The 54,344-nt window shown below is 45.3% G+C and carries 75 protein-coding genes, 1 pseudogene and 1 riboswitch (2 of these 77 running past the window's edge); of the genes and pseudogenes, 7 read left to right on the forward strand and 69 right to left on the reverse strand.

From position 1 onward, the window contains the following. From G4O42_RS13120 to G4O42_RS13370, 50 genes are all read right to left on the reverse strand, one after another. Window positions 1-121, reverse strand: partial view of a phage protein gene (locus G4O42_RS13120; RefSeq protein ID WP_016938719.1) — the beginning only. Its footprint begins 848 nt before the window's first position; only the first 121 of its 969 coding nucleotides appear in the window; its start codon is at window positions 119-121; the stop codon falls past the left edge of the window. Continuing rightward, complete coding sequence (locus G4O42_RS13125; RefSeq protein ID WP_014470549.1) at window positions 105-464, reverse strand: phage baseplate plug family protein; 360 nt, start codon at window positions 462-464, stop codon at window positions 105-107. Before G4O42_RS13125 ends, G4O42_RS13120 begins: the two co-directional genes overlap by 17 nt. Window positions 465-478: 14 nt before the next feature. Beyond that, the gene (locus tag G4O42_RS13130) at window positions 479-1,036 is read right to left on the reverse strand and encodes a LysM peptidoglycan-binding domain-containing protein (RefSeq protein ID WP_071347911.1); all 558 of its coding nucleotides are present in this window, start codon (window positions 1,034-1,036) and stop codon (window positions 479-481) included. Further along, window positions 1,037-5,659, reverse strand: coding sequence for a transglycosylase SLT domain-containing protein (locus G4O42_RS13135; protein ID WP_163263784.1), 4,623 nt, complete (start codon window positions 5,657-5,659; stop codon window positions 1,037-1,039). It lies immediately after the preceding gene. A 158-nt stretch (window positions 5,660-5,817) separates the two neighbouring features. Then, on the reverse strand, window positions 5,818-6,117 hold the full coding sequence (locus G4O42_RS13140; protein WP_118977633.1) for a hypothetical protein: 300 nt from the start codon (window positions 6,115-6,117) through the stop codon (window positions 5,818-5,820). Between the two features lie 100 nt (window positions 6,118-6,217). Next, on the reverse strand, window positions 6,218-6,613 hold the full coding sequence (locus G4O42_RS13145) for a phage structural protein (protein WP_014470553.1): 396 nt from the start codon (window positions 6,611-6,613) through the stop codon (window positions 6,218-6,220). Window positions 6,614-6,629: 16 nt separating this feature from the next. Beyond that, window positions 6,630-7,664, reverse strand: a complete 1,035-nt coding sequence (locus G4O42_RS13150) for a DUF3383 family protein (protein WP_163263785.1) — start codon at window positions 7,662-7,664, stop codon at window positions 6,630-6,632. Window positions 7,665-7,668: 4 nt separating this feature from the next. Further along, complete coding sequence (locus G4O42_RS13155; RefSeq protein ID WP_163263786.1) at window positions 7,669-8,139, reverse strand: phage neck terminator protein; 471 nt, start codon at window positions 8,137-8,139, stop codon at window positions 7,669-7,671. After that, entirely contained in the window at window positions 8,096-8,485 is a 390-nt protein-coding gene (locus tag G4O42_RS13160; protein WP_163263787.1) for a hypothetical protein, read from the reverse strand. Before G4O42_RS13160 ends, G4O42_RS13155 begins: the two co-directional genes overlap by 44 nt. Next, window positions 8,485-8,988, reverse strand: coding sequence for a hypothetical protein (locus G4O42_RS13165; RefSeq protein WP_163263788.1), 504 nt, complete (start codon window positions 8,986-8,988; stop codon window positions 8,485-8,487). The genes G4O42_RS13160 and G4O42_RS13165 overlap by 1 nt, the downstream gene beginning before the upstream one ends. A gap of 4 nt (window positions 8,989-8,992) precedes the next feature. Continuing rightward, window positions 8,993-9,328 (reverse strand): phage head-tail connector protein, encoded by a 336-nt coding sequence (locus G4O42_RS13170; protein ID WP_014470558.1) that lies wholly within the window; start codon window positions 9,326-9,328, stop codon window positions 8,993-8,995. Between the two features lie 14 nt (window positions 9,329-9,342). After that, window positions 9,343-10,212, reverse strand: a complete 870-nt coding sequence (locus G4O42_RS13175) for a phage minor head protein (RefSeq protein ID WP_014470559.1) — start codon at window positions 10,210-10,212, stop codon at window positions 9,343-9,345. Window positions 10,213-10,223: 11 nt separating this feature from the next. Beyond that, window positions 10,224-10,427, reverse strand: coding sequence for a DUF7302 family protein (locus G4O42_RS13180; RefSeq protein WP_163263789.1), 204 nt, complete (start codon window positions 10,425-10,427; stop codon window positions 10,224-10,226). Window positions 10,428-10,440: 13 nt separating this feature from the next. Continuing rightward, window positions 10,441-11,301: a phage capsid protein gene (locus tag G4O42_RS13185; protein WP_014470561.1), complete on the reverse strand. Its 861-nt coding sequence runs from the start codon at window positions 11,299-11,301 to the stop codon at window positions 10,441-10,443. A gap of 14 nt (window positions 11,302-11,315) precedes the next feature. Continuing rightward, window positions 11,316-12,035, reverse strand: a complete 720-nt coding sequence (locus tag G4O42_RS13190; protein WP_103042004.1) for a DUF4355 domain-containing protein — start codon at window positions 12,033-12,035, stop codon at window positions 11,316-11,318. Window positions 12,036-12,302: 267 nt separating this feature from the next. Continuing rightward, window positions 12,303-13,736, reverse strand: coding sequence for a phage portal protein (locus tag G4O42_RS13200; protein WP_163263790.1), 1,434 nt, complete (start codon window positions 13,734-13,736; stop codon window positions 12,303-12,305). Window positions 13,737-13,739: 3 nt separating this feature from the next. Beyond that, complete coding sequence (locus G4O42_RS13205; protein WP_014470565.1) at window positions 13,740-14,945, reverse strand: PBSX family phage terminase large subunit; 1,206 nt, start codon at window positions 14,943-14,945, stop codon at window positions 13,740-13,742. Continuing rightward, window positions 14,932-15,693: a phage terminase small subunit gene (terS, locus tag G4O42_RS13210; protein WP_103042001.1), complete on the reverse strand. Its 762-nt coding sequence runs from the start codon at window positions 15,691-15,693 to the stop codon at window positions 14,932-14,934. The genes G4O42_RS13205 and terS overlap by 14 nt, the downstream gene beginning before the upstream one ends. A gap of 165 nt (window positions 15,694-15,858) precedes the next feature. Beyond that, window positions 15,859-16,116 carry a hypothetical protein gene (locus tag G4O42_RS13215; protein WP_103042000.1) on the reverse strand — a complete coding sequence of 86 codons (258 nt, stop codon included), beginning with the start codon at window positions 16,114-16,116 and terminating at the stop codon, window positions 15,859-15,861. 168 nt (window positions 16,117-16,284) lie between these two features. Beyond that, window positions 16,285-16,746 carry a sigma factor-like helix-turn-helix DNA-binding protein gene (locus tag G4O42_RS13220; RefSeq protein ID WP_007408601.1) on the reverse strand — a complete coding sequence of 154 codons (462 nt, stop codon included), beginning with the start codon at window positions 16,744-16,746 and terminating at the stop codon, window positions 16,285-16,287. After that, complete coding sequence (locus G4O42_RS13225; protein WP_016938703.1) at window positions 16,746-16,952, reverse strand: hypothetical protein; 207 nt, start codon at window positions 16,950-16,952, stop codon at window positions 16,746-16,748. Before G4O42_RS13225 ends, G4O42_RS13220 begins: the two co-directional genes overlap by 1 nt. Window positions 16,953-16,966: 14 nt before the next feature. After that, window positions 16,967-17,095, reverse strand: a complete 129-nt coding sequence (locus G4O42_RS20005; RefSeq protein ID WP_014470571.1) for a hypothetical protein — start codon at window positions 17,093-17,095, stop codon at window positions 16,967-16,969. Window positions 17,096-17,295: 200 nt separating this feature from the next. After that, window positions 17,296-17,586, reverse strand: a complete 291-nt coding sequence (locus G4O42_RS13230) for an alpha/beta hydrolase family protein (RefSeq protein WP_103041999.1) — start codon at window positions 17,584-17,586, stop codon at window positions 17,296-17,298. Between the two features lie 33 nt (window positions 17,587-17,619). Continuing rightward, the gene (locus G4O42_RS13235) at window positions 17,620-18,054 is read right to left on the reverse strand and encodes a hypothetical protein (RefSeq protein ID WP_103041998.1); all 435 of its coding nucleotides are present in this window, start codon (window positions 18,052-18,054) and stop codon (window positions 17,620-17,622) included. Between the two features lie 5 nt (window positions 18,055-18,059). Further along, the gene (locus G4O42_RS13240; protein WP_073982279.1) at window positions 18,060-18,278 is read right to left on the reverse strand and encodes a hypothetical protein; all 219 of its coding nucleotides are present in this window, start codon (window positions 18,276-18,278) and stop codon (window positions 18,060-18,062) included. Then, a complete protein-coding gene (locus G4O42_RS13245; RefSeq protein ID WP_230113488.1) occupies window positions 18,275-18,649 on the reverse strand; it encodes a hypothetical protein in 375 nt (124 codons plus the stop codon). Before G4O42_RS13245 ends, G4O42_RS13240 begins: the two co-directional genes overlap by 4 nt. A gap of 181 nt (window positions 18,650-18,830) precedes the next feature. Continuing rightward, on the reverse strand, window positions 18,831-19,280 hold the full coding sequence (locus G4O42_RS13250; RefSeq protein WP_103041996.1) for a YopX family protein: 450 nt from the start codon (window positions 19,278-19,280) through the stop codon (window positions 18,831-18,833). After that, window positions 19,277-19,813: a hypothetical protein gene (locus G4O42_RS20010; RefSeq protein WP_230113489.1), complete on the reverse strand. Its 537-nt coding sequence runs from the start codon at window positions 19,811-19,813 to the stop codon at window positions 19,277-19,279. The genes G4O42_RS13250 and G4O42_RS20010 overlap by 4 nt, the downstream gene beginning before the upstream one ends. A 33-nt stretch (window positions 19,814-19,846) precedes the next feature. Further along, the gene (locus G4O42_RS13265) at window positions 19,847-20,152 is read right to left on the reverse strand and encodes a hypothetical protein (protein WP_016938694.1); all 306 of its coding nucleotides are present in this window, start codon (window positions 20,150-20,152) and stop codon (window positions 19,847-19,849) included. Continuing rightward, complete coding sequence (locus tag G4O42_RS13270; RefSeq protein WP_103041995.1) at window positions 20,152-20,835, reverse strand: dUTP diphosphatase; 684 nt, start codon at window positions 20,833-20,835, stop codon at window positions 20,152-20,154. The genes G4O42_RS13265 and G4O42_RS13270 overlap by 1 nt, the downstream gene beginning before the upstream one ends. Further along, a complete protein-coding gene (locus G4O42_RS13275) occupies window positions 20,832-21,155 on the reverse strand; it encodes a hypothetical protein (protein WP_163263791.1) in 324 nt (107 codons plus the stop codon). Before G4O42_RS13275 ends, G4O42_RS13270 begins: the two co-directional genes overlap by 4 nt. 11 nt (window positions 21,156-21,166) lie before the next feature. Next, on the reverse strand, window positions 21,167-22,543 hold the full coding sequence (locus tag G4O42_RS13280; protein ID WP_014471503.1) for a DNA cytosine methyltransferase: 1,377 nt from the start codon (window positions 22,541-22,543) through the stop codon (window positions 21,167-21,169). Window positions 22,544-22,547: 4 nt separating this feature from the next. Then, a complete protein-coding gene (locus tag G4O42_RS13285) occupies window positions 22,548-22,802 on the reverse strand; it encodes a hypothetical protein (RefSeq protein ID WP_013351205.1) in 255 nt (84 codons plus the stop codon). Then, on the reverse strand, window positions 22,799-23,140 hold the full coding sequence (locus tag G4O42_RS13290; protein ID WP_013351204.1) for a hypothetical protein: 342 nt from the start codon (window positions 23,138-23,140) through the stop codon (window positions 22,799-22,801). Before G4O42_RS13290 ends, G4O42_RS13285 begins: the two co-directional genes overlap by 4 nt. Window positions 23,141-23,171: 31 nt before the next feature. Beyond that, window positions 23,172-23,375 carry an XtrA/YqaO family protein gene (locus tag G4O42_RS13295; RefSeq protein WP_003155894.1) on the reverse strand — a complete coding sequence of 68 codons (204 nt, stop codon included), beginning with the start codon at window positions 23,373-23,375 and terminating at the stop codon, window positions 23,172-23,174. 81 nt (window positions 23,376-23,456) lie between these two features. Then, window positions 23,457-23,609, reverse strand: coding sequence for a hypothetical protein (locus tag G4O42_RS13300; protein WP_013351203.1), 153 nt, complete (start codon window positions 23,607-23,609; stop codon window positions 23,457-23,459). Window positions 23,610-23,728: 119 nt separating this feature from the next. Continuing rightward, on the reverse strand, window positions 23,729-24,187 hold the full coding sequence (locus G4O42_RS13305) for a DUF1064 domain-containing protein (protein WP_014471501.1): 459 nt from the start codon (window positions 24,185-24,187) through the stop codon (window positions 23,729-23,731). Further along, window positions 24,174-24,614: a YopX family protein gene (locus tag G4O42_RS13310; protein ID WP_014471500.1), complete on the reverse strand. Its 441-nt coding sequence runs from the start codon at window positions 24,612-24,614 to the stop codon at window positions 24,174-24,176. The genes G4O42_RS13305 and G4O42_RS13310 overlap by 14 nt, the downstream gene beginning before the upstream one ends. Window positions 24,615-24,759: 145 nt before the next feature. Then, entirely contained in the window at window positions 24,760-24,903 is a 144-nt protein-coding gene (locus G4O42_RS13315; protein ID WP_014471499.1) for a hypothetical protein, read from the reverse strand. Beyond that, a complete protein-coding gene (locus G4O42_RS13320) occupies window positions 24,900-25,847 on the reverse strand; it encodes an ATP-binding protein (protein ID WP_142919103.1) in 948 nt (315 codons plus the stop codon). Before G4O42_RS13320 ends, G4O42_RS13315 begins: the two co-directional genes overlap by 4 nt. Continuing rightward, window positions 25,732-26,451 (reverse strand): DnaD domain protein, encoded by a 720-nt coding sequence (locus G4O42_RS13325; RefSeq protein ID WP_163263792.1) that lies wholly within the window; start codon window positions 26,449-26,451, stop codon window positions 25,732-25,734. Before G4O42_RS13325 ends, G4O42_RS13320 begins: the two co-directional genes overlap by 116 nt. Before the next feature lie 164 nt (window positions 26,452-26,615). Further along, window positions 26,616-27,455, reverse strand: a complete 840-nt coding sequence (locus G4O42_RS13330; protein ID WP_163263793.1) for a recombinase RecT — start codon at window positions 27,453-27,455, stop codon at window positions 26,616-26,618. A 2-nt stretch (window positions 27,456-27,457) separates the two neighbouring features. Next, window positions 27,458-28,408, reverse strand: coding sequence for a YqaJ viral recombinase family nuclease (locus G4O42_RS13335; RefSeq protein ID WP_118977684.1), 951 nt, complete (start codon window positions 28,406-28,408; stop codon window positions 27,458-27,460). Continuing rightward, on the reverse strand, window positions 28,408-28,593 hold the full coding sequence (locus G4O42_RS13340; protein WP_118977683.1) for a hypothetical protein: 186 nt from the start codon (window positions 28,591-28,593) through the stop codon (window positions 28,408-28,410). Before G4O42_RS13340 ends, G4O42_RS13335 begins: the two co-directional genes overlap by 1 nt. Beyond that, complete coding sequence (locus G4O42_RS13345) at window positions 28,586-29,203, reverse strand: hypothetical protein (RefSeq protein ID WP_163263794.1); 618 nt, start codon at window positions 29,201-29,203, stop codon at window positions 28,586-28,588. The genes G4O42_RS13340 and G4O42_RS13345 overlap by 8 nt, the downstream gene beginning before the upstream one ends. Window positions 29,204-29,313: 110 nt before the next feature. Next, a complete protein-coding gene (locus tag G4O42_RS13350; RefSeq protein WP_007408618.1) occupies window positions 29,314-29,511 on the reverse strand; it encodes a YqaI family protein in 198 nt (65 codons plus the stop codon). Then, a complete protein-coding gene (locus G4O42_RS13355) occupies window positions 29,508-29,765 on the reverse strand; it encodes a YqaH family protein (RefSeq protein ID WP_013351192.1) in 258 nt (85 codons plus the stop codon). The genes G4O42_RS13350 and G4O42_RS13355 overlap by 4 nt, the downstream gene beginning before the upstream one ends. Further along, window positions 29,762-30,334 (reverse strand): helix-turn-helix domain-containing protein, encoded by a 573-nt coding sequence (locus tag G4O42_RS13360; RefSeq protein ID WP_163263795.1) that lies wholly within the window; start codon window positions 30,332-30,334, stop codon window positions 29,762-29,764. Before G4O42_RS13360 ends, G4O42_RS13355 begins: the two co-directional genes overlap by 4 nt. A gap of 67 nt (window positions 30,335-30,401) precedes the next feature. Further along, entirely contained in the window at window positions 30,402-31,100 is a 699-nt protein-coding gene (locus G4O42_RS13365; RefSeq protein WP_118977680.1) for a BRO family protein, read from the reverse strand. A gap of 52 nt (window positions 31,101-31,152) precedes the next feature. After that, entirely contained in the window at window positions 31,153-31,293 is a 141-nt protein-coding gene (locus G4O42_RS13370; RefSeq protein WP_163263796.1) for a hypothetical protein, read from the reverse strand. A gap of 124 nt (window positions 31,294-31,417) precedes the next feature. Here G4O42_RS13370 and G4O42_RS13375 point away from each other — a divergent pair, with 124 nt between their 5' ends. Further along, entirely contained in the window at window positions 31,418-31,669 is a 252-nt protein-coding gene (locus tag G4O42_RS13375; protein ID WP_041345248.1) for a hypothetical protein, read from the forward strand. Between the two features lie 129 nt (window positions 31,670-31,798). On the opposite strand, the gene G4O42_RS13380 is transcribed toward G4O42_RS13375, so the two are convergent. Together G4O42_RS13380 and G4O42_RS13385 are read right to left on the reverse strand one after the other, a co-directional pair. Continuing rightward, window positions 31,799-31,975, reverse strand: coding sequence for a hypothetical protein (locus tag G4O42_RS13380; RefSeq protein ID WP_163263797.1), 177 nt, complete (start codon window positions 31,973-31,975; stop codon window positions 31,799-31,801). A gap of 50 nt (window positions 31,976-32,025) precedes the next feature. Continuing rightward, window positions 32,026-32,256: a helix-turn-helix transcriptional regulator gene (locus tag G4O42_RS13385; RefSeq protein ID WP_118977679.1), complete on the reverse strand. Its 231-nt coding sequence runs from the start codon at window positions 32,254-32,256 to the stop codon at window positions 32,026-32,028. A 240-nt stretch (window positions 32,257-32,496) separates the two neighbouring features. Between G4O42_RS13385 and G4O42_RS13390 the strand changes: the two genes are divergently transcribed. The 4 genes from G4O42_RS13390 (at window position 32,497) to G4O42_RS13405 (ending at window position 35,159) form a co-directional block, all read left to right on the forward strand. Further along, window positions 32,497-32,877 (forward strand): helix-turn-helix domain-containing protein, encoded by a 381-nt coding sequence (locus tag G4O42_RS13390; protein WP_118977678.1) that lies wholly within the window; start codon window positions 32,497-32,499, stop codon window positions 32,875-32,877. A gap of 287 nt (window positions 32,878-33,164) precedes the next feature. Continuing rightward, a complete protein-coding gene (locus G4O42_RS13395) occupies window positions 33,165-34,049 on the forward strand; it encodes a thermonuclease family protein (protein WP_118977677.1) in 885 nt (294 codons plus the stop codon). A gap of 16 nt (window positions 34,050-34,065) precedes the next feature. After that, window positions 34,066-34,548 carry a PH domain-containing protein gene (locus G4O42_RS13400; protein ID WP_118977676.1) on the forward strand — a complete coding sequence of 161 codons (483 nt, stop codon included), beginning with the start codon at window positions 34,066-34,068 and terminating at the stop codon, window positions 34,546-34,548. Window positions 34,549-34,682: 134 nt separating this feature from the next. Further along, window positions 34,683-35,159, forward strand: coding sequence for an ImmA/IrrE family metallo-endopeptidase (locus G4O42_RS13405; protein WP_163263798.1), 477 nt, complete (start codon window positions 34,683-34,685; stop codon window positions 35,157-35,159). A gap of 11 nt (window positions 35,160-35,170) precedes the next feature. Here the strand turns inward: G4O42_RS13405 and G4O42_RS13410 are convergent, their stop codons facing one another. The 5 genes from G4O42_RS13410 to sdhC all read right to left on the reverse strand — a co-directional run bounded on the left by G4O42_RS13410 (window position 35,171) and on the right by sdhC (window position 39,131). Further along, entirely contained in the window at window positions 35,171-35,350 is a 180-nt protein-coding gene (locus G4O42_RS13410) for a helix-turn-helix domain-containing protein (protein ID WP_016938666.1), read from the reverse strand. Window positions 35,351-35,470: 120 nt separating this feature from the next. Further along, window positions 35,471-35,908 (reverse strand): acyl-CoA thioesterase, encoded by a 438-nt coding sequence (locus tag G4O42_RS13415; protein ID WP_007612938.1) that lies wholly within the window; start codon window positions 35,906-35,908, stop codon window positions 35,471-35,473. 59 nt (window positions 35,909-35,967) lie between these two features. Then, the gene (sdhB, locus tag G4O42_RS13420; protein ID WP_003152575.1) at window positions 35,968-36,726 is read right to left on the reverse strand and encodes a succinate dehydrogenase iron-sulfur subunit; all 759 of its coding nucleotides are present in this window, start codon (window positions 36,724-36,726) and stop codon (window positions 35,968-35,970) included. Window positions 36,727-36,728: 2 nt separating this feature from the next. Continuing rightward, window positions 36,729-38,489: a succinate dehydrogenase flavoprotein subunit gene (sdhA, locus tag G4O42_RS13425; protein ID WP_003152573.1), complete on the reverse strand. Its 1,761-nt coding sequence runs from the start codon at window positions 38,487-38,489 to the stop codon at window positions 36,729-36,731. Window positions 38,490-38,522: 33 nt separating this feature from the next. Next, window positions 38,523-39,131, reverse strand: a complete 609-nt coding sequence (sdhC, locus tag G4O42_RS13430) for a succinate dehydrogenase cytochrome B558 (RefSeq protein WP_003152571.1) — start codon at window positions 39,129-39,131, stop codon at window positions 38,523-38,525. Window positions 39,132-39,427: 296 nt separating this feature from the next. Between sdhC and G4O42_RS13435 the strand changes: the two genes are divergently transcribed. Beyond that, entirely contained in the window at window positions 39,428-39,874 is a 447-nt protein-coding gene (locus G4O42_RS13435) for a YslB family protein (RefSeq protein ID WP_007612940.1), read from the forward strand. A gap of 46 nt (window positions 39,875-39,920) precedes the next feature. Here the strand turns inward: G4O42_RS13435 and G4O42_RS13440 are convergent, their stop codons facing one another. The 9 genes from G4O42_RS13440 to G4O42_RS13480 form a co-directional block, all read right to left on the reverse strand. Beyond that, window positions 39,921-41,150 carry an aspartate kinase gene (locus G4O42_RS13440; protein WP_032873773.1) on the reverse strand — a complete coding sequence of 410 codons (1,230 nt, stop codon included), beginning with the start codon at window positions 41,148-41,150 and terminating at the stop codon, window positions 39,921-39,923. 125 nt (window positions 41,151-41,275) lie between these two features. Then, a riboswitch (Lysine riboswitch) is annotated at window positions 41,276-41,455 on the reverse strand. Between the two features lie 61 nt (window positions 41,456-41,516). Continuing rightward, window positions 41,517-43,289, reverse strand: coding sequence for an excinuclease ABC subunit UvrC (uvrC, locus tag G4O42_RS13445; protein WP_032873770.1), 1,773 nt, complete (start codon window positions 43,287-43,289; stop codon window positions 41,517-41,519). Window positions 43,290-43,430: 141 nt separating this feature from the next. Continuing rightward, complete coding sequence (trxA, locus tag G4O42_RS13450) at window positions 43,431-43,745, reverse strand: thioredoxin (protein ID WP_003152560.1); 315 nt, start codon at window positions 43,743-43,745, stop codon at window positions 43,431-43,433. A gap of 153 nt (window positions 43,746-43,898) precedes the next feature. After that, window positions 43,899-45,389 carry an alpha-N-arabinofuranosidase gene (locus G4O42_RS13455; protein WP_032873767.1) on the reverse strand — a complete coding sequence of 497 codons (1,491 nt, stop codon included), beginning with the start codon at window positions 45,387-45,389 and terminating at the stop codon, window positions 43,899-43,901. Window positions 45,390-45,601: 212 nt separating this feature from the next. Next, window positions 45,602-46,579, reverse strand: coding sequence for an electron transfer flavoprotein subunit alpha/FixB family protein (locus G4O42_RS13460; RefSeq protein ID WP_032873765.1), 978 nt, complete (start codon window positions 46,577-46,579; stop codon window positions 45,602-45,604). Between the two features lie 31 nt (window positions 46,580-46,610). Continuing rightward, window positions 46,611-47,384 (reverse strand): electron transfer flavoprotein subunit beta/FixA family protein, encoded by a 774-nt coding sequence (locus G4O42_RS13465; RefSeq protein WP_032873763.1) that lies wholly within the window; start codon window positions 47,382-47,384, stop codon window positions 46,611-46,613. A gap of 13 nt (window positions 47,385-47,397) precedes the next feature. Beyond that, window positions 47,398-48,177, reverse strand: a complete 780-nt coding sequence (locus G4O42_RS13470; protein WP_032873761.1) for an enoyl-CoA hydratase — start codon at window positions 48,175-48,177, stop codon at window positions 47,398-47,400. 13 nt (window positions 48,178-48,190) lie between these two features. Continuing rightward, on the reverse strand, window positions 48,191-48,775 hold the full coding sequence (locus G4O42_RS13475; protein ID WP_007408119.1) for a fatty acid metabolism transcriptional regulator FadR: 585 nt from the start codon (window positions 48,773-48,775) through the stop codon (window positions 48,191-48,193). A gap of 88 nt (window positions 48,776-48,863) precedes the next feature. Next, entirely contained in the window at window positions 48,864-50,552 is a 1,689-nt protein-coding gene (locus G4O42_RS13480) for an AMP-binding protein (RefSeq protein WP_032873759.1), read from the reverse strand. Between the two features lie 96 nt (window positions 50,553-50,648). Here G4O42_RS13480 and G4O42_RS13485 point away from each other — a divergent pair. Then, window positions 50,649-51,307: pseudogene (locus tag G4O42_RS13485) on the forward strand (DUF2711 family protein). Window positions 51,308-51,445: 138 nt separating this feature from the next. Here G4O42_RS13485 and G4O42_RS13490 read toward each other — a convergent pair. The 3 genes in view from G4O42_RS13490 to polX are tightly spaced (at most 20 nt apart) and all read right to left on the reverse strand, a layout consistent with a single transcriptional unit that may run on beyond the window. Continuing rightward, complete coding sequence (locus tag G4O42_RS13490; protein ID WP_003152541.1) at window positions 51,446-51,850, reverse strand: DUF350 domain-containing protein; 405 nt, start codon at window positions 51,848-51,850, stop codon at window positions 51,446-51,448. A 16-nt stretch (window positions 51,851-51,866) separates the two neighbouring features. Further along, window positions 51,867-54,224, reverse strand: coding sequence for an endonuclease MutS2 (locus G4O42_RS13495; protein WP_032873757.1), 2,358 nt, complete (start codon window positions 54,222-54,224; stop codon window positions 51,867-51,869). 20 nt (window positions 54,225-54,244) lie between these two features. Beyond that, window positions 54,245-54,344, reverse strand: the final stretch of a protein-coding gene (gene polX / locus G4O42_RS13500) for a DNA polymerase/3'-5' exonuclease PolX (RefSeq protein WP_032873755.1). It continues 1,613 nt past the right edge of the window; 100 of the gene's 1,713 nt are visible here — the last part of the coding sequence; its start codon lies beyond the right edge, outside the window; its stop codon occupies window positions 54,245-54,247.

The following is a 54,344-nucleotide window of genomic DNA, read 5'->3' on the forward strand; positions in this document are numbered from 1 at the left end:
CGTCGAAGGGCACTTCAAAATGAATTTCTAAATCCTTGTAATCAAATGTGGTCTGCGAACTGCCGTTATCAATGGTTATTTTGACAACCCGGCCAAACAACTTTTTATTCGTCGTCGCCAATGTCATCCCCCTCCGACCCGTCAGCTACATCATCAATATAAAGAAACACGGTTTCCATGAAATTTTTATATGTAACCCGTGTTTCTGAATTTGATTCATCTAAAGGGATAAGGGCGGGGGCCGGCAGGTTTTCATTTACAATGTCATCCCACAAAGGAACATTGAGTATAAGCTTCTCGCCCAGAACGATAGGCGTCATATCTTGCTCGTATAAATCCAGTGAAAAACTATCATCGGATTGATTGTAATTTATACGCAGAATAAACGTGTCATCCGCTAAATCAAATTCGAACTGCTGCGGAATATCCTCCTTATCAAAAGGAATATAGTCCCTCGTAGCCATTTCCCGTACCCTCCCTATTTAATCCGCATCTTTACCCCGATAGGTATTCTTCTGTCAGGCCATGGATTGAGCCGCCTCAATGCGCTGACAGTAGTTCCATATTTGCGGGCGCAGCCCCAATACGTATCGCCCTTTTTCACCTTGTGATAAACCTTGCTTGATTTTTTTGTGGTTTTTTTCTTGTTTGCCTTTTTCTTTTTCCCGGCTGTTTTCACTTTCTTCTTAACCCACGGGCTTTTTGCAATACGGATTTCTTGTAAAGAGATTGTTATCGCAAACCCGTTTGAAAATTCCCCTGTATCGCGGTCGATTTTCGTAATGATCACGTCTTTTGCGACCTTTCGCCCGGTATAGGTTAGGAGATTGCCGGCATATGCTTGCTTTTTTAAATATTCATAGTCGCTGTTTGCCGTCTTCCCAAGCAAATAACCGGAAACACTTGTGGTTTCCGGTTTTCTCTGCACATGGTCGGTAATCGGCACGCCTTTTTCAACGGGATAAGATGTGACTTCCACATCCGCCCCGTCTGATTCTTTTTCGTTAACAAGATTGACCTTCCCAAGCTTCGCCAATTAATAAACCCCCTCCGCTTGAAAAAGAGCCGCCAGGCTGTCGTAAGAGTCTTCCAGTGATTGGGTGATAGCCTTTGAAATATCAGTTTCAACTTTTGCACTTCCGCCCTCAACTTTTACATTGATAGACGGGCTGAATGTAATATTTACAGACGTTCCACCGCTACTGCTTGCTGCTTTTTCTGGTGTATATCCAGTTTCAGCCCCAAGCTCTTTGCCGAGCGCTGCATACATTCCCAGTGATTGATTCCGGTAACGCGGTTCAGTCGTGATGACATATTCCCGCCAGCCGTTTTCCCCGAGTGCCGCAACCTGCGGGCTATTGATTACGCCGCCTGTCGCATATCCTCTGTACGGCCCGCCGTGCGCCATTGATACCAAGCCGGGATGTTTCATGATGCCGCCGTATCTGCTGTTCAGATAGTTAATAGCCGCTAGAATTTGGTCAACCGGATTTTTAATATTTCCGTGTCCTGGTTCTTTATGGGCGTTAAAGGTGCTTGGGATGAACTGCATTAACCCTTGTGATGGGTGGCCGGCTTTTGCATTGGAATCCCAATTGTTAACAACATTGGGGTTACCGCCAGATTCTTTCATGGCAATTGTTTCGAGCGCCCCCGCATATTCAGGGACCAATCCTTTAATATTCAGAGCTTGAGCAACCCATTTTTTCACAGCTTTGCTTCCGCCACCAGAAAAACTCCCAGCGTAGCTGGACATTTTATCTTTAATAAAGCCTACAGCCTTATCTTTGATAAAAGTGAATGCACCTTTTGAAAAATCACCAAAAACTCCGGGCATTGACGGCGCCGTTACGCCCATCTTCTCCAAAACTTTATTTAATAGTTTTGAAGGATGCCCTATATAATCAAAGACATCTAAAGCAACATCTTTTACCTTACTGGCCGCAGTCTTCGCCCCATTCCAAGCCTTCGTTAAGAAATTGCCGCCTGTACCTTTTGCATAGGCTGGTAGCATGGACATCATTTGTTTTGTTTGTTTCCCTGAAAGTACCTCCGTCCCTTTTGGAAGGTTCATAACAGTATCAGTTGCCGGGCTCAGTCCCATATGCCCGCTTGGCGTCCTATAAAGTTCAGGGCCCGCATTTGATCCTTTTCCGTCTCCGAGAATAGCAGGGCCACCAGGATGAGCACCGGTCCCATGCGCATATTTAGGTACTTTAAAATGCTCTGGTTTCCAAAGTGGGATTTCTGGAACGTGAATGGCCTTTAAAACGGTATTAATCCCGCCGACAACGCCGTTTACCGCATCCGCCATTTTATCGGTCATTGAGTTGCTGAGCGAGATAATTCCACTCAAAGCATGTTTTGCCATGCTCTTGATTCCGTCGCCCATTTTGCCCGGTAACGCCTTGGCTCCCTCGACTATATCAGAAAATTTGTCTGTGACTTTCTTCCATAGACTGTGAGCCAAATCACCAACCTTATCTCTAATATAGTGCCATCCTTTGATGATTCCATCTGCTGAATTGGATACTAGTTTTGTAACCATTCCGACCGCGCTAGAAAAAATCTGTTTCACGCCGTCCCACATCATACTGAAATTTCCAGTAAAAAGACCCTTGAAGATTTTTACAATCCCCATTATTATCCCTATCGCTCCGTTGATAATAGCAATGATGTTCGTAAGGGCAGTCTGCACAATAATAAGCACTACTGGAAAAACTGCATTTATGATGTTCAGAATAAAACGAATTGCTGGAATTACAACAGTGGTGATGATATTTGCCAAGGCTTGCAGTAGTGAAACGACAATAGGTAGCACCATCTGAATGATCTGCACAATTTGCGGAAAGACCTGCTGGACCACCTGAATTAAAATTGGTAAAGCCGCCTGCGCAAGCTGCAAAATAATATTTGCTGCTAAAGTAAGAAGCTGGGCGACAACCGGGAGAACCGCCAGAATGACCTGTCCTATGATCGGAAATACCTGTTGCACCGCCGTTAAAATCAACGGAAGGATTTGAATGGCAATTTGTCCGATCGTTGAGCCGAGTAATTGAATCAGTTGAACGACAATTGGCAGAGCTTGCTGGATGATATTCATAATCAACGGAAAGGCCATTTGAATTGTCTGAACAAGGATAGGCAGAACAGTCTGGATTATCGTAACGATAACCCCTGAAAAACTGCTGACTAATTGAATGATGATAGGTAAGACCGCATTTATCACACTGAGAATGACCGGAAAAACAGTCTGGAATCCTTGAACAAGCAATGGCAAAATTGAACTGACAATCTGCAATACACTTGTCATTAATTGCCCTGATACCTGCATCCATGCCGATAATAACTGCTGGATCAATGGAATCAATTGTGGGCCAATCGTTGAAAGTGTTTGTGAAACCGCCGCAGCTAAAAGAACAAGATTTCCCGCAAGTTGCATGAACGTCTGTTGCATTTGGCCGGCTAATTGCTGAAATTGCGGTGTCAGTTGTGCTACCAGTTGACCGAAAACCTGCTGAACTGTCGTGATAATCGGCTGAATGGCCGTGAATACCGTTGTCAGCACAGATTGAACAGTCGCCCAGGCCGAATGAATTGCATTGCCGACAACTTGGTTTGCATCTTTCAAACGATACAAATATCCGGCAAAACTAAGGATCGCCCCAATTGCTATTCCTATCGGCCCGGTGACTCCTAAGAAAGAAAGACCAATCGACGCAATAATAGGAGCAATTATTGACACAATCCCTTGAAAGCTTGATAGACCGATCTTGAGTTGATTCATGAACCCTTTAATAAAGCTGTTCAACCCTTCGGTTAATCCCTTTCCGAAAAAGTCGGTTACTCGTTTTCCTGCATTCTGAACAAATGAGGAAACAGTATCAACTGCCGTTTTGTAAGCAGCCTCGATCCCGGCGACCAAATGAGGGTGTGACTCGCCCAACCGATCCCATAATTTTAAGGATTCAGCTTGCATCTTATGAATTGCGGATACAGCAACCTTTTGTGAATCCTCAAATCCTTTCATAAATGCAGGTTTAAGCCCCTGCACCTCTTTAATCATGGTATGGAAAGCACTGACTACCGCAGTTTTTCCGGTATCCGCAAAGCGCTTCATGGCATCCGTCGCCGGTTTGAATCGCTCTTGAAGCTTGTCAAAATTCTTGTAAAGCATATAAACGCCTGTTACAAGCAAGACAATTGAGCCGGCGACTACATAGACTGTTCCGGACATGGCAACAAGCCCCGTTACTACCGGGCCAATGAACATCCAAAGACTGCTCAGAGCCCCGAGAAACCCATTAAATAACCCCACTCCTATTGCCAAAGGCGATAAAAGCAGGGTTAAAACAGGGATGAGCAATAAAAATCCTTGGATCATTTTAGCCAGCACTGGATGAGCTTTATTGAACTGAATGATCATCTTTCCGATCGCGGTAACGCCTTTATAAATTGACATGGCGACGGTGCCGAATACTTCAAGGGCCGGCTGAATTGCTTTTAAAAGAGTGCTGCACATTTGTTCCCAAGCCTTTGAATAACCGGGAACGGTCTGTGTGGCCGCCTTGTGCAACCCTTGGAATAGGAAAAAGTTTGTGAAGGCCGCGCCAAGCGCTACCATCTGAAAACGCATATACCCCTGTGTAATCATACCTGTCATATCTTGAAGCTGTTTCATATTTGCGGTAGGCCCGAGCATCTTCAAGGCCAAGTGTGCCGCAGTTCCCTGCTTCGCCATATTTTCAAGGGTATTTGAGACGGCAAGCCCCGCTTTGTTGACTTGATATAACGGGTTTGCCATCCTGTCATAATTGGCAGCGATCTTTTCCGATTGTGTTGACATTGCCATAATCGTACCGATGGACTGCAACATGCTCATGCGCATCATTTTATTATTCTTGATCATGTTGTCAGTAACCGCTTTATGCTCACGGCCTAGCCTGTACACTTCATCCATGAACTGTTCATTTGTCCCGGTCCAGTTGTCCATTTCTTGGCCTAACTGAAAGAAGCCATATCTTGCCCGTATAAGCTCATTACGGAAACCGTTCATTCCGTATCTTTCCTCATACCAAGCCCGGCGCATTTCATTGACCATTTGAATAGTATCTGCTTCAAGTCCGCGTGTTGAGCCGCGCAAAAAGTCCATTTCCCGCCCATAATAACGCATACCCCGGTAATCAGGAGCAGGCATGGCCGCCGTGCTTTGCGATGATCCTCCGTTAACCCGGCGCATGTCCACGTTATGCAAATTGTTTCGCAGCCTGTCAACTTGATCATTTGCATTGTTCAATGATGATTGGTCAACGTCGATGCTCACGCGTGACGGTATATTTTGCACTAACCTGTTCGTTTGTTGAATGGTCCGGTTTAGGCTTTCGACATGGGACGTCATAAGGTCAAATGCGGGGCCAAGATTTTCAATTGTCCGCGCAGCAGTTTGTAAAGAAGAACTGTCCAGAATCATACTCATGTTCCTGAATCTTCGCTGCTCCCTGTGCATATTGGACATTTGCGTTCGCATTTGAGAAAAATGGCCGGCCGCATTATCTGTATGATCAACAAGTCTATCAATCTGACGATTTGCTCGTTCAAGAGGGGAGGTATCAACGTTTAATTCCACATCAATATGTGTACTCCGCAAAGCGTCTGTCAACGTTTAACCCCCCTTATTTCCTTTTGTTTCGTTTGTTTTCTTCGGCCAGGTGAATGTCCAAAGCCGCATTGGCTTCGAGTAACGTATCGAGGTCCATAGATGCAACCTCTGCGAAAGAAAACTTCTCAGACATCACAAGCCGATACATGGGCCAGTTGTCACTCGCCCTCTTTTTGTAAAACTGCTTTGGTTTCGACGGTTTCATCGCTAAGAAAGGTAGAAACCTCATACATTAATTCATTGAATCCAGGATGTTCATCGAAGTATTCGAAGTTTACTTTCGGATTTACCACAACTTCTTTCATGTACAGCTCATACAATTGTGAAGAGGTTGGGCGGCCTGTGTTAATGTTAATTGCCTCATCTTGAATTTCTACCATCCGTCTTGTTCCTGGGTGCTGAAGAGTGTACTCGACTCCTTGAATTTTAACTGTTTTTTGTTTACCGAATTTTGACATAGGTTTTCCCTCCGATTGTTTGGTTTGCATATATTGAAAAGCAGCCCGAGTGGACTGCTTTTTTGCATTTGATTTTTTTCTTTTCGACATGATTAATACCTTACTGCTCTAAAACTGTATAATCGAAGACTTGAATTTCAAACTCACGATCTCCGATTTCATCACTGAATTCTGCATCAGCAGGCTTTTTTACCATGGCTTCAGTGCCGCCGATTTTCTCCTGTCCGCCAGTAACCCAAATCGGAAATGTTTTGGCCGTGTTTGCCAAGCCATTTAAATAAGGCACAAACGGCGAACCCATGGACAGAGTAAGCGTAATTGTGCCTAACGGATTGTTTTTTGTTGCAACGCTCACATCACCTTTAGCGCTGACTTTTGTTGAAAACTTTTCTTCGTCTTTTGCACACGAAACCATGGTTCCCTCTGAATAACCCGTGACGATTTTCCCGTCGATATTCGTATTGACCTCGTTCGCATCATAAACATAAGCAGCCATTGACTATTCTCCCCCTTTAGATTGAAATTTCGCCTGTAATTGAGGCGGAATGAACCGCGCCGGCTAATTTGAACGTGAAAGAAAGGCCGTCATACACGCGATTTTTTCTATTCTCGTCCGATACTTCAGAGCGTTTTTTTGTGCTGATGGTGTAAACAGGCATACCGTCTTCATCAGAAGCGACAATCCCATTCGAAAAGGCTTTTTGAAGTACATTCGTAACCTGAACACTCAACAATGAAAAACCGGCATTCGAGAACGGAATTTTACCGTTATTTGAGAATGCCGATTGAATGGATGTTTCAATATTTAATTTCACCCAGTCTTTGCCGTGCAGGACGTCGATGTACTCACCTGAAGCAGTAATGCCTTCTGACGTCTCGCTATGGCCTGCTTTGATCACATAAGCGATAGCGCCCTCTTTGTGGAGCTTTTGCAGCTCGTCCGCTTTCAGGTCTTGCGGGGTGACGCCCACAATGTTTTTGAACTTCCAAGTAACTGAACCCACTGTCAGGGAGCCGACGGCACCAACCAGCCCGGCATCAGGATGCTCGCTTGTTATCGGGTGATAAAAAACGATTGTCCGGTCCTTCCCGGTATATGAAGTGACCTCTTCCCGATCTGTTACTTGCAGAACAAGGAATTTGTATGATTTTTCTTCCATCGCTTTTGCTGCTTCCAGCTTCTCGTCTGCCGTCGCATCAGCAAGAATGAGGAAGTGCCAATCATTATCAAAATACTCGTCAAAAGCATTCCGAATCGTAAATGTGGCAGCCGCTCCCGCTCCGTCGCTTTCCCCGTTTTCCGGGTTACCTCCGTAAGTACCGATGGCTACTTTTGATGGAGCATTGTCGCCCTGTGCATAAATAGCAGCAGCCTTTTTATATGCGGGTGTTCCTTCTGGGTAATCCGCTTTGACAGCTTCTATTGAGCCATATTCTTTATAGGTGTTGTGTCCGGCAACCTTCGCAAGAATTAGGGGTGTTCCTAACCCTTTAAGATTCGACGGTTTCACTAGGTCGATTTTGACCGTTACATCACTAAGTGGCATGTGTTTAACCTCCTATGGTTTCTATTTGCGCGGAATCAAAAAACTCCGCTTGTGTCTCGCCATAAGCCGCTCGCGTTCTAAGACGCATATCAAAGCCGTGACGGCGTTCTGTGTCTATCGTGATAAATGTATCCCGATTACCGAAACCGTCGTTTCTCACCCACGCCAAGCCGTTGTCATGAAGCGTCTGGCGCGCGTCAGCAGTTTTGAAGTAAGAGGCTGTTTCTTGAACAAGAGAAATGACTTCAATGTGACTATTTGAAATCCATGTAAAAGAAAAAACCAGCTCAATGTCTTCCGTTAACACTCCTTGTTCCTCAACACCCCTGTGTTGCGGCAAATACGGAGAAGTAACGGTATACGTGCAAAAAGGGTATTCAGGCTGTTTACCTGTCCCGTTTGCTTCGATAACGACATGGCCGGTTTTCTCTTTAATCATTCTGAGAACCGTTCTGATTATGCTGTTGTAATCCATCTGAATTGCTCACCGCCTTTAAGATATAGGAATTGAAATCGGCGTATGTCTCGTATGGCGTCATCGCTTCCACCAAAAAGGTTACTCCATCAAAAACCACTTGAGCCTTGAAAGGGATTTTCTTCTGGAAGTACAGTTGCCTGTCCATCTGTGTAAGCCGTCCGCCGGATTGATAAATTAATTGCGCCTGCAATGGGACAATAGCGCCTTTTTCTTCCGATTCCACCGGCTGGCCCTCTACCCATTTTCCGAGATCGTCATAAAACCCCTCAGACGCCGGGAGCAACAATGTAAAATCAACGCTGTATTTCTCAATCAGATCACCGAACTGAAAGTGATTTTTCATTAGCTTTCAACCTCGTAATCCATAGAACCGATCATTTCCCCGGTATCTACTAACGGATTTGAAGAGCCTTTTTCCTCCGTTGTAAAAGGATGATTGGCAGGACTCCGCAAGTCTCTTGCATAAGTCTGCAGCCGGCCCTTTGCCAGCAATCCGACCGCGTTCATGATGTCATTAATAGCATCGCCGTTCTCTATGGCTCTGTTGACCAGTTCCTCTACCTTTTGGACAATCTCGGCTTCATTTTCATCCCATCCAGCCCGTAAGAATGACCGTTCAGGGATATTAATAAATTGTGTATCCTTCTTGAGATAAAGACCTTTGGCAGCAAGATAATTCCGCATGCGCTCAGTTACAGCAATACGGCAACCGAACTCGTGAACAGCCGCGATCATTTGGCGGTCGCCGTCCAGCACACCGACTTTCATTTTCCCTTTTGGCTCAAGGTTCCTCAGTAATTCCGGTATACGGTTTGTATCCCGCACCCGGATATTTCGGCGTCCCATCTGATCACCTCAATGGTTTAAAACGAATTTTTTTGTATGGCCGGAAAAGATCAAACGCGGGTTTATACCTTACGTCATCCGCCGTGTATGTCTTGCTCATTCCGCCAATTGATTCAGCCTGGACGCCTTTCGGGCTATCCCGGTCTATTTCAATCATGAGGGCAATTCCTTTTTTCACAGGGCCCGGTAATAATTCAACTCCATCCGGCCCCACAAAAGAGTTATTGCAATCCTCCTTAACAAAAGAAATTGCGTCTTCAAGGTCAATTTGTAGCTTTGCATCCTGCGAGGTGTCATCCTCGGGGATTCCCAATCGTATTTTTAATTCTGACAGGTCCATTTCTCTCAGTCCTTTCAAAGCACGGGTTCATATGTCGCGAAGCACCTGCAATTTATATCATTTGAAGGATCTCCGCTTTGTCCCGGTGCCGGCGCCCTCACAGACTTGCCGTTTTTATCTTGACCGAGATCAAACAGCTCATTTACAAACCTGGCCTGGCCTTCTAAATGAACATGATCCGCGTTTCTTCCCTCACGAACCCGCTCGTCACCCATGTTGTGCCATATCTTTTTCATGGCAATACCATTGGAATCAGCTTTCGTAGCTGCGTCCAGTGTAGCTTTCTCCCGCACTCGATGCATTTCTGTTCTGACAATGCGCTGCGCGCGGTTATAACTGACACCCACATCAGCTTGCAGTTCCTTCGCTACCTGAACAAAGCGTTTCCGCTCAATAAAGCCGCGTTCAATCGTATGATTGATCTTCTGAACTGTCTTTTTACGGTCCGTTTCGATTGCTTTGAGCATATTTTCACTTGTGATAGTCTGCGAGATTGACGCGGGCGCCGCCCATGCGACAGGCAATTTCCCTTTCGATGAACGGGACAATTTAAAGCCGACGGCCGATAAGATACCAAGCATGAGCCAGTTATACGATGACTCATAGGTTTCAGTCAGAAAATCAAGAACAGCCGTTTTAACCTTTGCAGAAAGGGCAGTAATCAATGATGCTATATCCTTCTTAATCTGAGAAAGATCATTACTCCGATTCGCGTCAGCAAGGCTGATTTCGCGCCCTTTATCAAGCTTGACAAACAGGGCAGTCAACTTGGAAAGTATTTTTTCGGAAGTACCACGAAAAAGCCGCTTCAGCTTCCGTAAAAACTCCTGCATCTTACGGGTTAACGGCTTCAAAAGCTCTTTTTCAGTTTGTTCTTTATCCACCGCTATCCCTCCTATTCGTCAGATGGTTTTTCACCAGCGTCAGCAGATTCTTGATTCTCTTCATCTGTTGTTTTGTCCGCTGCCTTTTTGCTGTTTTTTTCAGCTTTTTTAATGGGCGACTGTACTTTTTTGTATCTGTCCTCTTTCAAAAGCTTATTACCGTGTTCATCCTCAACAAACCAAGTTGAACCGGTATCAGTATTTTGAATCCACATAAAAAAGCCCCTCCTATTGTGGACGGGCTGCGCTTAATACCGCGAGCGCTTCCGGTCTTGTTACTTTCGCGCCGTACAAGTGAAGCCCTTTTACTGCATCAGCAAAACGTTTCTCTGGGCGATAAGCCTCGACTTGGGTTGCTTGGTCTGCATAAGACCACGCCATGCCATGACCAGCAATAATCTTATGATTTTCTGTGCCACCCTCTGGTTTAGAAAGTGGAGCATTGTTTGATTTTAATACCGTGAATCCGGCCGCTTGTCCGATAACACCATTCAAAAGGCGTTGTTCTGAAGACATGTTCCCAGCCTTTACAAAACGGTCATCTTTTAGCATTAATCCTTCATACCAAGGCGTTACAACTACCCAGCGCCCCTGCTCCGGCACGTCTGCTTCATCCAATTTCACCGAAAGATCAACCAGATATTCGTACGCGTCGTTTTTTGTTGGTGAAACAACTTTTGTATCGCTGCCGATCGTATGAGCTGCATCCACATAATGAGAAGCAATATATGAATCAGCAGTATTTTTCAGAGCGTATGCTGCCTCTTGCATAGCCGCGTCCATCAACTTTGGATTTTGTTGAATTTTATCAACGTCATCAATCTGAAAGTTGAAATATTTTGACTGGTCAATGAGAAGCTTACGGCTTGTAGAATCAAGTGTTTGCGCGTTATCCATGTCTTGATTTTTAGTGTAGTCGCCCACACTAACGCGCCCCATATTGTTGATTGTCACAGAGTCACCAGCAGCAGTGATTTCTCCCTCGTAATCTCTGTTAATGACTCCCGTTTGACCATAAACCAAAGTTCTTTGTAAATTGCTCAGCAGTCTTGCACTCCATAATACCGGAATAAAATTATCTAATGCCATGTGTTTTTATCCTCCTATTGATTCTTATAAAGAGCTTGGATGCGATCCCAGTTTTGATTGACTTCCTCGGTACTCATCTTTTTAATGTCTTCTTCTGTTAACGGGGCTGATGCTCCGCCTGATGGTGTCGGCGTGCTACCGTTCTTTTTGAAATGATCGTTTACGATGCTTTGTTCAAAAGTCTTGAAGGCTTCGGCCAAGGTATTCAAATTTTGTTCTGTGGTCGCATCGTCCTGACCGATAAAAAAGTCAACAAGATTAGTAGGCAAGCCCTTTTCCGTTGCAATTGAAAGGGCCGTATTTCTCAACGACTCCCGCGTTTTCTCTTGCTCAAGGTTCTGGAATTTTTCCTGCAACTCACGTAATTGCTTTTGTTCCTCTGTTTCAGGAGGAAACCGCTTTGAAATCTCTTCCTCAAGTTTCTTCGGCAACGTATTTTTCTCATACGTCTTGATCGCCTCTGTCACCCTTGCATCAGATGTTGATTGAAGCAGCTTCTTTCCCTCATCATTTGTTTCTAGGAAAGCCCGTACTGCATCCAGCGAGAGTTCTCCGCCGCTCGGCTGCGGTGCCGGATCGGTACCGGTTCCACCTGCTGGCTGGGCTCCCGGTGTTGGATCAGCCGCGCCCCCAGGTTCGGAAAAATGCTGAAGGTTAATGCGCAGTGGCAGCCTTTCTTTTTTCATGAAATTCATTGACGGACTGACTGACTTATCCGTGTTTAATCGTTTCATTTCTGTGTGTCCTCCTTGCCCTTATCAGTTGCCGAAGCCCCTAACAAGTTCAAAAGTATTTCGGTTGCTCTTTAACGCCTACAACGCGAAAAAAAGGCATAAAAAAAAGCCACTCGAAAGAGTAGCTTGCTGCTCAATTAGTCAGATACGTTTTCTTTCTTCACGTTCAGAAACAGAGACTTTTTCACTTCAGCATATATTTCTTCAGATTCATGCAGCAGGTTTTCGTTTTCCAGCATACTCAACAAAGAATTAATCCTAAACTCTTCATTCAGATGGCTGTTTTTTTCTTTCATCCTTTTGAAAAGCTTCATCATCCTCATTCGCCTCCTGTTCCTCGTCTTCATCCTGATTATCATCAATGGTGTAAGCATCTGCTTCCGCTCTCATTCTTTCAATCTCAAAACGCACATCATCAATGAACGATAGTAGAGCAAGCCGCGTTTCTTCGCTTACCAGTCCTTTGAGTTCCGCGGATGCTTGAGCCTCTTCGAGAATGTTCGCAGGAAGATTCCGCTTGAATTGAAACCATAGTTTCAGATATGCGTCTTTACCGGCCAGTATCCTTTTGGACCATGCCGAACAGAGTATCTTATACTGATAACGGAATGCCGCTGTCATTTTGCGTTCCATGGTAATTGCCTTGTGTTCCAACGCCATAAGCTTATACCGCATGGCAACGCCTGTAATAGTGCCCCCGAAAGAGCCGTCAGAAAAATTGACTGTCTTCGCAAAACGTAAAATATTTTCTTCCAAACGGTTCAAATGATTTTCGATCATGGCGTCGTTAATCTCCTTGGTTAAAAACTTCACGTCGCCGTTATCGTCGAAGACTTCAAACACGCCATTATTTTTCAACTTTTCCATATCCTCATCATCGAGTGAAGCCCCTTTTACAATCAAGTATGCAAGCCGGAACTGTTCGATTTCGTTCGATGCGTCTGACAAAGTTCTGTCGTATGCATCAATTAAAGAAATGACTTTTTCAGTGTCGCCTTTCATTTCTTTATTGTTCGGAACACCAAACAACGGGCATCCATTGAAAAGATGCGGCTTCGTCTCAATAAGATCGTACTTCGCTTTATCAGACGACTTAAACGAATAAATGAACGTTTCATCGTAGAAATCAGCCCGATATGACTCGACTTTTTTCCCGCTCACCCACTCAAACACTGAATAATATCGCAAAGCGTACGTAGGCTCTGTTATATCGTCTAAAGCGAGAATAATGCATTCCCACGGATCAACGTTTCGCAGGCATTCGTTTCCTTCTTCATTAACAAACAGCAGGCGGGCGCCGTAACCGCAGATGGAAGCCATTTTCCCGAGTTCGGAATCGGCGTCCTCGATGTTATTTCTCGTATTGAAAGTGCTCACTTGGTCTTTCAATTGCTTATCTTCAGTTTCATAAGAAATGGGGTGTCCAAACATATAGCCTGTCTTGGTATCAATGATTTCAGAATCAAATGAGTTGTTCAGCTTATTGTTTACCTTGTCATCAATACGCTGCACCTTATCGGTTCCCGCGCTACCATAATCAATGATGGACCGTGTTAATATGGGAACGCCTGCCGGATCAGCCTTATATCTTGCATATAGCTTCATCAATTTTTCACGAACAGGGACGTGTTCATTAATCATCATCTTGATAATGTCACCGTTGATTCCACTCTGGCGAATTAGATTTATATATTCCTTCATTGGTCACTCCCCCTTTCTGTGTTTCGGCTTGTTGTGGGTATACAGAGCGTACCGGAGAGCATCCAGCACGTCGTCCCATTCCTTCACAGGGTCGCCGGTCTTGGGATTCCATACATACATGAAAATTTCTTTTTTGAAGCGCTCAACCTTGTCTTTCACGACGAATAACTCATTTCGTTTAAACAGCCGGGCCACTTCTTCAATACCGGATATGATCGCCTTATCGGCGTTCAGGGCTCGCAACTTCTCCCGCCTAAAGCGCTGCACATGCTCTGGCCGCGCAGAATCGCAGTAGAAATTAATATTGCCGTACCGCTCCTTTACGCCTTTCGCTACTTTCACCCAGTAGTCAATTTCCTCATGCTGCTTGGCATGTTCTTCGAGCAAATAAAAACACCCTTGGTCATCTTGCCCGATTACGACAATAGAACCCGGGTGCTCATATCCCCAGTCAACGCCGGCGAAATACTTCTTGAAGTTGACGCGCCTGTTCTCCAATTCCTCAGAACTGATATAGTGAATGTCCTTATTGAAGTCCCGGTAAATGACTCCTTCAGACGCCACCCAATAACCGTTTATATCTCGATCGGTAAACATGCCGCTGGGCGTCGATGCCACGATACTCTCCACATATTCCGGATCGAGAAAATTGTTATCGAACAGCGAGAAATGAAATGACCGGATGTTCAGCCGGCCGCTCTTCAACTTTTGCCCGTCTTTGTCGATATAATCGGTTTTTACGGTGTGCATCGGGTTTTCGGGGTTTGTATCCATCATGACCACAGCGCCTTTGTATGAGCACCGGGAAATGACTTCTTTTACAAATGAATCATGCAGGGCGGTCGCCTCATTCAGAAACGCGCCGGCTGACGTGAACCCCCGCGCCTTTTTCCATGAATTTGCGTTTGCTCCGTCAAAGCAATATACCTGATTACCGAATATCTCAACGGCGCTCGACTTATTGAGTTTCAATTCCTTGCCGAGAATCTGTTCTAAATCATTCAGAACGTTCCGCCTGATAGTTCCGAGATTCGCCCCGCCAATAACAAAATTCAAACCCATGTTTTGATACTTGCTGACGTGAGCAAGAAACGCCAAAAGGAGCACGAATGTTTTTCCTGCCCTCTTTGCGCCGCTACAAATTAAAATTTTGGGCTGCTCTTTTATGAAGCTGTCCCAAACTTCCTTTTGCTTTTTATTCAGTTCCATCGGCATCCACCATTTTTCTCAACATTGTAGCAATCTCATTTTCTTTGGTGTTTTCATCGCCGCCGTTAATAGCCTTCTTAGTCTTCTCGATATTCAAGCGCATTTGTTCCAATTTAAGACGCCGCTCATCTTGCTCATGCGCCAGCTGGTCGAACTGCTTGATCAGGCTCCGGAGCTCGCCCATTGCCCGAGATTGAGCGTTCAGGAATGTTGCGTGGCGATCCCATGCGAATTGTATTTCAAACTCTTCTTCAGTGGCAGTTTTTTCAAAATATTCGTTGCCCTCTTCGTCCTCTTCTGGAAGATAAGTGTATTTCGCCTTTTTAAGCTCTTTTGCAAGGTCGTCTTTATTCTGCACAAACATAATGCGTTGCGCCCGAATAATTGCCGCATATTGTATCTGAATCTGATCCCATATCATATCAGCAGGGGAACGCTCATGAATCTCTTCCATGATTTCAAGCGTTTCTTCTGGCAGATACTTTGAGAAAAACCCATGCGAAACCGCGTTTCGATTTCTCTCCGGGGCGCCGCCATTGTTTCCCAATGCATTTTTATTACCGGGTGGGGCGCCTGCCTTTTTTGTGTGCACACTTTTTTCAGAGGGTGCACCCTTTTTTCGTTCCCAACCATGCCGCTGCTTCCACGATTTAATGGTGTTCATTGACACCCCGTATTTTTCGGCAAGGTCCTTGTATTTCATGCCTTTGGCGTAATCCTTATACGCCTGAATGTGCTTTTCAGCCATCTACATCCACCGCCGCCTCCTTTTGAATTGAGTTGTTTTGGAAAAAGATATTCTCTCTAAACCGACGCCGCACTCAGACCGTTAACCGCCAATTGTTTTTCTGAGATTTACCGGAATCAGTTTACAGAGAACATAAAAAAGACACCCTCAAAAGGTGCCCGCTCTTCAATAACGATAGCTTCCGATATTACCGCCTTGTCTTTTTGGTGTTGTATCAATTAATTCGCATCTTAAAATGATCTGTAAATCAACATCTAAATTTGACATATACACAAATAATCTGTCTTTCACTTTATGAAATTGACCTTCAACAGAAATTGTTTCCCCCACGTCAGGAATCGGAGCACTAAAATTGTCATAGACCATTTCTTTGTCTGTCAAAGGGTCATCGCTCATATCATGAATTCTAAAATTCACTTTCAATCTTCTCACCTCCCACCTTATTATCGGTTAAGGAGTAAGAGAAAGGAACAATTCGCGAAATTTGTCGAACGAAAGCCCTACACCCAATAAGGGCATAGAGCTTAATGATCACTATATGAAATTGGTGGGGACGCAGGAATATTTCGCCTCCCCGTCCTGCCTTCCAGTTTACACTGCGGATTTAATCTGATTCAACAATTGCAAAAGCTGACACGTTTCGCACATTTGGCACAAATGGCACACAATATCATTTTTAATGCGTCTGACTGTTTCGCGGGAAACGCCAAGATGCAGCGCGATTTCACGAAACTTCATCCCTTCTAACATGCAATCAAAGACAATCCGGTTTTTTTCGTCTTCTATTTCTTCAGTAGAGCGCTCAAGAAAATCAACGATAGTTTCGTATTTACGGAGCCGCTTTTCCCGACGATCCATCTGACGTAATTCCGCCTGGCTTATTCCGGCTGACCCTCTCGGCATTCCGGCTTCGTCACCGTAAGTAGCCACAAGCTTCTGCCCGGCAAACTCCACCTTGTTAAGAATGCGGCTCAATCGACTGATCTCCCGCAGCATAAAATTATAATCACGAATCCATTCTTCGATCTCCCAAGCCATCATTTGATCAGACATTATAAACTCTCCTTTTGTCCGTAAATAGAATATTTCTCATTCCAACCGTTCTTTTTTTGTTCTGCCAGATATTCAGTTTTAGATACTTCCTGAATTGTTAGGCTGCACTTTTCCATCAAGAAACTTTTCATATTCTCGAATAAATCTTCTTTTCCGCACAAAAGATTCACGATTTTCCCATTTTGATAGGCGAATCCATACTTCACACCAAACACTCCCTTTATTTGCGTCTCAAAGCGCCGCCCTTGCCTCTTTTCAGAGTTTGCATATTTTGTCCCATCATCCGCTGCCAAAAGCGATCTGATCGCTCAGAAACGTTTTTATCTGGCTCCTTTTTCTTCCGCTTCATGTCATCCCTCCTGATAACAAAAAACGGACACCAACCAGAGCGCAGAAAAAATTCTGTGCAATGATCAGTGTCCGCAGGCTTTCCGTCTTGGACGTATTTATTTTTAAGCTCATTGGCTGCGTAATGCCAGCAGGCTCATTTTTAACTCTTCATATGCTTATATTTTACCATAATCCGGGTTCAATAGGGTTACCAAACCATTAAAGACCGGCTTTCTCTTTATATTGCTCCCAAAAGCCGTTCACTTCATCCAAGTACCTTGTGGCCTCGGAGCTTTTGGTTTCAGCCTCTTCTCGAATTGCGTCAAAAGCCTCTTCGAATTCATCGGCAGGCGTCTTTAATATCTGGTATTCGTTGGTAGCGAGGGCAGTCGCAAGAGCGACAGGATCAAGACTGTTTAACGGGGCCCATTCTCCCTGCCAATTCCCTAAGCTAACACTTTTCCGTAGGCTCTCAAAAGCCGCAGCCTGCTCTTTTGTTAATTGTAACATTGTACTTTCCTCCGGTTCTTCTTTGAATTTATCTTACTTCACAATGAATTTTGCTGATTCAAATGTTCCGATGTAGTTCCGCTTGCCGGAATCAGAGTAGCAGTCAAGCTGGATGACATAGGTTCCCTTTCCGGTCTTATTCCGGATCGTTTTCACGTTGAATGATTTCAGAGGCGTTGCCGTTTTGAAGCTGCCCCGCTGTACCAGATTCGTATCAGTCAGCCCGCCGCCGCTGCGCTTCTTGTATACGCCGGCCGTGTAATAAAGAGTGCTTGAGCCTTTTTTCTCGGCTTTCCAGTCCACCGTTGAGGCGCCGGCCGTGTAGGTCGCGGCATCCGTAAACACCCGGCCGCTGTACCCGGATTCGTTTTGCCAGCCGGACCATGCTGCGGAAGCAGACGGCGCAACGGCCGCCGCTCCCATAAGTAATGCTGCTGATAGAATGATTGATTTTAATAGTTTTTTCATAGTTATTAATCCTTCGTCCTTTCGGTTACTCCATTTAGTTTTTCAGAAGTGAAATGAAACGAACTGCAAAAATTGACATGGAAAGGCTTGCGGCACTTCTCACAATCCATTTCGAATTCGCCTGACATCTCGTATTCATCAAGATAAGGGTCATAGTCCATTAAATACTCGCAATGCGGGCATTTGATTGCGTCAATAACTGAAACTGATTCATTTTTCTTCATTTTGTTTCCCCCAATCCCAGAATCTCTTTCATTTTTTTGACCGAATTCATGCTATTGAACCAGTCGCCGTTCTTCAATTCCAACCGAGAGCCACCGGGAATTTCTTTGATGGCCGCTATATCCTCTCTGTCAAAAGCCCATATTATTTCCGAGCCGTGCCAGATTTTAATGTCTTTGCTCATTTTTCTTTCGTATTCCCTCTGAGTTATTGTGTCGGCAAATATTTCCGGTTGCGCTTCAGGTTCTATTTCCGCAAATACTTGGTCCATTGATTTAAAAAGAACAGCAGCCGTCAAGGGTTCATCATTCGGCTTTTTGGCTGTTATAGCCATCATGGAGCTGTACGGCTTAGGGAATAATGTAGTCTTCACTCCGCGCCCTCCTTCTTTTCCGGCGGCCACCATCCACGAACCAAGTACCCACTGATCGCCGCGGTAACTGACACACAATTTAATCTCAAACTCTGATTGTCGAAATAATACGCCAGAATTATTCCTATGGAATCGGCAACGGCCGACATTATGAGAATTATCAACACTCTAAATGCAAATTTCACTCCGCGCCCTCCAATAACTCAGGATTTTGATAAACGTCGCCGATGACTGAATTTATTGCCGTTTCTGAAAACAGATTGCGAACCTCTTGTTTTTTCTCATTAACAATACGCCATGAGCCATCAATCATTTTCACTTCGCCAATGAGAATTGGATTCCCATATAAGTCAGGATCAAGATCGTGCTGTCGAACAATATCTCCTGCATAAATTCTTTTTCCAGATCTATAGGCTCCTTTTCCATCACTATCAAACTGTCCTATTTCAAACTGATCAGAACCATTCATGAGAACGGATTTTCCATCTGGATTAGTAGCGACTATATCAGGACATAAACCTGTGGAATCTTTATACAACGTCCATACCTTGCCTCTTATGAACAGGTTCAGATTTACGTCATCCCCATAATGCATCTGCTCGCCGTCCCAAACTCTGTATGCTGTTTTCATAGGAGCGAACCGTCCATCTTAAGAAGTTTGAAATCAGGGTCATGGAACGCTTTCGAAATAAAGTCATAGCCCGCGCAAGTGCCGTCATGATCTTGTATCTGAGAAAACATAACAAGCGCATAATCTCGTTCTACTTCTCGGATTTCATCCTCTTGAAAATTTTCGTAATCGTCCGTGTCGGCGACGCTCTCGATGTAAACTTTTTCGGCATCTGCCTTGTCTGTTGCTTTAATAAGCGCGTAATATGGATCATGGATTTCGTAGAATTTCATTGTTCTTTCCCCCTCCCATCTCTCGACATAAGCCATTCCATCAGGCTGCAAAATTAATCCGAAATACGGCATCCTCTCCGCCCCTGTCAGCTTCTCAACTTCCGGATCGTATTTCCCTAATTCATCATTACCAATAAATTCCAAAAAGAACGGATCGAATTTTTGTATTTCCCTTGCCAACAAAGCATCACCATATCCCCAAATCGTCGCGCCGCTCTCACATGATTTCATTAAATCAATGTGTTTTTGTTCTAATTTCATTGTTCTTCCTCCTTCAATTGTTTGGATAGTCGCTCATTTTGGTGTGACGAGTGAATAAATATCATTTGTTCCATCAATGATGTCAATTTCATGAATTCCGCCTTTATATGCCCCTGCTGCTATGATTCGGAATGCAAACAGCGTTAATAACTCCTGGCTTTCAGCTTTACACCCTGCGAATTTCGGGTTAGACTCGTTCCGGAAACCGATACGCTTGTTATCCTCAACAATCGCATCCCAGACATCACCCCTAAACTGAATGACATCCACCTCGAAACCTCGATTACGAATGCTATTGATTACTTTGATTGCCGCCGATTGGATTTTTTGAATATCCATCAATACCCCTCCTGCTGCCGCTGGTGATTGACGGCGTTTTTCTCCATGTAAGCCGCTTCGATTTGCTCCCATTTAAATCCGAGCCGCTCACCGAGAATGAAGAAGCTTACACAAAGGTCGAGAAACTGCGCTTCTTTTCCATTCATCACCTGTAAACGGTAAGCAGTAGACATCAAAGAAGAAAAAAGCCGCTCAGTGTTAAAACCAATGGTAGAACTCAAGTAACTTAAATGGATGGAGGATATTATCTTTTTGCTATTTAAGCCCAACTTGTTCCCAATGCTCAAGATAAAATGCAGGCAGTCCACGTATTCCTCAAGTAGTGGGTTTTTATCACGAAAAGCCGTTACATCACCCACGTTACAAACAGGACATATTTCATAATCCGGATCTAATAAGTGTTTAAAATCATCTTTGTTTAAATTTTCTCCGCAATAGTGATTTTCACATCGGAAAAAGGCTGCGTTTTCAGGATTCGCACCAACATTTGTTGATACTTTTGTTCTTGGCTTTTGGTTATTACTCCAATGCTTAAAGCCGCGCCATTCATTCGCACACTCGGCAAGTTCCACCTGTAGAGCAAGAATGAGGTTTGGCAGCAGGTCCTTCCCCTCAAGCCCCTTTTCTTTGATGATCCGATCGTCAAGCACCTTTTGCATTTCAAACATTTTTTGTAGATTCATGATTCAACTTTCTCCCTTCTCCGTTTACGCGGAATGCCTATTTTTCTTGCATGATAGAAATAAGTATCAATACATTTGAAACCGAAATGCTGTGCAATTTGGAAGTGTGTCCAATTCTGGTTACGAAGCTCCGCCCATTCTTCCAGAGTGAACAGGCGATACGGTTTCTGGATTACTATCCCGTTAGCCTTTTTCCAGACGGAAAGAGTGGATGGAGAGCAATGGAGTTCCTCTCTCGCTATTTCCGTATCAGACATACCGCGTTCACGAAGCTCTCGATATTGCTCCTCTGTGAAGCCGATGTCATCAAGTAAAGTCACACTATTCCCTCCTAATTAGCCTTTAGTCTTGTAAACTTGGTCATATGTTCACTTACGCAGAATTCAGGAAGGTTTGCCCTGACAAGCTGCTCGGCGAAGGGCGGCGGAACTGCGTTACCACATCGCTCAATCTGTTTCTTTTTCGAATACGCTACACCGTTTATATCTCTATCAATCACGTAATTAGTCGGGAATCCCTGAGCCGCAAATAATTCATGAGGCTGAAGCATCCTCATCCCAATGTCGGCGATCTGATAGTTTTCACCTTTAATCGTGACCAGGCCGAATCTGTCTTTTGTGGTGACTGTATGCAGAGGGTCACTGAGAGCCTGCCCCGTATCTGACCCGTAATATTTCGTCAGGAAAGCCCTGACTTCGCCAACGTGCAGGCCACCCGCCGTTATTGTTGGCATTGGGTTCGTCACCGTTTGGCCGTCTCTGCATGTGCCGCGGAGCTTGATCAAGTGACTTGTGGCAATGGCGAATTTATTGCCGCCGGCCGTTATGGTGCCGAGTGGTTTTTTCAGATCGAGCACCCGCCGGCCTTCCGGATCGCCGTATCCCATTTGAATGAGTGAATTACCGCGCTCCCCTATAACAAAAGGTTTTTTACTGTCAATGACAAAACGTTGTATACCTCGAGCGATGCGCCGCATTGTATTTTCTGAAAGAGGCTTTTTCCTGTTGAAAATTGACGGCGTTTCCAGTGACCAGTCCATAATCTCGGAGGCAGTCCGCCACGGTTTAAGCTTTCCGGACTTCACTGTCGCACTTTTTGGATCGCCATGTGTCGGCTCGGGCCATATGATCGGCCGCCCGTCACGCCGAGCGATTAAGAACAGCCTTTTCCGTATTGTCGGGGCGCCGTAGTCGCACGCCTTCAGCTCTTTCCATTCGACTTTATATCCGTGTCTGTTTAACGCTCTGACAAAGGAACGGAACGTATATCCTTTTTTGTCCGGGTCCGGCCTTCCATCTTTCCCAAGAGGCCCCCACGTTTTAAATTCTTCGACGTTTTCAAGAATGATTACCCGCGGACTTACCGTTGCCGCCCACCTGACCGCTACCCATGCAAGCCCCCGGATGCTCTTCTCAACGGGTTTGCCGCCCTTGGCTTTCGAAAAATGCTTGCAGTCCGGGGAGAACCAGGCTAAACCAATCGGCCGCCCCTTGGCTGCTTCCCTTGGGTCTACTTCCCAAACAGACTCACAATAATGTTCTGTATCCGGGTGGTTTACCTGGTGCATGGCAATGGCCGCCGGATCATGGTTAATCGCAATGTCCACCGAAAGCCCGGTAGCCAATTCAATTCCGGTACTGGCTCCGCCTCCGCCCGCGAAGTTATCGACAATGATTTCTCTGAAAAGTCCCAGTTGTTGCTTGATCATCCCGTCACCCCATCAATCCCGGCAGGACAGCGACAGCGAAGAAGAAAAGCCCCACGCATGCCCCGACCAGCCAGATACTTGTTTTATCCCGTTTAGCGATAATGGTATCGCCGATCATTTTGAGATCGTCAGAACGAGCGACAAGCGTCGGGATGTAGTCCGGGTGAACCTTTAAAAGCTCGGCCGCCTGCTCGACGGTCATTGCTTCGTCCTTCGTGGCCTTCACGTTCCGTTGCAGTTCTACTTGTAATGGCATCATTCCGCAGCCCCCTCCAGTGCCTGAGTTGCAATATGTTCAGCTATTTCAAGAGAATCAACTTTAGGATTTCCGGCTATTATATCGAGAGATTTTCGATAGTGTTCTTTTTCCTTAGTAAGCCGCTGAATCTCTTCCCGCGCCTGCCGAAACTGATTGACCGTGACTTCCTGCTGGCGTTGGTGTTCCTCAATGATTGCCTGCTGCTTAACAGACAGTTCAGTTCTATCAATCAGAAAATCAACATGTTCTTTAGTCATCCAGTATTGATCTGTTGACTTAGCATTTTCATAGCCTTTTAATTTTGAAATACGCGCTTTAATTTCCTGTAATTTATCCATGCCCGTTCCTCCCCCGCAGGGGAAACCCCTGCTATTTGAATTTGTGGCCGATCTCGTAATCACAACGAGCCAGGCCGCCTTTTATTGTTTGAATGATTGTTTTACCGTGTTCCGGGGCGTCCATTAAATGAGCAGTCCCTTCAGTGCCATCTAAAACGATGATGCGAACTTTCCCCGGCTCGATGCTTTGCTGAATAGTTGTTTCATGATTTTTTATTTCTGTTGGCTTGTTCACTCTGGCCGCCCCCTGTGCTATGATAGAAGTACCAGTTCATATCAAAGGCACTGAGGCGCAGCTTCGGTGCTTTTTTACGTTTTACGACGGCAGCCGCATCGTTAAGCCGGCAGATGGCTTTAATTCCTCACGGTAGATGATTGGATGCTTTTCGACGTATGCCGCCAACTGCTCCGCCGTCATTTTCCACTCCTTAACTGGACCAGGCTTGTATGGATCGATTTTTTCTTGCATAGCGATAACCTCCTGAATTGATTTTGGGAATTTCTGAACCTCCAAGCTTTTTGCAATCCGCTCCCATGCGGCTGGCGCATCGTTTGTAATCGGAACAGAGCATCATGCAGGCCATGAGCTTATCTTCTTCCTGCACCCACAACGGCCGATCGTCTACGATTACCACGTTTCGCAGTGGTCTTCCCCGCCTTTCTTTTGAGTTTTTTCAGCTCGTCCAGCTCAATGAAGCCGAGTGCCTTATCCAGCGCCAGCACCTTGAGTGGCGTCTCGTAAAGCCGCTCATACAGCTTGCGTTTGATGGCAAATTCCTTTGTTTCCACGCCCTTGATATCAATGATCTCGATACTGCCGTCAAGGTTATGAACCTCAAAGTCTGCAATATATTCAATCTTCCGAAAAGTCTTGCCGTTCTTTTTGAATGCCTCTTGAAGCAGGAACCGCGGCTGCAGCTTAAAATCTTTGATCTGCTTGCTCATCTTGAGCCATTTCAGCTGTTCATAGTATTTGGCTTCAGCCCGGCTATCGAACGTGATGCCGTCCACCTGTGTTTTTCTGGCTCCGTATTTATTTGCTGGCATGTGAGGCCTCCAAAAGCTCTGGATCTTCATAAATGTTTCCGATGACTTCAAATTCATCAAACCATTCAACAAACGAATGAATATTAAAGTTACGGTTAGTTTTCACGGCTCCTACGCCATTAATGAACAATTCTTCAAAATCCTTAATATCGAAAACAAACGATAAGTCATATTTGACCGTTCCCTTATGAACCTTTCCTGATTTATGTTTTGCTATAAAGCCGTCTCCCTCATAAATCTCCCGGCCGTTTTTGTCCTTCAATCCGGTGTATTGCATTAAAGGTGATACATTTGAAAACTCGTTTTTGAAATAACAAGCTAACTCCTCTTCGTCATTATTGAGAAGTTCATCCCAGTCAAGCATTCGCGGAAATTCTTGACCGTCTCTTTTCTCTGTATGATAAGCCCGAAACTTAATCTCTCTCATTCTTCCGCCTCCATATCTCTGACTATTTCCTTATCGGCCCGTTTCCGCTTGCCGTCGTTACCTCCCGTCAATTTGTTCCCAGTGCTGAATCTGCTTTTCCTTGTATGGCGCCGTGAAGATGATGGCCGGAAGCAGAATAACCGCTTTAAGCACTGTGCATCAGCTCCATTTGTTTGATTTTTTCCTCAAGCACCCGGATCGCCGGGGTAAGGTCCTGGCCGGCCGATTGCTCGGCGGGCCCGAACAGATACATGCCGCCGGTTGCTGTGAAGTTCGCTTTTTCGGTCATTCCCAATCTCCTAACCTATGATTTAATTGCATCCGGTCGCCCTTAATGATCACCGTGTAATCTCTGCACATTTGATGAATCCGGGAGCCCAGCGCCTCGTCAATATCCAAAATTTCGCCCGTATCAAGCTCGGAAGAGATTAGCAGAGGCTTATGATTCAGGTACCGATAGTTCACAACCGATTGAATTTGTTCCACTTGCCAATCCGTCGCCCGCGGCTCCCCCTTCACTGGCTTGAATAAGTCATCAATGAACAGGACATCGGCTTTCCGCATGGCGTCGAGCTTTGTTTCCAACTGGTCAAAGTCATTTCGCAGATCGCCCATTCCCTCAACGTACGGGAAATACATGCAGTAAATTGATTTTTTCTTGATCAGATTGTTCATGATCGCCGTTAACAGGTGCGTTTTTCCACTGCCCGGCTGCCCGAGCAAAGCGATACTGTTTGAACGTTTTCCCATGATGTTGAGAAAATCCTTATAGTATTCCACTGCGCACTCATAAGCGTCCTTGATCATGTCCGGCTTGCCGTCTGTAATGAAATTACCAAATAAAAGCATTTCAAATTCCTCCGTAATGCCGCTGGCCTTCATAAGCCGCGCGATCTTTTTTCGTTTTACACACTCGCATTGCTTTGAAAATGTGGTTTTCCATTCCCGGGCCTTATCCGGCAAGCATACTTTCCCCGCAAGATAATCCTCTTCTCTTACCATTTGATCGGGGGCCAGGCTTTCCATTGTCTTATGCTCTTTTCTCAGCTGACGCTCTGTGTCTTGGTGAATCCGGTAAACGATAATGCCCTTATCCTTGCAGTCAGAGCACTCGTATTCAGCCTTTTCTTCTGAGGCGGCCTGTCCCACTGAAGATGCTGCTGACCGATCCCGGAGCTTGGTTAGAATGGCCTTCATTGCCGCGTCCATATCTTGCGTTTTGCGAGCTTCCATACTGCTGTTTCTCCTTTCGTCTCTGGCTGAATGGGTTTGAGAGGATTGCTTCAATGTAATTCAGATTGACGTTGTTGCCCTTGCTTCTGAAAGCCTGTTTCATTGCTTCCATGACTTTCTCTTCGCCGTAATCATCCACCATATACCCGAGCCGCTGAACCTCCATTGTGCCAATTGTGCGGGCTGTTTTGTTTTCGAATAGTTCAAATGCGTTTTTCATTTTTTCGTCAACCTCCTGCTGTGCTTTTGGCGCTGATTCTTTTGGCGATGCCGCCGCGTCTGGCATATCCGCTTTACGGTTGTCCGTTTCCTCATTACGTACTGGATTTTCAAAAGAGATCAGCTTGTATTTTCCGGCCTTTCTCCCCTGCGGCTCATATTCTATTCGTTTGAGCTCGATCAGAATTTTCCGGTGCTTTATCAACGTGTTTTCTGTTATCTCGATTTTTGCTTGAAGAGTGGTATTTGAAGTGGTGAACCACTCCCGCCACCCGGTTTTATTATTGATGTGCATCAGATGGAACCATAACGCTTGTGTTGTTGCAGACAACGGATTCGTTTCTAACCAATTCATGAAGCCGTTCATTTCTTTCAGGTAGTTCATGGCTCACCTACTTCCTTTCACACAGTGCTGTCATGCCGCTGATGCGGACTAAACGCAAGCCCGGTTCATTTGTTCGGATATAACCCTGAACATAATCACGGAACAGTTGCGCCCGGTTAGGCGCCCCTTCTGTCATCCACTTGTAACAGAAGGGTATGCTAACCTCAATCAAATGGCAGGTCATTTTCGCTAATGTCTACAGGCTTACCGTCAAAGGGATCGACATCCTGCGCGCTTGGCTTTTCTTCTGACACTTCGGCATCAATGATTTCCGGCTCTGCCATTTCGTCAGTAATGTCAATTCGCTCACGTTCCTCGTTATCCTCGATGACTGCCTTTTGCATTTCAATGGAGAGAATCCCCCATTTACTAAGCATGGATTTAAGAACGGTTTTAAGGGCCATTGCGTCCCAGTCCTTGCCCCAACCAAAGTCCGACTTACTAAACTTCTTTTTGTGTTTCTCTACTTGCGCCTTTGTCCAATACACTGTTTTCCGGAAACCGTTTAAAAGCTCAAAGTAAGCAGCGTAGCCAATAACCGCATCTGATTCCCGTTTTTCAAAATCAATCTCTATTTCCTCGGTTAGTGGGTTCCACTTTTGCAATTCTCCTTTATGGACAGATATGCAATTGATAGATTTATATTGGCCTGTCCGCAAAGCAAGCTGAATGTATCCTTTGTAACCAAGCTGAAATTGTGCCCGCCCTTTATACGGAACGATCCAGGCATAACCCAAGTTCTTATCCACTGGCAGATCAAGCGTTGCCGCCACCATAGCCGATGAAATTACACTCATAGGTTCTGCTTTTTGAAGAGTATTTTCACTGTTGTACAGACTTAAAATTGATGCTGTGAATTGAGACGCCCTTTTCCCCAGAACTTCTTCAAACCGGTTCATGACTGCCGGAGAAGAAAGCAGGCCCTTCATCGTTGTTCCCTGCGGCTGCCCTGGCGCGTTATTCTGTTTTTGAATGTTATTTTTAAGTGATTCATTTGTAGCCATATTTAGCTAACCTCCTTAATTCCAAAGCGTCTATATTGCACTTCTTTTGTGACTTTCTCATATACATCTGGAAACTGCTCTTTCAGTTTATTGGTGTCGATCCGGTTAGATACAACCGGTTTCCAACTAGCTTGATAGTTTCCAATGAATCCATATTCCGCTTCCTTCATTTCGTGTTTGATTTGGTTTTCTAATTCTTTCGCCTGCAATTGCAATTCAGCGATACTTTCCTTTAATTGCAAATACTGCTTTATCCGTTCACGGTTTACCGCGGTAAGATCAATAACCTTGTTGCTTTCCGTTTCCGCATACCGTTTTTTCAGATATTCTTCTGCTGCGCTTGAGCCGTCCAACGCCGGAGCAACCCCACCCAATACCGCAGCATTCCAAAACTCTACTTCAGCAGTGAATATCATTTCGATTAATTCATCGTCCCGCTCAATTTCTTTCCAGACGAATTTATTGCCACCGATCAGAACAGCAAAGTATGCTTTTTTATACTCGGGACCAAGCACGCCAAGATAGTGCTGGACCTGAACAATATAGTCAGCAGGGATCTCGTCATTCTCCCATTCTTTCAAGTTGTATTCCGATGTGGTCTTACATTCCAGAATGGCCTTTTCTCCAACGATCATTCGGTCAACATTCGCCAAAATGAAATCATATTCAGGATGCTTGAGCATGGACTTTTTACGCCTAACCTTTTTTCCGCTCCGAACTTCGAATTCTTTTGCGACAATGTCCTCAAGGATTGAGCCGAAGTAAGCCGCCTCGCTGGCTGACTCACTGACCGGAACTTGTCCCGTTTTGTCCAGCCATAATTCAAATGCGGTTCTCCATTTGTTTAACCCCAGGATTACGGAGGCATCAGAACCACCGATGCCCTTCCGTCTTTCCATTAGCCATTCTTCACGGCTCATATCTGCAGTTTTTGCAAATATCTCAGCCTGCATCAGAGCAGCCCCACCCTTCTCTTGTATGCTTCCGCACCAAGTTGCTGCCATTCTCGGTATGCGGCCATTGATGGGAAAGAAAATACGGGTTTTCCTTTACTGAACATGATCGAGCCGCCGACTTGTCTCAAACGCTTCTGATCGTCCGCTCGGTCGCTGAAAGATGCTGTTACTGGTTTAGGCATCGTATCTTTCCTCCTTTTTTTCCTCATAGAAGTTATTGGCTCTGTATACGAATCCCTCTGAATCTTCCTGCCCCCACGCAGCGTTTGCAGGTTTGATTTGAACACGCGTTCCGCAGTTATCACATGGTGTAAAACGGAATCCTTGGGGGACGTGTTTTGTTTCACTTAATCCACATGAAGGACATGAAAATCTCGTTTTCCATTTTTCACGCTCCCCCTTGTCGTTTGTAGGGAAAACAATTGGCGTCGCCAAACGGCGTTCACTGTTCAACAATTGAACCTGTCTTGGTCTTGAATTGATTTTTTCGGCAGGTTCAGCTTTTTCAGCAAGCCGATTTGTCACTGTTTTTGTTGCCTCTCTCGCATCTGCCGCGCCTGCCTTATCGGTGTTTTTTTCTACGTCATCCTTTTGAGGAATAGCAGTAATAGACTCTGCTGTTTGACGGGCTGCCGTAGATATTTGTTCGGGACGGATGCGGCCAGGCATTTCATTGGCATTCATGTAAGTAATAATTTGATGGATAATTGAGCCTGCTTCCCGAGCTGTTAAACTGTCAGCTTCAAAATTCGCTTTTTTACCGATATTGTTTTCAAGGTTTAATTTAATCATTGTTATTTCCCCCGATTTCTAATTGTTTTTAGACAGGTAATTTGATATAATTAAAAGAACATTTCTTTACCAAAAGACCTTTTGAAGTCCACTCTGCCAAGTGGGCTTTTTTATTGTGCTGAATGAAACCTAAAACCAAGTTGTTCCTTCAGATAGCGTTTAAGATTGTCTTGTAAAATTACCTCGCCGCTGTCGATTACATAATTATCTGCTGACGTTACTTCATCCCCGAAAAAGTCCTTTTTTGTTTCCGGTTCTGTCGTCTTGTCATGCCAGTTGTTCAAGACCATTGGATTTTCAATATTCATTGTGAACACCTACTTACAACACTCAGGTGAATCCCTCGGGCCGCCATATTTAAAACGGTTTGGTGTAAGCGTCCTTTATTCGCCAGTCGGCTGATATCCTCTGTAAGAACCTTGATGCTCCCTGCAAGACTGATAGCTTCTTCGTAATCGCCATCCCGTAATGCCTCCGAAAGCATGATAGAGAGCTCTTCCGCCGACTCGATTTTTCTTTTTGCTGAATCTGCATCCGATTTAAGAAACTGATTGATTTTCATACCAACAACGCCTGCCTTTCCTCTGTTTTTGCCATTGCAACCTGACTCACTAGCGCTTTCCGCGTCCATCTTTCGGCCAGTTCCTTCATATTCAGGCCATGACTGCGGGCCAGCGAATATATCAGTGTTTTGTTTGCCGGAATCAGATCAAAAATCTGTTTAATATCAGCCATTGGCAATTCTTCCGCCTGCCGGCCCGGCCTATCGTTTGCCAGCCAGCGCGCTAAATGCCTTGTTGCTTGCAATGCCTCTTCAAGCTGATGAATCATATTGATCACTGCGGCGCTAGCGCTCTCGTTTAGAGCCGGATCAATAGGCGCCGCCGCTGTTGGGTGCAGCCTGAAAAGATAATGCACGAGGTCAACATGTTCGTAAGCTCCGCACGCTTCAAACCACTTGATACACAATTCAGGTGTTAAAGGAAAAACACCGTTCTCAACGTTGGAAATAAACGATTGATTTCTTTTCCCGATGATCTTCCCCATCTGGTACTGTGACAGCTTTGCCCTTTGCCGCTCGATTCTGAGAAGGGTGGATAAATTGTCCATATTGTATGGATTGTTCGACATATGTTCGCCTCCTGATATATTTAGTTTTCAATGATAAAATTTAATTAATGAAGGAACTCGGAAGGCTTTAGGAAACCTTGCGAGGAACCCAATTTTCAATATATTTGATTGCGGTTAACAGCTCCCGGCGCTTCACGTCTTTGTAGCTTGAGACGCCGAACCGGTCTTTAATCTCACGGTATAATTCTCTAAAAAGCCTGGCCGCTTCTGTCTTATCTTCCGTGATACTATAAACCCGGCGCGCTACGCCTTTTTGAAGCCGGCGCTGTTCTCCGTGATCCAGAGTGATTTGCTCGTCCACTTTTTGACTGAGTTCACCGATCTGTTTTTCATGATGGAACAACACTTTTTGCATTTTTTGTTGTTGTTCTGCTGTTTGTAAAGTGAGTTTCAGCGATTCGATTCGCTGTTCTTCATCGGATAAAACTCTCGGGCCGCCGTACTGGCCTGTTTTGCGTAATGTTGGTAACACGTCATCAAACACCCATGATTCGAACTGAGTTGCGGCGGGAAGCCTTGATTTCACGATCAGCCGATACAAATTTCCTTCGTTGATAAATTTTTTCTGTTGTGTCCGATCCATTGAATCGGTGACCTCGTGAAACGCGACCCCACTTTCCAAGCAATGTTTTGATATGGCGTCATGTGGATTTGCGTAGCCGAGTGCTTCAGCCACTTCAGTTGCACCGAAATAATCCTTGTTGTTAATTTGAATGATTGGCAGTTCTCCAAACTGTTGATGGGAGAAGTTTTGCAGTTGATTCATGTTGTTGTGGCCTCCTTTGCTTGTCCACCAAAAAAAGGTGAAGCAGAAAATTTTAAGCGTTTAACTTCAGGTCTTTTTTTGAAGTGAAATACGGTTCCAGAGCTTTACGAAAGCATTCTTCTCTGTCCATTGTTCCGTAATACTCTTTGCCGATTTTGATGTTCGTTGTTTTTTTCTTAGTTTGTTTCGCCATGTGATCACCTCACGTCAGTGTATTCGTGTTGGACGGTTGGACTAACCAAGAATTTTGCTTACTTTGTAATCTATCAACCTTTCACTTGTGGTAAAATCTTCTACGTGAAAGGTGGGGAGAATATATGGATTTTAAGAAAATCAGTGACAATGCTTATCTTGAATGGTTTACAGAACACGCTGGTAATCTCAGCATGTACGGTAAGGAAGACTTACCGGAATTCATGAAAGATGAAAAAGATGTTCACTTATTTCTTCAAAAATTCGCTCAAGATATCAGCTTACTAACTGTCAAAAGCTATCATTCTGAGCTTGCTAAGAAACTGAAGGAATACGACATCGACCTTGAATCCTTAGAAATTCCAAACAAGAAATAAGACAAAATTCAACTTGGCCGGGACTGGATTTTTCAATGAAGTTGGCGGCTTCATTGATGGTCCAGTTCGTGGCTGAAGCAATTACTTTTGCTTTGTTCATTTGAATCTAACTCCTTTTATTGGTTCATATTAAGAAATTCTAAATTCACGTTTTAAGTTAATTTCTAATAGTTCTGAGTCGTCAAACTGCACTTTGGCGACTTTAGAACTGAACAACATATCTACATGTTGTTTGATCCGATTCCATTCAGACTGAGACATACCATTCAACAAATCGTTTAATTGATCTATCTTTCTTTGATTCATGTTTTCACTCCTATACTGTATTTGTCCGTTGCGTTGGACTAACCAAGAAATTAAGCAGAATGTGCATTTTGTTGCTTTTCGCTACATTCACTATCAAAAAAAAGAGCCCAATCAAACTCCAAAACTTCGGAGATTTTTTTCGCCACTTGAACGCTAGGTCTTCTCACCCCAGATTCAATTTGGCTGTAGTAAGGTCTTTTTATATCTGCCCGATTAGCAACCTCTTCTTGGGTCATTTCTGCTTTGGTTCGAATATGGAGCAACCAAGTACGTTGTTTCACTTTCGCACCTCCTTTGTAGCGTTTCGCTACTTGTTGTTTTCATTATACTGTAGCCTTATGCTACAAATCAACACCTTTTTGTACTTTTTTGCAACAATTTTTCATTGTAGCATTTTGCTACGTTATAATAGCCCTGTGTGTACCTGTGTGTACCTGTGTGTGCCTGTGTAGTTATAAAGCTAACTCAGAAGGCAGAACAAGAAAGTTTTATAATCTTTTACATAGAAAGTGGGAGGGAAAATGCTAGGCAATCGATTAAAAGAGCTTAGAGAATCCAGGAAACTCACTCAAGATAAATTGGCTGAAATTCTAGGGATTTCACGAGGCACATATGCTCATTACGAGATAAATAAAAGAAAACCTGACTATGACATGCTAATAAAGCTTGCTGACTATTATGGCGTAACAACTGATTTTCTTTTAAGGGGAGAAAGTCAGGAGGCTCAGGATAATATCTTCAACGAAGAAGCAAGAAGGATTCTTGAAGATCCTGATACATTGGTCGCTGCTGCTGATGGAAAGATAACAGCTTCAATTTTAGAAGCAGCTCAAAGAATTATTGCTGAGCAATTAAAATCAGGTAGACAACCCGGAGATATAAAAAACGGGAACAAAAAATAATTACATAACGATCTCTTTATCTTTATTTATTATTATTGTTTAGTTTAGTTTAGTTTAATTAATGCTGAACACTTCGCCTCAAAATTTGAGGTAAACTATTCAGTTGAACCCATTTCAACCTCAATTTTTGAGGTGATACGTGAGGTTATTTCTGCATTCAACCGCAAATTTTGAGGTGAAACATTCAGGGTTTTTGATCAGTTGACAGAGAGAAAAAGTAAAAAAATCCTTTATTTAGTCGATACAAAGAGAGAGATTGCACTTCATTATAAAAGGGGAAATTACAATTGAAAAAATGGTTATTAGGTATTGGAGCTCTCACTCTCAGTTTTTCTTTAGCTGCTTGTGGCTCGACAACATCCTCTGAGAAAAACACTGAGTCATCACAACAGACTGCTGAAAAACAATCAAATGAGACAAGCAAATCTAACTCGACTAAAAGTACAGAAAACAAAAAGAATTTAGTTGACGTTACTCTAGAAAAATCAGTCGATGGCGATACAATCAAAGTCAAATATAATGGGAAATCCGAAACAGTTCGTTACCTATTAATTGACACGCCAGAAACTAAAAAACCCAACTCATGTGTTCAACCTTATGGGGAGGACGCCTCTAAGAGAAACAAAGAATTGGTTAGCTATGGCAAACTGCAATTAGAGTTTGATAAAGGTGACCAAAGAGACAAATATGGAAGAATGCTTGCTTACGTTTATGTAGACGGTAAATCTGTACAAGAAACATTATTAAAAGAAGGTCTAGCAAGAGTAGCCTATGTGTACGAACCAAACACAAAATACATAGATCAATTTGAAAAAGACGAACAGCAAGCAAAAACAGAGAAATTGTCCATCTGGAGTAAGAGTGGGTATGTTACTGATAAAGGGTTTAATGGATGTGTCAAAGATAAAACCACAGATGTAAAAAAATCCACAACATCTAAACAATCTATATCACAGTCATCAGCTTCAAAAAATTCAAATGCTGATTCAAAAGAAACATCAGATGATACAAATGATACGCAAACTTCTTCTGCCGTTTCGTCAAGTGGATCAGAGAGCTTTGCGAACTGCACTGAACTAAGAAAAAAATATCCTAATGGTGTTCCGAGTTCACATCCAGCATACCAATCGAAAATGGATCGTGATCACGACAACTATGCTTGTGAGCGATGAATAGAGGAGATTAGTGATGGCACAAAAATTTCAAAAACTAAACTATAAGTATGGAATCATAGACTATCCAATATTTCTTAAAGAGCTTGAATCTATCATTAAAGAATTCCCTAAATCAGAAAGAAAGTTTTACGAATATGCAATTAAAGCTTTAAAAAAAGAAGTTGGTAAAAAGGAAAAGATTCTACATATAACTTCTGCCGATCCGAAGTTGACTAAATTTGGTTTTATGGTTATCACTGAAAAGAAACTTTTATTTGTCATTATGAAAGGCGGTATTTTTGGTGGTGCCGATACTGAAGTTGTTGAATTTAAAAGTATCAAAGAAGTTGACTTTGACATTGCCCCAAATCCATTAGGAATGGCTACAATGCATTTGGGTATTCTCCACTTAAAAATCAAAGGTAAGCTCGGAATGAGCAGCAAGCGTACCATTAGAAATATTGATGAGCATTCTCTTGATAGAATAGTATCTATTTTAAGAGACCAAATAAAATAAAAAGCCCACTTTGGGCTTTTCTTTTCGCCAAAAAGAGAACATACGTTTGTTTATTTTCAGCAAAATAGGTGATAAGATACAATAAAGCCCATGATAAAAGTCACATCTTTGGTTATTTAAGGGAGGTTTCATCTTTGAGATATACTAACAGCCATTTAGAGGATTGGATTGAACAGTTATACAGAGACATCAATATTACAAAGCCACATGAGATTAATTTTGATAGGATTGCACAGGCCTTGGACATCTTAATTGTTTACAATCCAGAAACGAGCTTTGCTTTGCGATTCAACGGCATGTATACAATTTCTTTAGATTCGCGAAAGGCACGACAGGAACAGTGGCTGGATTTTGCTCATGAAGTTTGCCACGAGTTCAGACATGAAAATAATGATAAGATCATGCCGATTTATTGGAAAGAATACTTAGAGTGTCAGGCGAATTATTTTGCATATCATTTCTGCATCCCAACATTTATGCTCCGGCAAATTGAAATCCCTCATAATCAATACTTCGCGGCGCAGGTCATTGCTGACATATTCAAAGTGCCTGAATCATTTGCATATCTCCGCTTAAATATGTACTTAAACAAAGCCAGGCTGATCATATAAAAAGAGCCTTTTCAGGCTCTTTGTTTGCAACAGGTATGCATCTCATTTGAAATGTGATTCCGTACAGTTTTTTCACTGATAAATAGCTCGCTTGCAATTTCCTTTGTTGTCTTGTCTTGAACGAGCAATTCGAATACTTCTCTTTCTCTTTTGGTCAGCAGCGGCTTTGATTGAAAATCTTTCTCCTTCAAGTATTGTAACCCTCCTTGCTAAGGTGAGAGCGAATCTGAAACGAATGGGTTTATATAGTCAAGATATCATATGTAAAGGACGCTTCGGAGGTGACGTCTCTTAGAGAAATAGTTATCCGTTCAGGCGAGCAGAATGCCTTTCTCCCGCTCCGTCCAGCTGACCGCTTTGCCGCTTTCCTTCGACACTTGAACCATAACGACGGAACCTGTAAAGCACGGGAGGCCCGACTCATTTTCTCCAAGGTAATGAAGGGTGACGGACGCATTTCCGGCAGCGCTTGCTTTCACATAAATCCGCAGATTTTCATACGGCATCACCTGACGCATATAGTCGCACTGCTGGCTTGCGACGACGGTCATCGTTTCCGAGTTTTGCGCCGTCATGCCTCGCTGTTTAAAATAAGCGATCCGGGCTTCTTCAAAATAGATGAAAGGGGTTACATTATTCATATGGCCGAACATATCCGTTTCTGAAAAACGGACCGATACTTCAGTAAAGAAAGAAAACGACTGTCTCCATTCTTCAAACGGGATATCAATATATTGCGGTTGTTTCATCACCTTCAGCTCCTTATAAAAAAACCTCTCCCGTGCGGAAGAGGCTCTTTTTCTCTTTCTTATACTCTGTCGCTTCCGAAGAAATTACGGAATGCTTGTAAATTGGTATCTCTGTTCAAAGCAGCGATTGAAGTCGTAAGCGGAATGCCTTTCGGGCAGGATTGAACACAGTTTTGTGAATTCCCGCAATCTCCGAGGCCGCCGTCTGTCATTAACGCTTCTAAACGTTCTGCTTTGTTCATCGCGCCCGTCGGATGGGCGTTAAACAGACGCACTTGTGACATCGGGGCAGGCCCCATGAATTTCGACTTGCTGTTGACGTTCGGGCAGGCTTCGAGGCAGACGCCGCATGTCATGCATTTAGACAATTCATATGCCCACTGGCGGCGTTTTTCCGGCATTCTCGGCCCCGGCCCCAAATCGTAAGTTCCGTCAATCGGCACCCATGCTTTCACTTTTTTCAGTGAATCAAACATTCTGCTGCGGTCAACCTGAAGGTCACGGACAACCGGGAATGTTTTCATCGGCTTCAGACGGATCGGCTGTTCCAGCTTATCAATCAGCGCCGTGCATGACTGGCGAGGTCTTCCGTTGATGACCATGGAGCAGGCGCCGCATACTTCTTCAAGACAGTTCATGTCCCATGCGACCGGAGTGGTTTTCTCTCCTTTTGCATTCACGGGGTTTCTGCGGATTTCCATCAGGGCGGAAATCACGTTCAGATTCGGGCGGTAATTGATTTCGAATTCTTCATCGTATGGCGCGCTTTCGGGCGTATCCTGACGTGTAATGATAAACCGTATCTTTTTCTCACTCATGATTATTTCGCCACCTTCTTCTTCGAGTAGTCGCGTTTACGGGGCGCAATCAGTGATACATCGACATCCTGATATTCAAATTCCGGAGCTTCAAACGGACCGGCATGTTTAGCCATCGTCGTTTTGAGCCACTCATCGTCATTTCTTTCAGGGAAATCCGGTTTATAGTGCGCTCCCCGACTTTCATTTCGGTTATATGCGCCGAGCGTGATGACTCTGGCAAGCTGAAGCATATTGGAGAACTGGCGGGTGAACATCGCCCCTTGGTTGCTCCATTTTGTCGTATCGTTGATATTGATTTTCTTAAAGCGTTCCATCAGCTCTTGGATTTTGTCATCCGTTTTCAAAAGCTTGTCGTTGTGGCGGACCACCGTGACGTTGGCCGTCATCCATTCTCCGAGCTCACGGTGAAGCACGTAAGCATTTTCGTCGCCGTCCATCTTCATGATATCGGCCCATTTTTCTTCTTCTTTTTTCACATAGGAATCAAATAATGAAGAAGACAGGTCTTCCGCTGATGTTTCAAGTCCGGAAACATATTTCACCGCATTCGGTCCGGCCACCATTCCACCGTAGATAGCGGAAAGCAGAGAGTTCGCCCCTAAACGGTTTCCTCCGTGCATTGAATAATCACATTCACCCGCTGCGAACAGTCCGCGGATGCTTGTCATCTGATCATAGTCAACCCACAGTCCGCCCATTGAATAGTGAACGGCAGGGAAAATTTTCATCGGAAGCTTGCGCGGGTCATCGCCCATGAATTTTTCATAGATTTCGATAATGCCGCCAAGCTTAACGTCAAGCTCTTTCGGATCTTTGTGCGACAGATCGAGATACACCATGTTTTCACCGTTGATGCCGAGTTTCTGATTCACGCACACGTCAAAGATTTCACGTGTCGCAATATCCCGGGGCACGAGGTTTCCGTAAGCCGGATATTTTTCCTCAAGGAAGTACCAAGGTTTTCCGTCTTTGTACGTCCAGACTCTTCCGCCCTCGCCGCGCGCCGATTCACTCATCAGACGCAGTTTATCGTCCCCCGGGATTGCTGTCGGGTGAATTTGGATAAATTCGCCGTTTGCATAATAAGCGCCCTGCTGATAAACGATTGATGCGGCAGATCCCGTGTTGATCATGCTGTTTGTTGATTTTCCGAATACGATTCCGGGTCCTCCCGTCGCCATAATAACGGCGTCAGAACGGAATGACTCGATTTGCATATTGGTCAGATTTTGGGCTACGATACCGCGGCACGTGCGCTCATCGTCAAGAACGGCGCCGAGGAATTCCCAGCCTTCGTATTTTGTGACGAGACCTGCCACTTCATATCTGCGCACCTGCTCGTCCAGTGCGTAAAGCAGCTGCTGACCCGTCGTCGCTCCCGCGTATGCGGTTCTGTGATGCTGTGTACCCCCGAAACGGCGGAAGTCCAAGAGCCCTTCCGGCGTTCTGTTAAACATAACCCCCATGCGGTCCAATAAGTGGATAATGGACGGCGCCGCTTCACACATCGCTTTTACAGGAGGCTGGTTTGCCAAAAAGTCGCCTCCGTATACCGTGTCATCAAAATGCTCAAACGGAGAGTCTCCTTCCCCTTTTGTGTTGACAGCTCCGTTTATCCCGCCCTGCGCGCAGACCGAGTGAGAGCGTTTGACCGGAACGATGGAAAACAATTTAACGGCCGTGCCTGATTCCGCTGCTTTAATTGTCGCCATGAGGCCGGCAAGACCCCCGCCGACTACGATAATGCTTGATTGACTCATGATAGCCCCTCTCCCTCTAGTAATCTAGTTCTCTTACACAAACGCAAAAATCGCTTTTAAACCTACGTATGAAAGCGCTAAAAATATAATCAGCGTCACGTAAGTCGAAATTCTTTGAGAACGCGGCGTGACCGTGATCCCCCATGTGACCGCAAAAGACCATAAGCCGTTTGAAAAGTGGAAAATGACCGATAAAACGCCTACAATGTAAAAACCGAGCATAAACGGCGAGCTCAGAATATTCGCCATCATATCGAAGTTGACTTCAGCGCCCATCTGCGCGGCAATCCGCGTCTGCCACACATGCCAGCTGACGAAAATAAGGGTGAGAATACCAGTGACACGCTGAAGCACAAACATCCAGTTTCTGAAATAACTGTAGTGGCCAGCGTTGTTTTTCGCAGTAAATGCTATGTACACACCGTAAACCGCATGATAAATTAAAGGTAAGAAAATAATAAAAATTTCTAACGCATACCTGAACGGCAGACTGTCCATAAAGCCGGCCGCCTTGTTAAACGCATCCGCTCCCCTTGCGGCAAATTGGTTGACGACTAAATGCTGGATCAAAAAGATGCCGACCGGAATAACACCGAGCAAGGAATGCAATCTTCGAAAATAAAACTCTCTGTTCCCAGACATTACTTTACCCCCTGTTTGATTTAAGTGCGAAATGTACTAAAATCTCTGCCCCCACTTCGTTTCAATTGTAAGCACTTTATTAAAATTTATTGACAATTTCATTTTACTCCTCCCTCAAAAGGGCGTCAAGAAAACGTGTACATAAATTATAATTTTCGGAATTGATTATCTGGAGGGAAAATTTTATTTTCCTGCGATATCTTTCTCACATTTTTTCGCGTGTTTTATAGGATCATCCTGTAATCCTCCCCCATGTTTAAGCTATAATAAACGAAGGAGAGAGGGGAATACATAATATGAAGAATAATTATGAAGCAGCTTTAGAACCTTTAACTGAACTCGACGTCAGCGCATACGGCTACGAATTAATCCGGGAAATCGTGCTTCCGGATATCCTCGGCCCGGAGCATTCATCCATGATGTATTGGGCGGGAAAACGCCTCGCCCGCAAATTTCCTCTTCAATCGTGGGAAGAAATCCCCGCCTTTTTTGAAAAAGCCGGCTGGGGAACTTTGACAAACGCAGGATCAAAAAAACAAGAACTGGAATTCGAACTGGAAGGACCGCTCGTATCCAGCAGGCTCAAACATCAGAAAGAGCCTTGTTTTCAGCTTGAAGCCGGTTTTATAGCCGAACAGATTCAATTGATGAACGATCAGATTGCAGAATCTTATGAACAGGTAAAAAAGAGAGCGGATAAAGTCGTCCTGACCGTAAAATGGGATATGAAGGACCCTGTATAATTGAAAAAAGGCGGTGACTCCAAGTCCCGCCTTTTTGCCTGCCCGTTTATACGGCAGACGGCTGTTTAGAAAGCTCAAACGCATCATGAAGCGCTTCGACCGCTTTCACCATATCATTTTCGCTGACAACCGCTGATACTTTTATTTCAGATGTGCTTACCATTTTGACTTGTACATTTTTTTCCGCCAGTACGGCAAACATGTCCGCGGCGACGCCGGGATTTGAAACCATGCCCGACCCGACAATAGAGACTTTCGCCAGTTTTCTTTCGGTTTCAATTTTTTCATAGTCAAGCGCGTTTTTATATTCTTCAAGCACGGCGACCGTTTGCGCGGCATCTTCCGTTTTCACTGAGAAAGAAATATCCGCTTCCCCATCGTCCGACTGTGTCTGAATAATAATGTCAACGTTGATGTTTCGTTTTGCCAGCGCGGTGAAGATTGTTGAAAGTGTTGTCAATCCGCTTGCAAGGCCTGTAACGGACACCCTCGTGATCTGGTCTTCAAATGCAATTCCTCTGACGATTAAATTCTGCTCCATTGATGATTCCTCCTCAATTAATGTTCCAGCTTCATGTTCTGTGCTTGACCGCACTTCTAAAGGCACTTGGTAGTTTTTCGCGAACTCAACCGCCCGCGGGTGAAGAACACCCGCTCCTAGATTTGCAAGCTCCAGCATTTCATCATAAGAAATTCCTGCCAGTTTTCTCGCTGACCGGACATACCGCGGATCTGTCGTAAATACGCCCGGAACATCTGTATAAATGTCGCATTTATCCGCTTCCAATGCTGCGGCAAGAGCGACCGCCGTCGTATCGGAACCGCCCCGTCCGAGCGTCGTGATGCCGCCGTCTTCCGTTACGCCCTGAAAACCGGCAACGACTGTAATTTTGCCTTCTGCAAGCTGCGAACGAATCGCCGTGATATCAATATCCGTAATTCTCGCATTACCGTGAACGGCTTCCGTGCGGACACCCGCCTGCCAGCCCGTATAAGAGACGGCGTCATATCCTTTTTCCTGAAGCGCCATGGCCAAAAGCGAAATCGTGACCTGCTCTCCCGTAGACAAAAGCATATCCATCTCGCGTCTGCTTGGTTCAGATGTGATTTCAGCCGCGAGGTTAACGAGCGCGTCGGTTGATTTTCCCATTGCCGAAACGACGACTACGACATCATGGCCTTTTTGCTTTTCAGCAATGGCGCGATTTGCGGCATTTTGAATTTTTTCGGCAGAGCCGACGGAAGTGCCTCCGAATTTTTGTACGATAAGACCCATACTAGACCACCCTTTACATTTTGGTTCGTGCGGGTGAGGAGAAAAGAGCGTTTTGTCCACAATAAAAAAAGCAATGAGAGGAATAGCTCTCATTGCTTTTTCATATCATTACGATTGATTATGAACAACGAGATAGCCCTCCAAGAAAATGAATTCTTGACAGCCTTACATTTATTTAATGCAAGGCCAGCAAATCACACCGATGGGATGTGATACACTTCGGCGACGCTCCCCTTTCAGCCTTTTTCGCAGAATCCATCATTCTCCAAAGGCTTACTATTGAAGTTCGCACCTCTATCTTCACCATATAACACGATCTTATGAAATTAGTTCACATTCTAGCAGATTTTTCAGAAAAGCACAATACTATTTTTTTAATTTTTCAAACAGCAGCTGGGCCGCCGCGGCCGGCACACCCGCTTTTTTGATATCGTCAAGGCTTGCTTCCTTCATCTTTTTGACAGATCCGAAATGTTTTAAGAGCATTTTTTTGCGTTTTTCGCCGATTCCGGGGATATCATCCAGAACGGATTGAAAGACGCTTTTTCCTCGGATCTGTCTGTGAAAGCTGATCGCAAAACGGTGAACTTCGTCCTGAATACGCTGAAGCAGGTAAAACTCTTGGCTGTTCCGCTCCAAAAACACCGGTTCAAGCGGGTCGCCGATCAAAAGGTTGGATGTTCGGTGTTTATCATCTTTCGCCAATCCCGCTACCGGGACATCAAGGCCGAGCTCATTCTCGAGCACGTCGCGCGCCGCGTTAATCTGCCCTTTTCCGCCGTCAATGATGATTAAATCCGGCAGCGGAAGGTTTTCGCGGAGCACCCTCGTGTACCTTCTTCTGACGACTTCCCTCATTGAACCGTAATCATCCGGCCCTGTTACGGTTTTAATTTTATATTTGCGGTATTCCTTTTTATTCGGTTTTCCGTCAATAAAGACAATCATGGCCGATACGGGGTTTGTGCCTTGAATATTGGAGTTGTCAAACGCTTCAATCCGATGCGGCGTGTAAATATTCAGCGCTTCGCCGAGCCGTTCGGCTGCACCGATTGACCGTTCCTCATCCCGCTCGATTAACGAGAATTTTTCCCGCAGAGCGATTTTCGCATTTTTGTGCGCAAGCAAAAGCAGCTCTTTTTTCGGGCCTTTTTTCGGCTGATGCACGGCGGTTTCCAACAGCTCGCTGATCATGTCCCTGTCAACGCTGTCAGGCACCAGAATTTCCTTAGGCAGAAAGTGATTGTTTTTGGAATAGAACTGGCCGATGAAGGTCAGAAACTCTTCGTCCGCTTCCTGATACATCGGAAACATGCTGACATCGCGTTCGATCAGTTTTCCTTGGCGAATGAAAAAGACTTGGACGCACATCCAGCCTTTATCGTAGGCATATGCAAACACATCGCGGTCCAGAAGGTCATTCATGGTCATTTTTTGCTTCTCCATCGTCGATTCGATGTGAGCAAGCTGGTCGCGGAATTCTTTAGCCCGTTCAAATTCAAGCTTTTCCGCCGCCTCTGCCATTTTCGCTTTGAGCTCTTTTTTGATTTCGTTATGCCCTCCCTTTAAAAAACGGGTGATGTCTTCAACAATCTCGCGGTTTGTCTCCTCAGATATATCCTTTACACATGGGGCGAGGCATTGTCCGAGATGATAATAGAGACAGACGCGGTCCGGAAGCTTTGAGCATTTCCTGAGCGGGTAAAGGCGGTCCAGCAGTTTTTTCGTTTCCCGCGCCGCCTGCACATTCGGATACGGGCCGAAATAGCGTCCTTTGTCTTTTTTGACATTCCGAGTGACAATCAGCCGCGGATGGCGTTCATGGGTGATTTTAATAAAGGGATAGGTTTTATCATCTTTCAGCATGACATTGTATTTCGGATCGTATTTTTTAATCAGATTCATTTCCAAAATAAGCGCTTCAAGATTGGAGGAAGTCACGATATATTCAAAGTCCTCAATCTCCGTCACAAGCCGTTGGGTTTTTGCGTCATGAGAACCGGTGAAATAAGACCGCACCCTGTTTTTCAAGACTTTCGCTTTCCCCACGTAGATGACTGTTTTTTGACGGTCTTTCATTAAATAACAGCCCGGCTGATCGGGAAGGAGGGCCAGCTTTTCTTTCAGTTGTTTATTCATACGTTACCCTTCCTTACATTCATTTCTCGTGTCCATTCAGTGTATCACGAACATTTGTTTTTCTCCATTCTCAGCTTTTGGAAGATCAAAAAAGGCGATTCCCTTCAAAGGAATCGCCCTGCCGTAACGGAAGCTTTCGGCTTACAGATGTTTGTTTACAAGCTCTTCAAGAGCTTCTTTCGGTTTGAAACCGACAGATGTTTCAACGACTTCTCCGTCTTTCAATACGAGAAGTGTCGGGATGCTCATGACGCCGTATTTACCGGCAGTTTCTTGGTTTTCATCCACGTCGATTTTAACGATTTTCAGTTTGTCTCCCATTTCTTGATCAAGCTCTTCAAGAACGGGCGCGATCATTTTACAAGGTCCGCACCAAGGAGCCCAGAAATCAGCCAATACGACACCTTCACTTGTTTCAGCTGAGAACGATTGATCAGTTGCTTTTACGATAGCCATTTTGTTATTCCTCCAATTGTCAAATGATGATTTTTAGTATAGCATCTCCCATTCGTTCATGCTAATTTAATGCTTATATTATTTTCTCCCGATACCGCCGGAAATAATCTTTTTTATACAGTATATTATAGCCGGGCGGCGGGCGTTCAAAACTTAAGATGGACCCGCAGGCAGCGTGATTAATACAACCGCCATCGGAGGAAGCTCCGCCTCAAGTTTTCCGCCCTTTTGAGCAAACCCGGAAAACGTCTTCGGTTTGACGTTTTCCGGACTGCTGAATGTATTATGGGCATTCATTTTTTCCGCGTGCAGAATCGTTCCCGAAGGCTTCCCTGTCTTTTTCATGCCCCGCAGTTCAATCTTCACATCAGCTTTGTGCAGATGATCGATATTGCAAATGCTGATATGTATGTCTCCGTTTTGCTGTTTGGACGCTGAAATGCTGACTTGCGGGAGCCGGCCGTCATTCCATTCGTACCCGGCTGCTTTTGTTTCTGTCGCCAAAAGAGATGCGTCCTGATGCACCTTAAACATATCAAACACATGATACGTCGGCGACAACAGCATTTCTTTCCCTTTTGTCAGGATCATTGCCTGAAGCACATTGACGGTTTGCGCGATATTGGCCATCTGTACGCGGTCTGCGTGCTGATGAAAAATGTGAAAATGCGTGGCTGCGACAAGAGCGTCGCGGATCGTATTCTGCTGATACAGAAAGCCCGGATTCGTGCCCGGCTCAGGATCAAGCCACGTGCCCCATTCATCAATGATCAGCCCGACTCTTTTTTCGGGATCGTACTGATCCATGATGGCACTGTGCCTTGTGATCAATTCATCCATATGCGCCGCTTTTTTCATCGTGATGAACCATTCATCTTCCGTAAACTCCGTCGCTGACCCTTTCCCCTTCCAGAAGTCGCCCGGTATTGTGTAATAATGCAGGCTCAGCCCGTCCATGAGATCCGCGGCTTTTTTCATTAAAGTTTCAGTCCAGCGGTAATCGTCGACATTCGCGCCGCCGGCAATTTTATAGATTTCATTACCGCTGTAATTGCGGACATAGGTTTGAAAGTTTCTGTAAAGGTCGGCATAATACTCAGGATGCATGTTTCCGCCGCAGCCCCAGTTCTCATTTCCTATTCCGAAATATTTCAGCTTCCACGGTTTTTCCCGCCCGTTTTCTTTTCTCCAGTCGGACATCGGCGTGCCCGCTTCAAACGTCATGTATTCAATCCAATCAGCCATTTCTTTAACCGTTCCGCTGCCGACGTTTCCGGCGATGTATGGTTCGCAGCCGAGCAGTTCGCAAAGCATCATAAACTCGTGCGTGCCGAATTCATTGGAATCAATCGTTCCGCCCCAATGGGTATTCAGCATGGTTTTGCGTTTCCCTACGCCGTTTGCCCAATGGTATTCATCTGCAAAACAGCCGCCCGGCCATCTGAGGACGGGAATCTGAAGCTGTTTGAGGGCGTCGGCGACATCCGTCCTGATCCCGCCGGTATTCGGAATATCGGAATCTTTTCCGACCCAGATGCCCTCATATATGCCTCTTCCCAGATGTTCCGCGAAATGTCCGTATATGTTTTTATTAATGGTTCCCCGTGTGATATCAGTTTGAATGACTGCCGTATTGTGAGACAAACTTGATCATTCCTTCCCCTTAATAAGAATGAAAGCACTAGAGACGATCTATGTATCTGGGATGTGTGCTGAATGGATAAGTTTGTAAGCGCTTTACAAAAGCTTATTACATTGGTTCGTACATGTCAATCTATTGTTTTATTAATATTTAATTTGTACGAACCAATTAACACAAATCAAAACCCTCTGACAAATCAGCCAGAGGGTTTTGATTATGAATGAATATTGGCATTTTTAAATTCCTGTGTCAGAAGCGGAACCACTTCGAACAAATCGCCGACAATTCCGTAGTCCGCTATTTTAAATATTTCCGCTTCCGGGTCTTTGTTAATGGCAACGATGACCTTACTGTTTGACATGCCCGCCAAGTGCTGAATCGCTCCGGAAATGCCGCAGGCGATATACAAATCCGGCGTGACGACTTTTCCCGTCTGGCCGATTTGAAGAGAATAATCGCAATAGTCCGCGTCACACGCGCCGCGTGAAGCGCCCACCGCTGCTCCGAGCACCTCGGCAAGTTCTTTTAACGGTTCAAATCCATCTTTGCTTTTTACACCGCGGCCGCCTGCTACGATAATTTTCGCTTCTGATAAATCCACGCCGTCCGCCGTTTTTTTGACTACTTCTTCAATGACCGTCCGCAAATCTGCCGGAGGCGCCGCAAGCTCTTCAATATCACCCGTCCGGTTCGCGTCTTTTTCTAATGCCTGAATATTATTCGGCCGAATTGTCGCCAAAATGAACGGATCGGTTGAAATCACCTGTTCAAAGGCTTTGCCCGAATAAATCGGTCTTGTAAAAACGATGTTGTCTCCGGTAACGCTTACATCCGTGCTGTCTGAGATCAGCCCCGTTTCAAACCGGGCCGCAAGCTTAGGTGACAAATCTTTTCCCATAGAAGTGTGGCCGAAAATGACCGCATCAGGCTTTTCATTTTCGATCAGATCCCCGAGAACCGCGGCATATCCGTCCGCCGTATACTGAGAAAGCCCCGGCGCATCGGCCGTAAATACTTTATCGGCGCCGTACTGAATGAGTTCTGGTGCTGCATCAGCCGCGCCTTTTCCCATCAGTACGCCGATGACATCTCCTCCGCCGGAAATGGTTTTGCCTGCGGCTATGGCTTCAAAGGTGACGTTCCGTAAGGCGCCGTCACGAATTTCTCCGAGTACGATCACTTTTTTTCCCATTCTGACATCCCCCAGTTTCTTTAATATCGGTTTATACGACTTTGGCTTCTTTTCTCAGCAGTGACACAAGCTCTTTCGCCTGATCAGCGGCTTCTCCTTCGATCAGTCTGCCCGCTTCTTTTTGCGGCGGCAGAAAACGTTCGATCGTTTTGAGCTTCGGTGCGGCTTCATCTTCATCAATGTCGAGATCATCGAGCTCAAGTTCTTCCAGCGGTTTTTTCTTCGCCTTCATAATGCCCGGAAGCGACGGATAGCGCGGCTCGTTTAAGCCTTGCTGTGCCGTGATGGCTAAAGGAAGTGAGGTTTTAATGATTTCGGTATCCCCTTCATTGTCTTTCTCTGCCACAGCTTCATCGCCGCTGATTGTCAGTTTTGTGATCGTTGTGACGCAAGGAATGTTCAGCAGTTCGGCAAGCCTTGGAGCCACTTGGCCTGAACCGCCGTCAATCGCGACATTTCCGCCGAGAATCAGATCATATTCCCGGTCCTTGAAATAATGATATAAGATAGTTGAAATGGAGTATTGGTCAGGATCGCTCAGATCATCTTCAATATTGATTAACACCGCCTGGTCACAGCCCATCGCAAGGGCGGTTCTCAGTTCTTTCTCCGCATCTTCTCCGCCGACGGTTACGGCGGTAACGGTTCCGCCGTGCTCTTCCTTCAGCTGTATGGCTTCTTCAATGGCGTATTCATCATACGGATTGATGATAAATTCGGCCCCGTCCTCCTGAATCTTTCCTGCTTCAATGACGATTTTCTCTTCTGTGTCAAACGTCCGTTTCATCAGTACAAATAGATTCATAATCTTATCCCCTTTATCTTCGCCCACCGAATTGAGGCTTTCTTTTTTCGAGAAATGCCTGAATGCCTTCTTTTGCGTCATCTGATGCAAATGCTTCCCCAAAGCGCTTTGCTTCAAGCTTTAAGCCGCCGTCATAAGAATAGATCTTGTTTGAATAAAGGAGCTCAAGCAGATAAGCCATCGACTGCGGGCTTTTTTCCGCAAATTTGCCCGCGAGCGTTTTCGCTTTTTGCAGCAGCTCATCCTCATGTTCGGCGCCTATCGTGACAAGGCCGAGGCTGAGCGCTTCTTCTCCGGTCACAGGTTCTGAAGTGCCGATCATTTCAAGCGCTTTCGCCGTACCGACGTACCGGGGAAGCCGCTGCGTCCCGGCAAAGCCCGGGATAATGCCGAGATTCAGCTCGGGCAGGCCGAGCTTTGCATCCAATGTAGCGATTCTGATATGGCAGGCCATGGCTAGCTCAAGACCGCCGCCGAGCGCAGCGCCGTGAATCGCTGCGATAACGGGCTTCGGAAACCCTTCAATTCTTTCCATCAGCTGCTGGCCTTTATCCGCCATGGCAGAAGATTGCTCAAGATTTTCAAGCGACGTAAATTCCTTTATATCGGCGCCCGCCGAGAAAAATTTTCCCTCACCGCGAATGATGATGCTTCTGACGCTGTCATCCGTTTCACACCTGTCGAACAGACCGGACAACTCATCTAAAACCGCACCGGACAGCGCGTTGGCCGGCTGATGATTAATGGTGATCACCGCAACAGATTGTTCTACCGCCATCGAAAGGCTGTTCATCCGTCAACCCCCTTTAGTTTTGATGAATTCCTGACACCAACAGCTCCAATACCTTGTCTGACAAATCCGGAAGATCATATTTCTGATCGTTCATCACCCATGTTGTCACTGTTTCATCTATCGTCCCGAATATCATCTGCCGGGCAAGGCGGACGTCGAGATTGTCTTTCCATTCCCCCGACTTGATTCCCTCGGTCAAAATGGTGTCCAGCATGTTTAAATAACCTTTTAAAATATCATTGATTTTCAGGCGCAGCTTGATATTCGACTGTCTGAGCTCAAGCTGGGTCACAATCGCAAGGTGGCGGTCATTGCCGAGCAGTGTGAAATGCTGCTTAATAACGAGAGCGAGTTTTTCTTTTGCCGTCGTTTTTTCTTTCACTTCTTCTTCCATGCGTTCAATGAACTGGCCCATCTTTTCTTTAAAAAGAGAAATGAGTATATCCTCTTTGTTTTTGAAATATAAATAGATGGTGCCGTCCGCAACGCCGGCCTGCTTGGCGATTTTGGACACCTGTGATTGGTGATAGCCGTTTTCCGCTATGACTTCTACTGCTGCATCAATAATCTGCATATACTTTGGCCGTTTTTGGTTCAATGTCATCGTTCCTTCCTTCGATAAATGAATGACTATTCATTCATAACTTCATGATAAAAAGGAATCCGGATTTTGTCAAGTTTTTCTTTTAAGGCACCTTGTTTTCACGGGAAGCATCTTCCTCTTCGACTAAACGCCTTCTTAATATTTTTCCGACGGCCGTTTTCGGAAGCTCTTTTCTGAATTTGTAAAGCTTCGGGACTTTGTACGGCGCAAGCCGCTCTCTTGCAAACGCATCAAGCTCATCGGCATCTGCCTCGGCGCCTTTTTTCAAAACGATAAATGCTTTCACCGTTTCCCCCCTGTAGGAATCAGGAACGCCCGCTACGACGATTTCCTGAACGGCTTCATGCTCATAAAGCGCCTCTTCCACCTCCCGGGGGTAAATGTTGTATCCGCCGGCAATGATGATGTCTTTTTTCCTGTCGGCGATGTAGAAAAATCCTTCCTCATCCATATATCCCATATCTCCGGTAAACAGCCAGCCGTCTCTGATGACACGCGCCGTCTCCTCCTGCTTATTCCAGTACCCTTTCATGACTTGAGGGCCTTTTACGATCAGCTCGCCGTGTTCATACGGCTCCGCAAGCCCGCCTTTTTCTTCTGAATAGATTCCGGCGTCGGTATTGGGCCAAGGACAGCCGATGCTGCCGGGTTTGTTTTTTCCCCAGATGAAGTTTGAATGGGTAACCGGTGATGCTTCGGATAATCCGTAGCCTTCCACAAGCTTTCCTCCGGTCACTTTTTCAAATTTCTGTTTGACCTCAACCGGCAGCGCCGCTGAACCGCTCGGACAGTTTTCAATGGAGGACAGATCATATTTATTCAGCTCCGGGTGATGCAACAGCCCGATGTAAATCGTCGGCGCCCCGGGAAAAACCGTCGGCTTTAGCCTGTCGATTGTTTTCAAGGTATCCAAAGGATTGAATTTGGGAAGAAGGATCATTTCACATCCCTGCATAATGGAAAAATTGAGCACGGCGGTCAATCCGTACACATGAAAAAAAGGCACGATGCCGAGCACCTTTTCGGCTCCCTTTTTCATTTTGTACATCCAGGCGGCGCACATTTCTGTATTGGCCTGAATGTTCCGGTGTGTGAGCATGACGCCTTTCGGATAGCCGGTTGTTCCGCCCGTGTATTGAAGCACGGCGATGTCATGCGCAGGGTCAATATCAAATGGCTCTGCTTCCTCCGCTCTTTCGTTTTTTAAAATATCCGCTAATTTGTGAATTTGTTCGCATCCGTCATAATCAATATGAACCTGCTGTTTTTGTGTGAGCGTATACAGCATATTTTTCGGAAACGGCAAAAAGTCTTTTATACTCGTTGTAATAATGCGTTCGACGAGTGATAACGTTTTCATTTTTATCACTTTCGGAAACAGCATATCGAGGGTGATGATCACGCGCGGCGCACTGTCTTTCAGCTGATACTCAAGCTCGTGTTCCGTGTAGAGAGGATTAGTCTGAACGACAATGCCGCCGGCAAACAATACGCCGTAAAAAGCGATGACCGACTGCGGACAATTGGGCAGCATAATGGCGGCTCTGTCCCCTTTTTTCAGGCCTGTTTTGCGTAAAAAAGCGGCTAGCTTTAACGAATCTGTGAGAACGTCTTGGAATGTGAGTTTTTTTCCGAGAAAATAAATGGCGGTGTGGTTCGGGAATTGAGCTGCGGAGTTTGTCAGATTGGATGGCAGGGTTTGATCGGTAAATTCAAGCTCATGCGGAATCTCTTCGGGATATTGAGAAAGCCATGGCTTTTCAGACTGCATAATACCTCTCCCTTCTGTTTTCCTATACGCTATTATTATAGCAGAAGGGTGATTGGAATTGGAAAGCGTTTCATGTGAAATTTCGAGTTTCAGAAGGTGTTGAGTTTGTTGGAAACGCTGCATTTTGAAGAGGGAGTTCCTATCCTGCGCCAGCTGCCGAAGCCGTTTACGTCGGCCGCCTTTTTGTTTCATCCCTTTGTCCGGATGCCTGATGGGTGGGAAGAGCAAAAGCGCAAGCGGCCTTATGAACATATGTATCCGAGTGATGAGGAGATCATCGCGATGGGCAGACCCGTTTCCTGGCAATCCGTCATGACCGTTTGCGGATTGCGCTTATGAGCGCTGTCATGGCACTTCGGGATGAATATGCACATCCAGAATCCGCCAGGCTGTTTAATCGGCTTCATCCCGATCTGTACTTGCCGAGCGATGATGTCACTTCACCATTTTTAATTCCGGGACTTTTGGATGTGTTCCGTTCAAAAGGCATAAAGCGCTGCACTTATTATGAGCCTGTCGAAGAGAAAGGCATATTTTCACTCAATCAAACGGCGGCTTCGGATGTATGCGGATTGCTGCGGGCTGACATGATCATTGCCGACGAAAAACGGCGCGCCGCTTTTATGAGCATATATGATTCTTTTATGACACTCTTTCTCATGGAAGATCAAGACATGCCGTCTGTCATCCGCGCCATGAGTTGGGAAGCCGTCATTTGCTCTGATACGGCCTGCATAAACTGGTATTCTCAATAAAAAAGGCCGCCGATTCTAGTTCGGCAGCCTTTTTTCAGTATTAAGATGTCATGACCAGATAAATAAGTCCGATGAACAGAAAAATTCCCGCTGCCGACAGCAGCACTTTCGCAAGCTTCTCCATTTTTCCCCGTCCCCTTAAATCCCGGCGGCCACCACAAATGACAGGCCGACTGAGATGACAAATGAAATAAAGCCGACAGCTCTGTTATCTTTTTCAATTTCTTTATCAATTTTAAACCGGGGCGTCAGAAATTCAAAGATAAAATAGCTGATTAAAAGCATAATAAATCCGTATACGCCCCAGCCGATCATTTGCAAAAGCGAATTATGCTGGGCGATGCTGTGCTGAAAGACATTTGCGATACCGAGAATTTTCCCTCCGGTCGCCATTGCCACCGCAAGATTGCCTTTTTGGATTTCCACCCAGTTTTTATAGGATGTCACCAATTCAAACACGGTCAGAAAAATGACGAGACACAAGACGGCTACACTGTAATAAGCCGCGATTTCAACAAGCTCATTTTCCCAAAAAGCATTCATGACGTTTACTCCCTTTTTATTTTAGTTCGACAATCGTTACGCCTGATCCTCCTTCTCCCGCTTCCCCGAACCGCGAGCTTTTCACACTGCGGTGGTTTTTCAGAAGATCCTGCACCCCTTTTCGGAGGGCGCCCGTGCCTTTTCCGTGAATGATGGACACTCTCGGATAGCCGGCAAGCACCGCGTCATCTAAATATTTTTCGACGCGGCTGAGGGCGTTTTCGTAACGCTCTCCCCTGAGGTCAAGTTCAAGGGATACGTGATAATCCTTCCCTTTTACGGCGGTGATTGCTTTTTCTTTTTTCGGTTCAGGAGCCGATTTGAGAAACTCAAGATCTTTTTCCTTCACCTTCATTTTGAGGATGCCGATTTGGACGTTCCATTCTTTCTCGCCGGTTTTCTCAAGCAGCGCCCCTTTTTGTCCGAATGTGAGCACCTTTACTTCGTCGCCCGGCTTGAGCTCGCGTTTTTTCTCTGTTTTTCTTTCCGGCTGCTTTGATTTTTCAAAAGCCGGCATCGCGTCTCCGAGACGTTTTTTGGCGTCAATCAGCTCGTGTTCCTTAAAGGATCTGTGTTCTTGCTTGATGGACCGGAGTTCGCGGATGATCTGTTCGGCTTCTTTTGCGGCGGCTTCCAGTTTTTCCGCAGCTTTCTGTTCGGCTTCTTCCATCATTTTATCTTTTTGGGCGTTCAGCTCAATGATTTGCTGCTGAAGCTCTTTGTGCAGTTTTTCTGCTTCTTTTCTGATTGATTCGGTTTCAGAAAGTTCTTCATCCGCTCTTTTTTTGCTTTTTTCAAGCGATGCGATCATCAGATCGACTTCGTTATGTTCGGCGGTCATTTCTGACTTCGCCTGGCCGATGATATGCTCCGGAAGCCCAAGGCGTCTTGAGATTTCAAATGCATTGCTTCGGCCCGGCACTCCGATCAGAAGCTTATAAGTAGGCGCAAGCGTTTCGATGTCAAATTCAACGCTGGCATTCATGACGCCTTGTCTGTTATATCCGTATGCTTTCAGTTCCGGATAATGGGTTGTCGCAAGCACTCTGGCGTTTGTCCGGTGAACTTCGTCAAGGATGCTCATGGCAAGCGCCGCTCCTTCCTGCGGATCTGTTCCGGCACCGAGTTCATCAAACAGCACAAGACTGTTTTCAGACACGTCTTTTAAAATATTGACGATATTGACCATGTGGGATGAGAACGTACTCAGACTTTGTTCGATCGACTGTTCATCGCCGATATCGGCAAACACATTGTCAAATACGGCTGCTTCCGATCCCTCATCAGCCGGTATGTGCAATCCTGCCTGCGCCATTATCGTCAGCAGCCCGAGTGTTTTTAACGTAACGGTTTTACCGCCCGTATTCGGTCCCGTGATAACGATCGTTGAGTAATCTCCGCCCAGTTCAATATCGTTGGCCACGACTTGATCTTGGGGCAGCAGCGGATGGCGCGCTTTTTTCAGCCGGATAAAACCGTCTCCGTTCATGAGTGGTTTTGTCGCCTTCATTGCTTTTGCGTATCTCGCTTTGGCGAAAATGAAATCCAGTGTCTGCAGCACTTCCACATTTTGAGCGATTTCTTGTGTGTGTTCAGCCGTATGCTCCGTCAGCATTCGGAGAATCCGTTCGATTTCCTGTTTTTCTTTTACTTTCGCCTGCTGAAGCGAGTTGTTCATATCTACGATCGCCTGCGGTTCAATAAACAGTGTCGCACCGGATGAAGATGTATCGTGGACAATTCCGCCGTAGCTTGATCTGTATTCCTGTTTGACCGGGATGACAAAGCGGTCATTCCGAATCGTAACGATGGTGTCAGACAGCATTTTAGAAGCGGAAGATGAACGCAGCATCGATTCAAGCCGATCTCTGACTCTTGATTCAAGCGTCCTGAGCTGCGTGCGGATTCCCCTTAAAGCGGGAGACGCATGATCAAGCACTTCACCATGGTCATCAATGCAGGAGTTAATCTCCCTTTCCAAATCGCCTAATGTAATCAGCTCTTCTGCATGGGCTTGTATCAGCGGAATGCCGACGCCGTCTTCTGTCATTTGGCTGATAAAATGCTTCATTTGTTTAACGGCATACAGCAGCCCGGACAATTCGGTAAATTCCGCCGGCGTCAGCACACTGCCGATTTCCGCCCGCCGTAAAGCAGATCTTATGTCGGTCAGGCCGCCGAACGGAGCATGGCCTCTCAAGCGCATGACCGCGGATGCTTCTTCGACTTCATCCAGCTGTTTTTGGATGTCTGAGAGATCCGTCAAAGGTTTCAGCTGCAGAAGCTTCTCCCGGCCGAGCGATGAGGCGGCATGTGCGGTAATTTGTTCTTTTACTTTATGAAATTCAAGTGATGATAACACTTTTTGCTGCACGGTTTTGTGATCCTCCTTACTTAATCATTGCGCGTCAGAAATGCTTTGACCTCGTGTAGCGGCCGGGCGTTTAACACATGTTTTGTCTCCGTCCACCCTTTGCGCGCAGCGGTCACGCCC

The organism is Bacillus sp. LUNF1 (assembly GCF_011008975.1).
Classification (GTDB): domain Bacteria; phylum Bacillota; class Bacilli; order Bacillales; family Bacillaceae; genus Bacillus; species Bacillus velezensis.

Coding starts and splice junctions, on each gene's coding strand:
- G4O42_RS13165 (WP_163263788.1), bottom strand. CDS start 8,988: ATGGGACGCCGAAATATCCGGGTGCGGGATACAAACCGTATACCGGAA.
- G4O42_RS13185 (WP_014470561.1), bottom strand. CDS start 11,301: ATGGCATTAGATAATTTTATTCCGGTATTATGGAGTGCAAGACTGCTG.
- G4O42_RS13345 (WP_163263794.1), bottom strand. CDS start 29,203: ATGATTAAATTAAACCTTGAAAACAATATCGGTAAAAAAGCGAATTTT.
- G4O42_RS13270 (WP_103041995.1), bottom strand. CDS start 20,835: ATGAATCTACAAAAAATGTTTGAAATGCAAAAGGTGCTTGACGATCGG.
- G4O42_RS13200 (WP_163263790.1), bottom strand. CDS start 13,736: ATGAAGGAATATATAAATCTAATTCGCCAGAGTGGAATCAACGGTGAC.
- G4O42_RS13350 (WP_007408618.1), bottom strand. CDS start 29,511: ATGAATATTGAAAATCCAATGGTCTTGAACAACTGGCATGACAAGACG.
- G4O42_RS13320 (WP_142919103.1), bottom strand. CDS start 25,847: ATGGAAGCTCGCAAAACGCAAGATATGGACGCGGCAATGAAGGCCATT.
- G4O42_RS13235 (WP_103041998.1), bottom strand. CDS start 18,054: ATGAAAAAACTATTAAAATCAATCATTCTATCAGCAGCATTACTTATG.
- G4O42_RS13375 (WP_041345248.1), top strand. CDS start 31,418: ATGGATTTTAAGAAAATCAGTGACAATGCTTATCTTGAATGGTTTACA.
- G4O42_RS13190 (WP_103042004.1), bottom strand. CDS start 12,035: ATGAAACGATTAAACACGGATAAGTCAGTCAGTCCGTCAATGAATTTC.
- G4O42_RS13310 (WP_014471500.1), bottom strand. CDS start 24,614: ATGAGAGAGATTAAGTTTCGGGCTTATCATACAGAGAAAAGAGACGGT.
- G4O42_RS13290 (WP_013351204.1), bottom strand. CDS start 23,140: ATGGATAAATTACAGGAAATTAAAGCGCGTATTTCAAAATTAAAAGGC.
- G4O42_RS13205 (WP_014470565.1), bottom strand. CDS start 14,945: ATGGAACTGAATAAAAAGCAAAAGGAAGTTTGGGACAGCTTCATAAAA.
- G4O42_RS13390 (WP_118977678.1), top strand. CDS start 32,497: ATGCTAGGCAATCGATTAAAAGAGCTTAGAGAATCCAGGAAACTCACT.
- G4O42_RS13465 (WP_032873763.1), bottom strand. CDS start 47,384: ATGAATCTATTTGTACTGATGAAACGGACGTTTGACACAGAAGAGAAA.
- G4O42_RS13220 (WP_007408601.1), bottom strand. CDS start 16,746: ATGTCTGATCAAATGATGGCTTGGGAGATCGAAGAATGGATTCGTGAT.
- G4O42_RS13340 (WP_118977683.1), bottom strand. CDS start 28,593: ATGCCTAAACCAGTAACAGCATCTTTCAGCGACCGAGCGGACGATCAG.
- G4O42_RS20005 (WP_014470571.1), bottom strand. CDS start 17,095: ATGAAGCGGAAGAAAAAGGAGCCAGATAAAAACGTTTCTGAGCGATCA.
- uvrC (WP_032873770.1), bottom strand. CDS start 43,289: ATGAATAAACAACTGAAAGAAAAGCTGGCCCTCCTTCCCGATCAGCCG.
- G4O42_RS20010 (WP_230113489.1), bottom strand. CDS start 19,813: ATGAAATTAGAACAAAAACACATTGATTTAATGAAATCATGTGAGAGC.
- G4O42_RS13155 (WP_163263786.1), bottom strand. CDS start 8,139: ATGGATTACAACAGCATAATCAGAACGGTTCTCAGAATGATTAAAGAG.
- G4O42_RS13265 (WP_016938694.1), bottom strand. CDS start 20,152: ATGGATATTCAAAAAATCCAATCGGCGGCAATCAAAGTAATCAATAGC.
- G4O42_RS13325 (WP_163263792.1), bottom strand. CDS start 26,451: ATGAACTACCTGAAAGAAATGAACGGCTTCATGAATTGGTTAGAAACG.
- terS (WP_103042001.1), bottom strand. CDS start 15,693: ATGGCTGAAAAGCACATTCAGGCGTATAAGGATTACGCCAAAGGCATG.
- G4O42_RS13380 (WP_163263797.1), bottom strand. CDS start 31,975: ATGAATCAAAGAAAGATAGATCAATTAAACGATTTGTTGAATGGTATG.
- G4O42_RS13150 (WP_163263785.1), bottom strand. CDS start 7,664: ATGCCACTTAGTGATGTAACGGTCAAAATCGACCTAGTGAAACCGTCG.
- sdhA (WP_003152573.1), bottom strand. CDS start 38,489: ATGAGTCAATCAAGCATTATCGTAGTCGGCGGGGGTCTTGCCGGCCTC.
- G4O42_RS13240 (WP_073982279.1), bottom strand. CDS start 18,278: ATGAAGAAAAATGAATCAGTTTCAGTTATTGACGCAATCAAATGCCCG.
- G4O42_RS13280 (WP_014471503.1), bottom strand. CDS start 22,543: ATGATCAAGCAACAACTGGGACTTTTCAGAGAAATCATTGTCGATAAC.
- G4O42_RS13400 (WP_118977676.1), top strand. CDS start 34,066: ATGGCACAAAAATTTCAAAAACTAAACTATAAGTATGGAATCATAGAC.
- trxA (WP_003152560.1), bottom strand. CDS start 43,745: ATGGCTATCGTAAAAGCAACTGATCAATCGTTCTCAGCTGAAACAAGT.
- G4O42_RS13285 (WP_013351205.1), bottom strand. CDS start 22,802: ATGATGCCATTACAAGTAGAACTGCAACGGAACGTGAAGGCCACGAAG.
- G4O42_RS13170 (WP_014470558.1), bottom strand. CDS start 9,328: ATGGACCTGTCAGAATTAAAAATACGATTGGGAATCCCCGAGGATGAC.
- G4O42_RS13315 (WP_014471499.1), bottom strand. CDS start 24,903: ATGACCGAAAAAGCGAACTTCACAGCAACCGGCGGCATGTATCTGTTC.
- G4O42_RS13435 (WP_007612940.1), top strand. CDS start 39,428: ATGAAGAATAATTATGAAGCAGCTTTAGAACCTTTAACTGAACTCGAC.
- sdhC (WP_003152571.1), bottom strand. CDS start 39,131: ATGTCTGGGAACAGAGAGTTTTATTTTCGAAGATTGCATTCCTTGCTC.
- G4O42_RS13145 (WP_014470553.1), bottom strand. CDS start 6,613: ATGGCTGCTTATGTTTATGATGCGAACGAGGTCAATACGAATATCGAC.
- G4O42_RS13415 (WP_007612938.1), bottom strand. CDS start 35,908: ATGAAACAACCGCAATATATTGATATCCCGTTTGAAGAATGGAGACAG.
- G4O42_RS13125 (WP_014470549.1), bottom strand. CDS start 464: ATGGCTACGAGGGACTATATTCCTTTTGATAAGGAGGATATTCCGCAG.
- G4O42_RS13300 (WP_013351203.1), bottom strand. CDS start 23,609: ATGCAAGAAAAAATCGATCCATACAAGCCTGGTCCAGTTAAGGAGTGG.
- G4O42_RS13330 (WP_163263793.1), bottom strand. CDS start 27,455: ATGGCTACAAATGAATCACTTAAAAATAACATTCAAAAACAGAATAAC.
- G4O42_RS13230 (WP_103041999.1), bottom strand. CDS start 17,586: ATGTTACAATTAACAAAAGAGCAGGCTGCGGCTTTTGAGAGCCTACGG.
- G4O42_RS13335 (WP_118977684.1), bottom strand. CDS start 28,408: ATGCAGGCTGAGATATTTGCAAAAACTGCAGATATGAGCCGTGAAGAA.
- sdhB (WP_003152575.1), bottom strand. CDS start 36,726: ATGAGTGAGAAAAAGATACGGTTTATCATTACACGTCAGGATACGCCC.
- G4O42_RS13305 (WP_014471501.1), bottom strand. CDS start 24,187: ATGCCAGCAAATAAATACGGAGCCAGAAAAACACAGGTGGACGGCATC.
- G4O42_RS13140 (WP_118977633.1), bottom strand. CDS start 6,117: ATGTCAAAATTCGGTAAACAAAAAACAGTTAAAATTCAAGGAGTCGAG.
- G4O42_RS13160 (WP_163263787.1), bottom strand. CDS start 8,485: ATGAAAAATCACTTTCAGTTCGGTGATCTGATTGAGAAATACAGCGTT.
- G4O42_RS13180 (WP_163263789.1), bottom strand. CDS start 10,427: ATGTGGATTCAAAATACTGATACCGGTTCAACTTGGTTTGTTGAGGAT.
- G4O42_RS13370 (WP_163263796.1), bottom strand. CDS start 31,293: ATGGCGAAACAAACTAAGAAAAAAACAACGAACATCAAAATCGGCAAA.
- G4O42_RS13490 (WP_003152541.1), bottom strand. CDS start 51,850: ATGAATGCTTTTTGGGAAAATGAGCTTGTTGAAATCGCGGCTTATTAC.
- G4O42_RS13365 (WP_118977680.1), bottom strand. CDS start 31,100: ATGAATCAACTGCAAAACTTCTCCCATCAACAGTTTGGAGAACTGCCA.
- G4O42_RS13470 (WP_032873761.1), bottom strand. CDS start 48,177: ATGAACAGCCTTTCGATGGCGGTAGAACAATCTGTTGCGGTGATCACC.
- G4O42_RS13360 (WP_163263795.1), bottom strand. CDS start 30,334: ATGTCGAACAATCCATACAATATGGACAATTTATCCACCCTTCTCAGA.
- G4O42_RS13355 (WP_013351192.1), bottom strand. CDS start 29,765: ATGAAAATCAATCAGTTTCTTAAATCGGATGCAGATTCAGCAAAAAGA.
- G4O42_RS13460 (WP_032873765.1), bottom strand. CDS start 46,579: ATGGGAAAAAAAGTGATCGTACTCGGAGAAATTCGTGACGGCGCCTTA.
- G4O42_RS13480 (WP_032873759.1), bottom strand. CDS start 50,552: ATGCAGTCTGAAAAGCCATGGCTTTCTCAATATCCCGAAGAGATTCCG.
- G4O42_RS13250 (WP_103041996.1), bottom strand. CDS start 19,280: ATGAAAACAGCATACAGAGTTTGGGACGGCGAGCAGATGCATTATGGG.
- G4O42_RS13440 (WP_032873773.1), bottom strand. CDS start 41,150: ATGGGTCTTATCGTACAAAAATTCGGAGGCACTTCCGTCGGCTCTGCC.